At 37.1% G+C, this 57,671-nt stretch carries 56 protein-coding genes (1 of these 56 running past the window's edge); 28 read left to right on the top strand and 28 right to left on the bottom strand.

Going from position 1 to position 57,671, the window contains the following annotated elements:
- A protein-coding gene (locus ACR2MV_RS00635) for a CHAT domain-containing protein (protein ID WP_434019932.1) crosses the window boundary here: on the bottom strand, positions 1 to 866 show its beginning. 2,020 nt of this gene lie to the left of the window's left edge; only the first 866 of its 2,886 coding nucleotides appear in the window; the start codon lies at positions 864 to 866; the stop codon falls past the left edge of the window.
- 76 nt (positions 867 to 942) lie between these two features.
- Entirely contained in the window at positions 943 to 1,515 is a 573-nt protein-coding gene (locus ACR2MV_RS00630; RefSeq protein ID WP_434019931.1) for a DUF3109 family protein, read from the bottom strand.
- A 178-nt stretch (positions 1,516 to 1,693) separates the two neighbouring features.
- Between ACR2MV_RS00630 and ACR2MV_RS00625 the strand changes: the two genes are divergently transcribed.
- Both ACR2MV_RS00625 and ACR2MV_RS00620 read left to right on the top strand, forming a co-directional pair.
- The gene (locus tag ACR2MV_RS00625; RefSeq protein WP_434019930.1) at positions 1,694 to 2,269 is read left to right on the top strand and encodes a MarC family protein; all 576 of its coding nucleotides are present in this window, start codon (positions 1,694 to 1,696) and stop codon (positions 2,267 to 2,269) included.
- A gap of 5 nt (positions 2,270 to 2,274) precedes the next feature.
- Complete coding sequence (locus ACR2MV_RS00620; protein WP_434019929.1) at positions 2,275 to 2,886, top strand: FAD-dependent oxidoreductase; 612 nt, start codon at positions 2,275 to 2,277, stop codon at positions 2,884 to 2,886.
- 6 nt (positions 2,887 to 2,892) lie between these two features.
- Here ACR2MV_RS00620 and ACR2MV_RS00615 read toward each other — a convergent pair whose 3' ends face one another.
- The 3 genes from ACR2MV_RS00615 to ACR2MV_RS00605 all read right to left on the bottom strand — a co-directional run bounded on the left by ACR2MV_RS00615 (position 2,893) and on the right by ACR2MV_RS00605 (position 5,610).
- Positions 2,893 to 4,485 carry a S41 family peptidase gene (locus ACR2MV_RS00615; RefSeq protein WP_434019928.1) on the bottom strand — a complete coding sequence of 531 codons (1,593 nt, stop codon included), beginning with the start codon at positions 4,483 to 4,485 and terminating at the stop codon, positions 2,893 to 2,895.
- Positions 4,478 to 4,906, bottom strand: a complete 429-nt coding sequence (locus ACR2MV_RS00610) for a deoxycytidylate deaminase (RefSeq protein WP_434019927.1) — start codon at positions 4,904 to 4,906, stop codon at positions 4,478 to 4,480. The genes ACR2MV_RS00615 and ACR2MV_RS00610 overlap by 8 nt, the downstream gene beginning before the upstream one ends.
- Before the next feature lie 167 nt (positions 4,907 to 5,073).
- Complete coding sequence (locus ACR2MV_RS00605; protein ID WP_434019926.1) at positions 5,074 to 5,610, bottom strand: RNA methyltransferase; 537 nt, start codon at positions 5,608 to 5,610, stop codon at positions 5,074 to 5,076.
- Positions 5,611 to 5,814: 204 nt separating this feature from the next.
- On the opposite strand from ACR2MV_RS00605, the gene ACR2MV_RS00600 reads away from it, so the two are divergent.
- From ACR2MV_RS00600 to ACR2MV_RS00580, 5 genes are all read left to right on the top strand, one after another.
- On the top strand, positions 5,815 to 6,489 hold the full coding sequence (locus tag ACR2MV_RS00600; protein ID WP_434019925.1) for a phosphoadenylyl-sulfate reductase: 675 nt from the start codon (positions 5,815 to 5,817) through the stop codon (positions 6,487 to 6,489).
- Between the two features lie 142 nt (positions 6,490 to 6,631).
- The gene (gene mutS, locus ACR2MV_RS00595; protein WP_434019924.1) at positions 6,632 to 9,241 is read left to right on the top strand and encodes a DNA mismatch repair protein MutS; all 2,610 of its coding nucleotides are present in this window, start codon (positions 6,632 to 6,634) and stop codon (positions 9,239 to 9,241) included.
- Between the two features lie 51 nt (positions 9,242 to 9,292).
- The gene (locus tag ACR2MV_RS00590; RefSeq protein WP_434019923.1) at positions 9,293 to 11,029 is read left to right on the top strand and encodes an alpha/beta hydrolase-fold protein; all 1,737 of its coding nucleotides are present in this window, start codon (positions 9,293 to 9,295) and stop codon (positions 11,027 to 11,029) included.
- 75 nt (positions 11,030 to 11,104) lie between these two features.
- On the top strand, positions 11,105 to 11,389 hold the full coding sequence (locus ACR2MV_RS00585) for a Sec-independent protein translocase subunit TatA/TatB (RefSeq protein WP_434019922.1): 285 nt from the start codon (positions 11,105 to 11,107) through the stop codon (positions 11,387 to 11,389).
- A gap of 1 nt (position 11,390) precedes the next feature.
- A complete protein-coding gene (locus ACR2MV_RS00580) occupies positions 11,391 to 11,963 on the top strand; it encodes a phosphatase PAP2 family protein (RefSeq protein ID WP_434019921.1) in 573 nt (190 codons plus the stop codon).
- Here the strand turns inward: ACR2MV_RS00580 and ACR2MV_RS00575 are convergent.
- The gene (locus tag ACR2MV_RS00575; RefSeq protein ID WP_434019920.1) at positions 11,960 to 12,928 is read right to left on the bottom strand and encodes an acyl transferase; all 969 of its coding nucleotides are present in this window, start codon (positions 12,926 to 12,928) and stop codon (positions 11,960 to 11,962) included. The genes ACR2MV_RS00580 and ACR2MV_RS00575 overlap by 4 nt on opposite strands.
- A 109-nt stretch (positions 12,929 to 13,037) precedes the next feature.
- Between ACR2MV_RS00575 and ACR2MV_RS00570 the strand changes: the two genes are divergently transcribed.
- The 5 genes from ACR2MV_RS00570 to ACR2MV_RS00550 all read left to right on the top strand — a co-directional run bounded on the left by ACR2MV_RS00570 (position 13,038) and on the right by ACR2MV_RS00550 (position 18,133).
- Positions 13,038 to 13,490 carry a hypothetical protein gene (locus ACR2MV_RS00570; RefSeq protein WP_434019918.1) on the top strand — a complete coding sequence of 151 codons (453 nt, stop codon included), beginning with the start codon at positions 13,038 to 13,040 and terminating at the stop codon, positions 13,488 to 13,490.
- Positions 13,459 to 14,001: an RNA polymerase sigma factor gene (locus ACR2MV_RS00565; RefSeq protein ID WP_434019917.1), complete on the top strand. Its 543-nt coding sequence runs from the start codon at positions 13,459 to 13,461 to the stop codon at positions 13,999 to 14,001. The genes ACR2MV_RS00570 and ACR2MV_RS00565 overlap by 32 nt, the downstream gene beginning before the upstream one ends.
- 15 nt (positions 14,002 to 14,016) lie before the next feature.
- Positions 14,017 to 15,288 (top strand): hypothetical protein, encoded by a 1,272-nt coding sequence (locus ACR2MV_RS00560; protein WP_434019916.1) that lies wholly within the window; start codon positions 14,017 to 14,019, stop codon positions 15,286 to 15,288.
- 161 nt (positions 15,289 to 15,449) lie between these two features.
- Complete coding sequence (amaB, locus tag ACR2MV_RS00555) at positions 15,450 to 17,003, top strand: L-piperidine-6-carboxylate dehydrogenase (protein WP_434019915.1); 1,554 nt, start codon at positions 15,450 to 15,452, stop codon at positions 17,001 to 17,003.
- A gap of 701 nt (positions 17,004 to 17,704) precedes the next feature.
- Entirely contained in the window at positions 17,705 to 18,133 is a 429-nt protein-coding gene (locus ACR2MV_RS00550) for a DUF6646 family protein (protein WP_434019914.1), read from the top strand.
- Position 18,134: 1 nt separating this feature from the next.
- Here the strand turns inward: ACR2MV_RS00550 and ACR2MV_RS00545 are convergent, their stop codons facing one another.
- The 3 genes from ACR2MV_RS00545 to ACR2MV_RS00535 are packed head-to-tail and all read right to left on the bottom strand — an operon-like array spanning position 18,135 to position 21,467.
- Entirely contained in the window at positions 18,135 to 18,611 is a 477-nt protein-coding gene (locus ACR2MV_RS00545; protein WP_434019913.1) for a hypothetical protein, read from the bottom strand.
- Between the two features lie 21 nt (positions 18,612 to 18,632).
- Positions 18,633 to 20,525, bottom strand: a complete 1,893-nt coding sequence (locus tag ACR2MV_RS00540; RefSeq protein ID WP_434019912.1) for an amidophosphoribosyltransferase — start codon at positions 20,523 to 20,525, stop codon at positions 18,633 to 18,635.
- A gap of 12 nt (positions 20,526 to 20,537) precedes the next feature.
- Positions 20,538 to 21,467: a PfkB family carbohydrate kinase gene (locus ACR2MV_RS00535; RefSeq protein ID WP_434019911.1), complete on the bottom strand. Its 930-nt coding sequence runs from the start codon at positions 21,465 to 21,467 to the stop codon at positions 20,538 to 20,540.
- Between the two features lie 42 nt (positions 21,468 to 21,509).
- On the opposite strand from ACR2MV_RS00535, the gene ACR2MV_RS00530 reads away from it, so the two are divergent.
- From ACR2MV_RS00530 to ACR2MV_RS00510, 5 genes are all read left to right on the top strand, one after another.
- On the top strand, positions 21,510 to 21,932 hold the full coding sequence (locus ACR2MV_RS00530; protein ID WP_434019910.1) for a SufE family protein: 423 nt from the start codon (positions 21,510 to 21,512) through the stop codon (positions 21,930 to 21,932).
- 72 nt (positions 21,933 to 22,004) lie between these two features.
- Positions 22,005 to 22,325: a DUF59 domain-containing protein gene (locus ACR2MV_RS00525; RefSeq protein WP_434019909.1), complete on the top strand. Its 321-nt coding sequence runs from the start codon at positions 22,005 to 22,007 to the stop codon at positions 22,323 to 22,325.
- 24 nt (positions 22,326 to 22,349) lie between these two features.
- On the top strand, positions 22,350 to 22,859 hold the full coding sequence (locus ACR2MV_RS00520) for a DUF2480 family protein (RefSeq protein ID WP_434019908.1): 510 nt from the start codon (positions 22,350 to 22,352) through the stop codon (positions 22,857 to 22,859).
- A gap of 63 nt (positions 22,860 to 22,922) precedes the next feature.
- Entirely contained in the window at positions 22,923 to 23,846 is a 924-nt protein-coding gene (locus ACR2MV_RS00515) for a DUF3078 domain-containing protein (RefSeq protein ID WP_434019907.1), read from the top strand.
- Between the two features lie 95 nt (positions 23,847 to 23,941).
- Positions 23,942 to 25,024, top strand: coding sequence for a CNNM domain-containing protein (locus tag ACR2MV_RS00510; RefSeq protein WP_434019906.1), 1,083 nt, complete (start codon positions 23,942 to 23,944; stop codon positions 25,022 to 25,024).
- On the opposite strand, the gene hflX is transcribed toward ACR2MV_RS00510, so the two are convergent.
- Entirely contained in the window at positions 25,021 to 26,244 is a 1,224-nt protein-coding gene (gene hflX / locus ACR2MV_RS00505; protein ID WP_434019905.1) for a GTPase HflX, read from the bottom strand. The two genes, ACR2MV_RS00510 and hflX, sit on opposite strands and share 4 nt — an antisense overlap.
- A gap of 74 nt (positions 26,245 to 26,318) precedes the next feature.
- Here hflX and ACR2MV_RS00500 point away from each other — a divergent pair, with 74 nt between their 5' ends.
- Complete coding sequence (locus ACR2MV_RS00500; RefSeq protein ID WP_434019904.1) at positions 26,319 to 27,254, top strand: endonuclease; 936 nt, start codon at positions 26,319 to 26,321, stop codon at positions 27,252 to 27,254.
- A gap of 23 nt (positions 27,255 to 27,277) precedes the next feature.
- Here the strand turns inward: ACR2MV_RS00500 and ACR2MV_RS00495 are convergent, their stop codons facing one another.
- Complete coding sequence (locus ACR2MV_RS00495; RefSeq protein ID WP_434019903.1) at positions 27,278 to 28,663, bottom strand: DUF5689 domain-containing protein; 1,386 nt, start codon at positions 28,661 to 28,663, stop codon at positions 27,278 to 27,280.
- Entirely contained in the window at positions 28,660 to 31,416 is a 2,757-nt protein-coding gene (locus ACR2MV_RS00490) for a TonB-dependent receptor (RefSeq protein WP_434019902.1), read from the bottom strand. The genes ACR2MV_RS00495 and ACR2MV_RS00490 overlap by 4 nt, the downstream gene beginning before the upstream one ends.
- A gap of 153 nt (positions 31,417 to 31,569) precedes the next feature.
- Here ACR2MV_RS00490 and ACR2MV_RS00485 point away from each other — a divergent pair, with 153 nt between their 5' ends.
- Complete coding sequence (locus tag ACR2MV_RS00485; protein WP_434019901.1) at positions 31,570 to 32,640, top strand: endonuclease/exonuclease/phosphatase family protein; 1,071 nt, start codon at positions 31,570 to 31,572, stop codon at positions 32,638 to 32,640.
- Between the two features lie 11 nt (positions 32,641 to 32,651).
- Here ACR2MV_RS00485 and ACR2MV_RS00480 read toward each other — a convergent pair whose 3' ends face one another.
- Positions 32,652 to 32,990 carry a toxin-antitoxin system YwqK family antitoxin gene (locus ACR2MV_RS00480; protein ID WP_434019900.1) on the bottom strand — a complete coding sequence of 113 codons (339 nt, stop codon included), beginning with the start codon at positions 32,988 to 32,990 and terminating at the stop codon, positions 32,652 to 32,654.
- An 86-nt stretch (positions 32,991 to 33,076) separates the two neighbouring features.
- Between ACR2MV_RS00480 and ACR2MV_RS00475 the strand changes: the two genes are divergently transcribed.
- From ACR2MV_RS00475 to ACR2MV_RS00465, 3 genes are all read left to right on the top strand, one after another.
- On the top strand, positions 33,077 to 33,907 hold the full coding sequence (locus tag ACR2MV_RS00475; RefSeq protein WP_434019899.1) for a ribonuclease E inhibitor RraB: 831 nt from the start codon (positions 33,077 to 33,079) through the stop codon (positions 33,905 to 33,907).
- A 20-nt stretch (positions 33,908 to 33,927) separates the two neighbouring features.
- Complete coding sequence (gene mmuM, locus ACR2MV_RS00470; protein WP_434019898.1) at positions 33,928 to 34,830, top strand: homocysteine S-methyltransferase; 903 nt, start codon at positions 33,928 to 33,930, stop codon at positions 34,828 to 34,830.
- 77 nt (positions 34,831 to 34,907) lie between these two features.
- The gene (locus ACR2MV_RS00465) at positions 34,908 to 36,104 is read left to right on the top strand and encodes a hypothetical protein (RefSeq protein ID WP_434019897.1); all 1,197 of its coding nucleotides are present in this window, start codon (positions 34,908 to 34,910) and stop codon (positions 36,102 to 36,104) included.
- On the opposite strand, the gene radA is transcribed toward ACR2MV_RS00465, so the two are convergent.
- Genes radA through kbl form a run of 4 tightly spaced genes read right to left on the bottom strand, consistent with a single transcriptional unit; the run spans position 36,101 to position 39,921 of the window.
- Complete coding sequence (gene radA, locus ACR2MV_RS00460; RefSeq protein ID WP_434019896.1) at positions 36,101 to 37,462, bottom strand: DNA repair protein RadA; 1,362 nt, start codon at positions 37,460 to 37,462, stop codon at positions 36,101 to 36,103. The two genes, ACR2MV_RS00465 and radA, sit on opposite strands and share 4 nt — an antisense overlap.
- 18 nt (positions 37,463 to 37,480) lie before the next feature.
- Positions 37,481 to 38,230 (bottom strand): UDP-2,3-diacylglucosamine diphosphatase, encoded by a 750-nt coding sequence (locus ACR2MV_RS00455; RefSeq protein ID WP_434019895.1) that lies wholly within the window; start codon positions 38,228 to 38,230, stop codon positions 37,481 to 37,483.
- A 28-nt stretch (positions 38,231 to 38,258) separates the two neighbouring features.
- Positions 38,259 to 38,717, bottom strand: a complete 459-nt coding sequence (locus ACR2MV_RS00450) for a 6-pyruvoyl trahydropterin synthase family protein (RefSeq protein ID WP_434019894.1) — start codon at positions 38,715 to 38,717, stop codon at positions 38,259 to 38,261.
- A 10-nt stretch (positions 38,718 to 38,727) separates the two neighbouring features.
- Positions 38,728 to 39,921, bottom strand: coding sequence for a glycine C-acetyltransferase (gene kbl, locus ACR2MV_RS00445; RefSeq protein ID WP_434019957.1), 1,194 nt, complete (start codon positions 39,919 to 39,921; stop codon positions 38,728 to 38,730).
- A gap of 189 nt (positions 39,922 to 40,110) precedes the next feature.
- Between kbl and ACR2MV_RS00440 the strand changes: the two genes are divergently transcribed.
- Complete coding sequence (locus tag ACR2MV_RS00440) at positions 40,111 to 40,461, top strand: hypothetical protein (protein WP_434019893.1); 351 nt, start codon at positions 40,111 to 40,113, stop codon at positions 40,459 to 40,461.
- 16 nt (positions 40,462 to 40,477) lie between these two features.
- Here ACR2MV_RS00440 and dprA read toward each other — a convergent pair whose 3' ends face one another.
- A complete protein-coding gene (gene dprA / locus ACR2MV_RS00435) occupies positions 40,478 to 41,581 on the bottom strand; it encodes a DNA-processing protein DprA (protein WP_434019892.1) in 1,104 nt (367 codons plus the stop codon).
- A gap of 116 nt (positions 41,582 to 41,697) precedes the next feature.
- Here dprA and ACR2MV_RS00430 point away from each other — a divergent pair, with 116 nt between their 5' ends.
- Positions 41,698 to 42,627: an SPOR domain-containing protein gene (locus ACR2MV_RS00430; RefSeq protein ID WP_434019891.1), complete on the top strand. Its 930-nt coding sequence runs from the start codon at positions 41,698 to 41,700 to the stop codon at positions 42,625 to 42,627.
- Between the two features lie 55 nt (positions 42,628 to 42,682).
- Positions 42,683 to 43,192, top strand: coding sequence for an acyl-CoA thioesterase (locus ACR2MV_RS00425; RefSeq protein WP_434019890.1), 510 nt, complete (start codon positions 42,683 to 42,685; stop codon positions 43,190 to 43,192).
- A gap of 1 nt (position 43,193) precedes the next feature.
- Here the strand turns inward: ACR2MV_RS00425 and ACR2MV_RS00420 are convergent, their stop codons facing one another.
- From ACR2MV_RS00420 to gntH, 7 genes are all read right to left on the bottom strand, one after another.
- The gene (locus ACR2MV_RS00420) at positions 43,194 to 44,045 is read right to left on the bottom strand and encodes a fructosamine kinase family protein (RefSeq protein ID WP_434019889.1); all 852 of its coding nucleotides are present in this window, start codon (positions 44,043 to 44,045) and stop codon (positions 43,194 to 43,196) included.
- Positions 44,046 to 44,060: 15 nt separating this feature from the next.
- A complete protein-coding gene (locus tag ACR2MV_RS00415) occupies positions 44,061 to 45,323 on the bottom strand; it encodes a murein hydrolase activator EnvC family protein (protein WP_434019888.1) in 1,263 nt (420 codons plus the stop codon).
- Positions 45,320 to 46,087, bottom strand: a complete 768-nt coding sequence (locus ACR2MV_RS00410; RefSeq protein ID WP_434019887.1) for a DUF4292 domain-containing protein — start codon at positions 46,085 to 46,087, stop codon at positions 45,320 to 45,322. The genes ACR2MV_RS00415 and ACR2MV_RS00410 overlap by 4 nt, the downstream gene beginning before the upstream one ends.
- 9 nt (positions 46,088 to 46,096) lie before the next feature.
- Entirely contained in the window at positions 46,097 to 47,074 is a 978-nt protein-coding gene (locus ACR2MV_RS00405; RefSeq protein WP_434019886.1) for a tetratricopeptide repeat protein, read from the bottom strand.
- A 2-nt stretch (positions 47,075 to 47,076) separates the two neighbouring features.
- Positions 47,077 to 48,084 (bottom strand): sugar phosphate nucleotidyltransferase, encoded by a 1,008-nt coding sequence (locus ACR2MV_RS00400; RefSeq protein WP_434019885.1) that lies wholly within the window; start codon positions 48,082 to 48,084, stop codon positions 47,077 to 47,079.
- Positions 48,085 to 48,136: 52 nt separating this feature from the next.
- Positions 48,137 to 50,068, bottom strand: coding sequence for a ComEC/Rec2 family competence protein (locus ACR2MV_RS00395; RefSeq protein WP_434019956.1), 1,932 nt, complete (start codon positions 50,066 to 50,068; stop codon positions 48,137 to 48,139).
- A 206-nt stretch (positions 50,069 to 50,274) separates the two neighbouring features.
- Positions 50,275 to 51,552, bottom strand: coding sequence for a guanitoxin biosynthesis MBL fold metallo-hydrolase GntH (gene gntH, locus ACR2MV_RS00390; protein ID WP_434019884.1), 1,278 nt, complete (start codon positions 51,550 to 51,552; stop codon positions 50,275 to 50,277).
- Positions 51,553 to 51,754: 202 nt separating this feature from the next.
- Between gntH and ACR2MV_RS00385 the strand changes: the two genes are divergently transcribed.
- The gene (locus tag ACR2MV_RS00385) at positions 51,755 to 53,092 is read left to right on the top strand and encodes an MATE family efflux transporter (RefSeq protein ID WP_434019883.1); all 1,338 of its coding nucleotides are present in this window, start codon (positions 51,755 to 51,757) and stop codon (positions 53,090 to 53,092) included.
- Positions 53,093 to 53,155: 63 nt separating this feature from the next.
- The gene (locus ACR2MV_RS00380; RefSeq protein WP_434019882.1) at positions 53,156 to 54,046 is read left to right on the top strand and encodes a hypothetical protein; all 891 of its coding nucleotides are present in this window, start codon (positions 53,156 to 53,158) and stop codon (positions 54,044 to 54,046) included.
- A 24-nt stretch (positions 54,047 to 54,070) separates the two neighbouring features.
- On the opposite strand, the gene lpxB is transcribed toward ACR2MV_RS00380, so the two are convergent.
- From lpxB to surE, 3 genes are read right to left on the bottom strand one after another with little or no spacing between them, the layout of a single operon-like run.
- Positions 54,071 to 55,180, bottom strand: coding sequence for a lipid-A-disaccharide synthase (gene lpxB / locus ACR2MV_RS00375; protein ID WP_434019881.1), 1,110 nt, complete (start codon positions 55,178 to 55,180; stop codon positions 54,071 to 54,073).
- A 31-nt stretch (positions 55,181 to 55,211) separates the two neighbouring features.
- Positions 55,212 to 55,490 (bottom strand): hypothetical protein, encoded by a 279-nt coding sequence (locus ACR2MV_RS00370; protein WP_434019880.1) that lies wholly within the window; start codon positions 55,488 to 55,490, stop codon positions 55,212 to 55,214.
- Entirely contained in the window at positions 55,490 to 56,260 is a 771-nt protein-coding gene (gene surE, locus ACR2MV_RS00365) for a 5'/3'-nucleotidase SurE (protein ID WP_434019879.1), read from the bottom strand. The genes ACR2MV_RS00370 and surE overlap by 1 nt, the downstream gene beginning before the upstream one ends.
- Before the next feature lie 239 nt (positions 56,261 to 56,499).
- Here surE and ACR2MV_RS00360 point away from each other — a divergent pair.
- On the top strand, positions 56,500 to 57,671 hold a 1,172-nt coding region (locus tag ACR2MV_RS00360), incomplete at its 3' end, for a PDZ domain-containing protein (protein WP_434019878.1).

Raw genomic sequence — 57,671 nt, 5'->3', positions numbered from 1 at the left:
TCGAACAGAACATAGGAATTAGCTAAATCATAGTACGTCTCACAGGTCCATCTATGATATTCTCCATAGGTTGACTTTCTAATTTTAAGATTCTTTTCTAATAAAGCAATGGCCTCTATGTGTTTTTCTTCAGCTTCTAAAATGTTGGCATAAGTAGTGTAAACAAAAGTCATATTAGGATTATACTCCCCATATGACTCCATACCTTCATCCATGGCTTTTTCCGCATAAAGTGCTGATTTACTTCTATCACCTGAGTAGAAATAGATCAACGCCATGCCTACATAAACATCTGACAGGAAATTTTTCTTTCTTTCACTTTCTAACAAATTGGATTCAGCCTGCTTGTAAAGCTCCATGGCCTTCTCAGTTTGCCCTAAATCATCATAAACCAAGGCTATATTATAAGCAGAAACAGCCAGGGCATAAGGATCGGTCTTAATTCTTTTTTTGATGTCAAAAGATTTTTCATAGTAATAAGTCGTGCTATCGTAATCGGATTCAAAATAATGATTGATTCCAATGGTATTATAACTATCCGCCATATTAAAACTATCCTTGGATTTAATTGAAATGTTTAGAGATTGTCTGGCTAGTGTTGAAGATTCCTCATAATGCCCGAGACTTTGAACAACTTTAGCTTTGGTCTGGTAGGTCGCGGCAAAAAAGCTTTCTTTGGCACCTTCTTTCTCCAGTTTTTGCAAAAGTTGATCTAGAATTTGATTGGCCTGAGTAAAGTTTCCTGCTCTGTTCAGATCAGCAGCCTTTTTATTCTGAGCAAGGACATACTCTCCTTCTACAGATTGAGACAAGCTTACAACCGGAACAAGAAAAAATAAAATCAAATATGCAATGTGCTTTCTCACAGTAATATATCTCTCTGAAAAGAAGCAGTAAATATAAGCTAAGTTATCTGTATTCAAAAAATGGATTTAGTGGAAATCAAGAATTCTCTCGCTCCTTGGCAATTTTGTCAAGTTCAGCATACCAATCCTCTCCGAATTTTCTTTCCAATGCCTGCTTTACAAATTTATAAACGGGGACTCCTAATTCTTGCCCTAAACTACAGGCATCATCACAAATTTCCCATTTATCGTAATTAACTGCCGCAAATTCGCTGTATTGTTTTATTCTGATAGGGTATAAATGACAGGAAACAGGTTTTTTAAATGAAATTTCCCCTTGATTATAAGCCTCCTCAATGCCACACATGGCTACGTTCTTATCATCATAAATAACATAGGCACAATCAGCTCCGTCAACGAGCGTTGTTTCGTGCTCTCCCTGTTCATTGGTTGTATATTTTCCCTGTTTTTCAATGGCCTCCAGCCCTTCTTTTCTCAAATATTTCTTTAACACCGGAAATACTTCTTCTAAAATTTCCAGCTCTTCTGATTCAAGAGGTGCGCCCGCATCACCATCAACACAGCAAGCACCTTTGCAAGCACTGAGATTACAAACAAATTCTTTTTCAAGGATTTCTTCTGAAATAATTGTTTTTTGAAGTTGAAACATGAATAATGAATTAAATCATGGGCAAAAATACATTCTTTTTGTCAATCCATTTTCTAATTGTCACTTGGGATACTATTTAAATCGTTTGTACTATGATCGTGAAACTCAATTACAGATATTTTTTATCTCTGGCATTGAATGTATTTTTCTAACTTTGCGCCCAGGTAAAATCATTATTATGGAATTTAATGTAAAAGAAATACTAACCGCTACGATGGTGTTATTCGCTGTAATAGATATTATAGGAAGCATTCCGATTATCATAGATCTTCGCCAAAAAGTGGGCCATATACAGTCAGAAAAAGCATCGATTGTTGCTATGCTCATCATGATTTTGTTCTTATTTGTTGGGGTTCAGATACTAAATCTCATTGGAATCGATGTGTATTCATTCGCTGTTGCCGGTTCTTTTGTGATGTTCTTTTTAGCGCTTGAAATGATTCTGGGAGTTCAATTATATAAAGAAGAATCACCGGATACGGCTAGTGTAGTTCCTTTGGCTTTTCCGTTGATTGCAGGTGCGGGAACAATGACAACGATTCTTTCATTAAAAGCCGAATTTCACACCGTAAATATCATCATTGCTATTATTATTAATACAATTTTCGTTTATGCCGTTCTCAAATCTTCAACAAAAATTGAGCGATTTATCGGGAAAGGAGGAATCAGTGTGGTTAGAAAAATATTTGGTGTGATTGTCATGGCCATTGCTGTAAAACTTTTTGCCTCGAATGTTCAAGGGCTTTTTAATTAAAAACTATGGATTTTGATGTGTTGATCATTGGTGGAGGGGTTGCCGGGATGTCCTGTGCGCTGGTGTTGGGTTCCGCTCAGTTCAAACCCTATGCAAAGGATAAAAAAATTGGAATCGTGATGCATCAAAAGGCCTCGGCTTTGGACGGCGCCTTATTCAACAATGTCTTGGGTATTGCGCCTGGAACAACGGGCAAAGAAATACTTGAAACAGGCCGGACTCAATTGTCAGAAACATACCCTCATGTGACTCAAATTGAAAAAGAAAAAGTGAATGCTGTAACGAATTCCCTTGGTGGTTTTCTGATAAAGACAAACAAACAATCTTATACAAGTAAAATCGTTGTGCTCGCCATCGGCCCTTCCAACTTATTTAATATAGAAGGATTACTCACCTATGTGGAGCCGCATCGCAATCTTCCCGCGAGAAAAGAAAGAATTCAACTGAAAAACAACAATCATCTTGTTGAGGAAAACTTATATGTTGCAGGAGTTTTAGCCGGGTGGCGCAGTCAATTTGCCACTGCTGCCGGAAGCGGAGCTCATGTAGCTACAGAAATATTAACCTTATGGAACAATGGACAAACCTCCATGGTACATGATTCCGAGCCTAAATAATACCTTTTAGGGTTCCAAAGGATACCCCTTTTCATTCAGTTCCTTCACCCTTTCGATCATTTTATCCTGGGCATTCACAATTTTAAAATAAGCGTTAATATCATAAATCTGCTGGGCAAACAACGCTTTTAGATACAGCTTAAAATTATCTTCTTCTTCTCTATTAAAGACTGCATATTCTGATGGTACTGAAGCCAGATATTCGTTATAAATATGTTCATCCTGATCAAACTCATTGATAAACTTATCTAAGCTCCAGTTATCAAATTCATCCACATGTTGATCAAAATAGTTAAATACAAAATCACGAGATCGACGGTAATGAAAATCAGGAAAGAACATTGTGGTATCAATAGACACAAAGACGTCTGGAATAATTCCACCTCCACCATAAACTATTTTCCCTTTTGGAGTCTCAAATTTTAAAGAATCAATTACTTTTATACTATCGGCATTCATCAACTCGCCATTGTGATATCTTTTCTCAAAATCACTGAAATACTCGCCATTTTCCTTATTCTCATATGGTTTTTGAATGGATCTTCCTGTAGGGGTATAATATCTGGAAACCGTTAACCTTACAGCGGAACCATCACCCAACTGCATTTCTTGCTGTACCAATCCTTTTCCAAATGACCTTCTTCCTACAATAGTGCCTTTATCATTATCCTGCAAAGCTCCCGCGACAATTTCACTTGCCGAAGCAGATGCACCATTGATCAAAACAAAGACATGGCCGTCTTCAAAATCACCTTTACTGGTTGCAAAGGTTTCTTCTATTTTATCTTTTTTGTTTTTGGTAAAAACAATCAGCTTACCATCTTCTAAAAATTCATCAATAATTTTAGTAGCCACCTGTAAATATCCTCCAGGATTATGTCGCAGGTCTAACACCAGTTTTTTCATACCCTGATCCAGCAGATCATCCAATGCAACTTTAAATTCATCATAGGTGGTGGCAGCAAATTTGTTGATCTTAACATATCCCAGTTCCTCATTTAACATATAAAAAGCGTCTACACTCTTTATCGGCACCTCTCCTCTCACAATTGTAAAAGGCAATTCTTTTGATTCAGACTTTCTGTATACCACTAAATCAACCGAAGTATCCGGCTTTCCTTTTAAGGTCTTGAGAATATATTCACTCCCTATATTCCTGCCATACAAGGTGTCATTATTTGCAACAAGAATTCTATCTCCTGCCTTGATTCCTGCTTTTTTACTGGGCCCGTTTTCAAGTACTTTAATAACGGTTAATGAATCCTTGTGCATTTTAAACTGTATCCCTATTCCTACAAATTTACCATTCATTGATTCCGAGACACCTTCTAATTCTTTTGCTGATATATAGACCGAATGGGGGTCTAATTTATCCAACATGTTTTTAATGGTACCGTCTAACAGGCTGTCAGTATCAACATCATCGACATATTCATATTGTATATAATCAATCAGCCTCTTAATTTTTCGCTCCTGTGGCGTCCCTCCGAAAAAAGTTATAGTCTTCTTCTGGTAGTTCAGTGAAGTCCCTAAAAATATTCCCAAAGCAATAGAAATTGCAATGATCAAAGGAAGAAATATTCTAGTCTTTTTATTCATTTATTGGTAAATATAAAATTTCGATATTGGCTTTTCGCAAAAAGTCAATACCTGATTCGTCTTTATAAGCATTGGCATAAACGACTCTTTTAATTCCTGATTGATGAATTAATTTACTGCAATCTTTGCAAGGAGATAAGGTGATATAAAGCGTAGCCCCCTCACATGCCTGGGTTGATGAGGCAACTTTTAATATCGCGTTGGCTTCGGCGTGTAACACATGCCATTTTGTACTACCATCTTCATCTTCACAGCAATTATCGAACCCTGTCGGAGTTCCATTATATCCGTCAGAGATAATCATTTTTCCTTTAACGATCAGCGCTCCTACTTGTTTTCTCTTACAGTGTGATAGTTTTGACCATTCTTTGGCCATTTTTAAATAGGCCTGATCATACCTTCTCTGTTTTTTATCCGTCATTCTTCCTTACTGGCGTATATGAATCCTTCATAGCGAAAATATAAAACTTTCAAATGAAAGGTGTTAAAAATTCATCAAAATTTAAAGGCTTTGCATTCAAGAGTCAAAAGTTGATTTAATTTAGGTACGTCAAAATCAATGCCATAGATATAAAGTACAAAATCAATCTAAGATTTAAACTTGATTTTCTTAAAAAGATCCCAAAGAACAATCCCACAGCTCACCGATATATTTAAGGAATGCTTCGTCCCGTATTGTGGGATTTCAAGACATTGATCGGACAAATTTACTGCCTCCTGAGAAACTCCTTTAACTTCGTTCCCAAAAATAACAGCATATGTTTCTCCCTTTACTACTTTAAACTGTTCCAGAGAAACACTGCTCTCTGCTTGCTCAATCGACAGTATTTTTATGCCTTCACTTTGCAGGTCTTTGATCAGATCAGTAGTATTTTCAACATATTGCCAATCGACAGATTCCGTTGCCCCCAAGGCTGTTTTATGAATTTCTTTATGAGGTGGTTTAGCCGTTATGCCGCATAAATATATTTTTTTTATTAAAAATGCATCTGAAGTTCTAAATACAGACCCAATATTATTCAAACTACGGATATTATCTAAAATAACAATAAGAGGAATTTTAGTAGTGTCTTTAAATTGATCAATGTTGAGTCTATTTAATTCACTGTTCTTTAATTTTCGCATAGGTCATTCTTGTAAGAACTGCGAAATTATGAAATCAATCCAACTATAAACGCCTCTGCTTAAAATATTTGTTGCAACTATTTTTGACATAAAACATGACATTTATCATACTTAACCGATAGGGTAAATCGTTTTTTAACATAATTTTTGTCTTAACTATCGCTATTATTAGTACTTTAGCGCTTCTTTAATTGAAGATTCATTATGATTAGTAGCTTAAAACATGCTGGAATTGATAGTTTAAATCAGCAATATACCACATTGGATGTATATAAAAGGGTCGAGCAATTATACCAGGATTTCGATGCCAAAGACATCATGATCACCTCAGCCTTTGCAGCTACTTCTGCATTTTTGTTAAAGGTTTTTTCGGATATCAATAAAGATCAGGTGATTTACTTTATCGATACAGGTTATCATTTTAAAGAAACATTAATTTATAAAGAATACCTCACAAAACTATACGATTTAAACGTTGTCAGTATTCAGGCTGAGCCGATAGAATATAACTTTTCAAAGGATAACCAGCTGTGGGAGAAGAATCCGAATCGCTGTTGTTATATTAATAAAGTAAAGCCCTTAGATCATATTAAAAAAGACTACAAGATCTGGGTTTCAGGTTTGATGAAGTGGCAAAGTGATCACAGAAACAGCTTGCAAATATTTGAAGAAAAAGAAACACTTTTAAAATTCTATCCCTTATTGGATATAGACTATTCGGAAAGAGATCAATTTATAAAGGATCATCACCTTCCGTTTCATCCTTTAAAGTCCAAAGGATACTCTTCGATCGGTTGCTTTCATTGTACCGTTCCCGGTGAAGATCGTCATGGAAGATGGAACAATTCACCAAAAACAGAATGTGGCTTGCACCTTTAAACTTTTGACGTCTCTTTTTTGAATAAAATGCCACTTGTAAATCATCCGCTGTGATTTCTTAATTCTTATTAAAATTATATCTTTGCTTTCCTCGCTATAACATCTCTTGTGGCGGTACATTAATTTCTAAAAGATTCCAGCATTGGCAAAGGCAAAAGCGAAAAAAGTGACTCCCTTGATGTTACAGTATAATAATATCAAGACAAAATATCCTGATGCACTTTTACTTTTCCGAGTAGGTGATTTTTATGAGACCTTTGGAGAAGATGCAAAAATTACAGCTAAAATTCTGGGTATCGTGCTTACAAAAAGAGGAGCGGGTTCTGAAAGTGAGACAGCTCTGGCCGGTTTTCCTCATCATTCCTTACATACTTATTTACCGAAACTGGTAAAAGCAGGTATGCGTGTGGCCATCTGTGATCAACTGGAAGACCCAAAAATGACTAAGACCATCGTCAAAAGAGGCGTTACCGAATTAGTCACTCCGGGTGTATCATTAAACGACGAAGTATTACAGGCCAAAAGCAACAATTTTCTGGCAGCCCTGCATTTCGGTAAAAAGCGCATCGGGATTTCATTATTAGATGTTTCCACGGGAGAATTTATTACTTCACAAGGGAATAAAGAGTACATCGATAAATTACTACAAAACTTCAATCCCAGTGAGATTCTACTGCAAAAAAATTGCAAAAGTGATTTTCAGTCTTTTTTTGGTAGTGGCTATTATACTTTTTATTTAGATGATTGGATCTTTCAGGAAGATGCTTCTTTTGAAATACTAACCGAACATTTTAAGGTGCGATCTTTAAAAGGATTTGGTATTGATGATTTACGAGAAGGTATCATTGCCTCAGGAGTAATTTTACATTATTTATCAGAAACCCAACACCATAAACTAGAGCATATCTCAAATATCCAGAGGCTCGTTGAAAATGATTATGTCTGGATGGACCGCTTCACCATTCGTAACCTTGAATTATATCAAGCCAATACGATAGGTGCCGTAACGTTGATTGATGTGATTGATCATACCATTTCACCCATGGGAGGAAGGCTGCTAAAAAGATGGCTGGCCTTGCCCTTAAAAAATATTGAAGAGATCAAAAACCGTCATGATGTGGTGCGATATTTTATACAAAATGACACTTTTCTTCAAGCACAAAACGATCAAATTGATCAGATAAGTGATCTCGAAAGGCTGGTCTCAAAAGTGGCTACCGGAAAAATTAACCCGAGAGAGGTCGTTCTTTTAAAAAACTCCTTGCAATCATTGATTCCCATTAAAGAGGCTGCTTTAAGAAGTAAACACGAACCATTGCTTACCCTGGCTGAAGGGATTGATCCTTTAACCGATTTGATTTCAAAACTGGATATCTCTATTGAAGAAGATGCCCCTGTCAATATCAACAAAGGGAATGTCATAAAATCTGGCATTAACAAAGAGTTGGATGAATTGCGACATCTTTCAAATTCTGGAAAAGAGCATTTAGATCATATTGTCACAAGAGAGATTGAAAGGACGCAGATCAGCAGCCTGAAAATAGCCTTTAACAATGTTTTTGGTTACTATATCGAAGTTAGAAATACCCATAAAGATAAGGTGCCTGAAGAGTGGGTTCGAAAGCAAACCTTGGTTTCCGCGGAACGATATATCACAGAAGAACTCAAGGAATATGAATCAAAAATACTGGGTGCCCAGGAAAAAATAGCCACCATTGAACAACGAATTTATAGTGATCTGATGACCACTATGATTCCTTATATTCTTAAAATTCAGAAAAACGCTCAGGTAATTGCTCAACTGGATTGTCTTGGATCTTTCGCAAAAGTGGCCGTATTAAATAACTATGTCAGACCTGTTGTTGACGAATCAACCCAAATAGAAATAAATAACGGAAGACACCCGGTGATTGAAAAACAACTTCCTTCAGGAGAGCTCTATGTAGCAAATGATGTCATTTTAAATCGCGATCAGCAACAGATTATCATGATTACTGGTCCGAATATGAGTGGTAAATCCGCCATTCTGAGGCAAACGGCCTTGATTGTGTTATTGGCCCAGATAGGATCTTATGTTCCAGCCCAAAATGCCCGATTAGGTGTAGTTGATAAGATTTTTACCCGGGTTGGTGCCAGCGATAATATTTCAATGGGTGAATCAACCTTTATGGTTGAAATGAATGAAACTGCCAATATCCTGAATAATTTATCAGAACGAAGTCTGATTCTACTCGATGAAATTGGTCGAGGAACCAGCACGTACGATGGAATTTCTATCGCCTGGGCCATTGCGGAATACCTGCATGAACATCCTGCAAAAGCCAAAACACTCTTTGCCACGCATTATCACGAACTAAATGATATGAGTGAAACTTTTGAAAGAATTAAAAACTTCAATGTCTCTGTCAAAGAACTTAAGGACAAGGTTATTTTTATCAGAAAACTCGTTCCGGGTGGCAGTAAACACAGTTTTGGAATTCATGTTGCAAAACTGGCCGGCATGCCCGGGCCAGTACTTCACAGAGCCAATAAAATGCTTTCTCATTTAGAAAAAAGTCATGCTTCAGAAGATATTCAGGCCAAATTGAAATCCGCATCTGAAAAGAATCTTCAGTTGAGTTTTATTAATCTAGATGATCCTTTACTCGAAGAAATAAAAGAGGAAATTCTAAGTACCGAGATCAACTCCCTGACCCCTATTGATGCGCTTATGAAGCTCAATGAAATAAAGCGAATGCTCACGAAAAAATAAAAGAGATTCAGGAAAGTGAATTATCACTAACTTGTTGTCAAATTTTTTTTCATGAAAAAATACCTCATAATTTTCGGCACGTTCTTTTTTGTTCTATGTGCATGCGGCACAGATTCAAATGATTCCAAACCTAACATAAGCATCGCGATCAATACGGATGAATCTCAGATCCCATCCGATGGAAGGTTGCTTTTGATTTTTGCCAATAACAATGAGACAGAACCCAGATTTCAAGTAAACGGGGGACTGAAAGCTCAGGTTGTTTTTGGCATGAATATCGAAAATCATGTGCCTGGAAAAAAAATATTGTTTGACAGTGAGGCCTTTGGATTTCCTGTTGAAAGCATCGAACAATTAGAGGAAGGGGACTATTTTGTCCAAGGGGTTTTTCACGTTTATGAAACTTTTGAATTATCTACAGGTCATAAAGTAAAGCTTCCTATGGATCATGGGGAAGGTCAGCAATGGAATAGATCACCCGGAAATCTCTACAGTACTCCTGTCAAAATAAAAGTGACCAAAAACGGCATGGAAGATTTGACCATTGTTCTCGATCAGGTGATACCAGAAATTGAAGAACCAAAGGATACAGAATGGATCAAGCATATCAAATTTAAGTCTGAAAAGCTGAGTGCTTTTTGGGGAAGGGATATTTATCTCGGCGCTCACATTTTATTACCAAAAAATTTTGACCAGCATCCTGAAGCAACGTTTCCATTAATGATCTTTCATGGGCATTTTCCTTCTGATTTTGGCGGCTTCAGAACGACTCCTCCAGATAAAAACCTGGAGCCGGATTATTCAGAAAGGTTCGACGTAGAAGGCTATAATATTATCCAGCAACAGGAAGCCTACGATTTTTATAAACGTTGGAATGAACCGGATTTTCCTCGTTTCATTATCATAGAAATTCAACATCCCACCCCCTATTATGACGATTCCTATGCTGTTAATTCGGCGAGTCAGGGTCCGTATGGAGATGCAATCACCTATGAACTAATTCCCTATATTGAAAAGGAATTCCAGGGTATTGGTGAAGGCTGGTCTCGATTTTTATATGGAGGCTCAACGGGCGGATGGGAAGCATTGGCTGTACAGGTAAAGTATCCTGATCAATACAATGGATGTTTTGCCGCCTGCCCCGACCCCATAGATTTTACCAGCTATTGTTTAACTGATATTTACAAGGATCAAAACGCCTATTATTACGATACAGACTTTAAAACCTTAGAAGTTCCTTCACGAAGGAATTATCTGGGTCAGATAAGTGCCACTATGCGTCAGGACAACCACCTGGAACTCGCTTTAGGAAATAAATCACGATCGGGACAGCAATTTGATATCTGGGAGGCCACCTATTCACCACAGGGCACTGATGGCTATCCCCAAAGAATCTGGGACAAATATACAGGTGAAATTAATCATGAAGTCGCTGCATACTGGAAGGAAAATTATGACCTTCGCCATATTTTGGAAAGGGATTGGGACAAATTAGGTGATAAGTTAAAAGGTAAAATACATATCTATTGCGGAGATATGGATAATTATTACCTGAATAATGCCGTGTATTCCATGGAATCCTTTTTAGAGAGTACTACCAGCCCGTATTATGATGGTGAAGTAGACTATGGGGACCGAGCAGAGCATTGTTGGAACGGGGATCAAGAGAACCCTAATCATATTTCGCGTTTGCGCTATAACTCGATGTACGTGCCAAAAATCATGAAACGAATCGCTGAATCGGCTCCAGTGGATGCAGATCTTACAAGTTGGAGGTATAAAGAATAAAAATCACCTTGGCAATGAGTTCGAACGATTGTCAAGTGAGTATTTATATTATCTTTGTGAAGTAATTGAAAGAATATGTTGTTATTTATTAGCGGTGCAGAAATATTTATAATCCTTGTAATTGTTGTCATGCTATTTGGTGCAGATAAATTACCAGAACTGGCCCGTGGATTGGGTAAAGGAATGCAGCAATTGAAAAGTGCCACCAACGAGGTAAAAAAAGAAATTACTGAAAGTGCGAAAAAACAAGGCATTGATACCAGTCTAACCAGTGATATCGAAAAAGATATAAAAAACATCAAAACCAAAGTAAAGGACAATATTGATGATATGACGGGGCCAATTAAAAGAAATTTATAACTTGACTTTTTTAGAAAAAATCATTCAGTATGATAAAGATCTGTTGGTCTATATCAATGGCTTGGGTACTGAAAATTGGGATACTTTTTGGTTAGTCGTTACCAATCAATTGAGCTGGATTCCTCTTTATTTATTGTTTTTTTATCTTATTTTCAAAAGTCTGGGATGGAAAAAAGGGTTGGGCCTGATCTTACTAACGGCCGTTCTTGTTACATTTTCTGACCAATTCACCGTTTTCCTTAAAAACTATTTTGAACGATTGCGACCTAACCGAGATCCTTCCATCAATGAAGTTATTAGAATCTTAAAAAATAATTCCAGTTTTAGTTTTGTTTCGGGTCATGCCACCACTTCCACAGCAGTCACTTTACTGATGTATTTGACGCTGAGAAAGCACTTCAAATACACAGTGCTTTTCTTTATCTGGCCATTGCTGTTTTCATACAGCAGAATGTATATCGGAGTCCATTTCCCATTAGATGTGTTTACAGGAGCAATGATTGGTTTATTGATTGGCTTCACCTTTTACAAAATAAGTTTGCGCCTGTTAGCTTGGATAGAAAAAAAATACTAGACGACCATTAAATTGCATCCTCGAATATCTGAATGATCAAACCTTCCTAAAATTTCAAATTTATCTTGAGCTATCTTTCTTCCTAAATCTTGAGTTGCTATAAAGGAACAAGAGTTATAGTTAGCAAAATCGATGACATTGATTCCTCCTGTTTTACCAATACCCAAGGTCTGAAAAGGGTCTTCAGTATCTCTAATCAGAATTTTCATCCATGGCGGGGTCTCAAAAATACCATCTCCTTTAGAATACGCCTGAGACAATAATTCAGTCATTCCATATTCAGAATGGATTTTTGAAAGTCCGAATCCCGAACCAAGGATCTGATGCAGTTCTTTTCTGACCATCTCTTTTCGCTTTCCCTTCATACCTCCCGTTTCCATAACAACGGTGTTTTTTAAGCTGAATTTTTGTTTCTCCAAAAGATCCAGCAAGGCATAGGTAACTCCAATCAAAAGAACCTTTTCTCCCCGATCATCCAAAGTGATCAGTAATTCACTTAATTCATCCAGTTCATCTAAATAGAAACCGCTGTATTTTGAATCGCTTTTTTTAATAAAATCATCCACCATATATATGAGTGATGAGCCTTGACGTTCCAGATATCCAGGTAGTAAAGCAAGAATTACATAGTCTTTAATGTCGCCATAAAAATGGGTAAAACCGCTGGTAAAACTTTGCTCATATAATCCAAGGTCAGTGATCAAATGTCTGCTTGTCGAAACGCCGGTAGTTCCGCTACTTGTAAAAACCTGCTCCACAGGATCCTCCGAACTAAGTACCTCGAAAGACTTAAAAAACTCTATCGGTAAAAAAGGAATTCTATGCAGCTGATCTACATTTTCGATACGGATTCCTAAAAGATCTATAAACCGGCCATAAACAACGTTGTTCTTTGCCTGGTACCTGAATATTCTCAAGGCTTCCTGTTCAAACGATTCAAAATTTGAGGTTTTGAAAAAATCCATTACATTCGCTTCACTTTTTCGACAAAAATAGCCCTTTTTTACGCAACCAAATATCATTTGGGTATCTTTAAAAATACCAGTAACTCGATTTTTGTGTTAAATTATGGCCGTGAAAAAGATATTTTTTGTAATTTTTGCCGTTATATTGATGGTGTCTTGCTCCGATGATGATAGTTATGAGTACCATTATGAATTGCTTCCGATTGAAGATGCAACGGTACCGGATGAGTTTATTTACGGAGAAGTATACGACCTGTCGGTGAATTATATAGTGCCCAGTGATTGCTATGTCAATAGTGATATTCTTTATGAGTATGACTATGATGCCAGAAACGTAGCGGTGATTTCACTTGTTATCGAGAGTAACGATTGTGAAACCATAGATCTGGAACAAGAGCTTAGCTTTAAAGTTCACGCTTTACAGAAAAGCCCTTATCTTTTTAGATTCTGGCAAGGAGATGATGAAAATGGCGACCCCATTTATTTAGAATTTGAGGTCCCGGTAACAAATATAAGTGTAGAAAAAGCCAATGAGTTTAAAGAAACTCATACTAAAATGTAAAAGTGGAGATATTATCTCCCAGTCTGAGATTTACCATCTCTTTGCTGGTAAGCTCTTTGCCATATGCCTTAAATATTCAAAGACGCAGCAAGAAGCAGAAGACAATTTACAAGAGGCTTTTATCACTATATTTAAGAAGATTGACCAATTTCGATTCAAGGGATCATTCGAGGGATGGATGAAAAGAATTGTGATCAATACAGCTTTACAGACATATCGTCAAAAGAATGTGTTGAATTTGGTTGAAGAAAATTATCCCGAAGAAGTTGAAGTGGAAATCAACGAAAGTGATGTTTCCCTTGATTATTTATTGAAAATTATTCAGGAATTACCTGAAAGATATAGAATGGTTTTTAACCTGTATGTCTTGGATGGTTTTTCTCATAAAGAAATTTCTCAAATGCTCCATATAGCAGAGGGAACATCAAAATCAAACTTGTCCAGAGCAAGATTGATTTTAAAGGAAAAAGTTGAATCAAGTCAGCAGCAGAAAAATGCTGGATTGTTTTAGCAATTGTAAAAACGAATGTTAGAAAGAAAAAACATAGATAGGGTTTTTCAAGAGAACTTAAAAGATTTGGAGATCTATCCAAATAAGCGAGTTTGGAACAATATTGAGGGTTCGCTGCATGGCAAAACCACAAAATCCTCTGTTGCTCTTTGGAAAAAACTAGGTGGAATTGCTGCCATGCTGGCTGCTATAATCACTTCTGGATTGTTTTATTTTAACAACGATACCAACTCGCAAATTACCACACCGGTTAGTTCCACCGAATCAAAAACTGAAAAAATTCAGTTTGAAACACCTTTAACTCCTGTCTTCGTGCAACCCAAGGCTGAGTTAGCTGAAAATAAGGATGAAATCAAAATTGACAGAAAATCGGGTAAAACCATATTCATAAAACAACCTAACAACAAGGTAATTGTCACCGATAATGAAATAGCATCTATTTATTCCACCATCGAAGATAAATATGTAGTTGATAAGAATGTATTGATGGAAGGCATGGATGATATGGAAGACATGAACGAAACCCAATCCATTGCAGCCCGGATCAATGAAATTCCTGCCACCACCAAAGAAATCGACCCGATTGATAAAAAATGGTCTGTAGGACCCACAGTGGCGCCCGTTTTCTATAATTCACTGCAAAATGGATCTCCATTAAATGATGCCCTTTCTGAAAACACTAAAAGTTCTGACAACGCGTTGTCCATTGGTGTAAGAGTTAATTATCAGGTCTCAAATAAATTCTTTATTCAATCTGGTGTTAATAAGGTAGAACTCGCTTATAACACTAAAAATGTGAATGCGCTGATCTCTTCTTCTAAAAATTCATTCAACAATATCAATACAGATAAATCCGGAGTTATTTTAACTCCTGCTTCAAATCTGTCGAATAGCGGAAGTCAAAATGAATTGAACAAATCAAGTGTAAATGGAGATTTAAATCAATCGATTGAATATTTTGAATTACCTATTGAAATGAAATACAATCTGTATGATAAAAAAGTGGGATTAAATCTTGTGGGTGGTTTCAGTACCTTGATATTATCTAACAATTCTGTCTCAATGGTCACACAAAATGACGTGACAGACCTGGGGGATGCCAATAATCTGAATGATCTCAATTTTAGTGGTAATTTAGGGGTTGACCTCGATTATAAAATCAGCAAAAGCTGGTACCTGAATGTGGCCCCTATGTTTAAATACCAATTCAACACCTATTCTGGTAATTCTGGTAATTTCAGACCCTATTATTTCGGCCTTTACTCAGGCTTAAATTATAAATTCTAAGAAGCTCTTTTCGGTCTTCAATTTCACAATTTCTTATTTTTTAGGCTTTGATTTTAACTATTTTTAAATAATAGTAAATTCTTACGTCAAATTCTGTTAATTTTACATTTCTATGCAGTTAGGTATAGAAGTAACAGACTATTAAATTAAAAAATATAACTATGGGATTAGTAGCAACTGATTATGGCATCCAGGAAGCCTTAGCTCAATTAGGCGTAAAAGATATCAATGAGGGAAGTTCAACTGGATCTGATTTTTTTTCAAACGGTAGTGAATTATCATCGTTTTCGCCGGTTGATGGAAAATTGATTGCAAAAGTTAAAACCAGTACGGCAGAAGATTATGAAAGAGTAATGACCACAGCTGGTAAGGCTTTTATTGAGTGGCGACAAATTCCGGCGCCTCAACGCGGGGAAGTTGTAAGACAATTTGGAGAAAAACTCCGAGAGTTAAAGGAACCTCTTGGCAAACTTGTTTCTTATGAAATGGGAAAAAGTCTTCAGGAAGGTTTAGGAGAAGTACAGGAAATGATTGATATCTGTGATTTTGCAGTTGGTCTGTCCAGACAGCTTCATGGGTTGACAATGCACAGTGAGCGCCCCGGGCACCGTATGTACGAACAATACCATGCATTGGGTGTCGTTGGGATCATTTCTGCTTTTAATTTTCCGGTTGCTGTTTGGGCCTGGAATACTGCTTTGGCCTGGATCTGTGGAGATGTTTGTGTCTGGAAACCCAGTGAAAAAACACCGCTTTGCGGAATTGCCTGTCAGCATATTGCTGCCTCCGTATTTAAAGCCAACGGATTGCCTGAAGGAATATCTTGTCTCATTAACGGAGATTACAAGGTGGGAGAAATGTTAACCAATGACAAAAGAGTTCCGTTAATTTCGGCTACAGGATCCATCAGAATGGGTAAAATAGTCGCTCAGAAAGTGGCTGCCCGTTTGGGTAAATCACTGTTAGAACTAGGTGGAAATAATGCCATCATTGTAAGTCCTGATGCTGATATTAAAATGACGATCATTGGTGCCGTATTTGGTGCGGTCGGAACTGCAGGACAACGATGTACTTCTACCAGAAGACTGATTATTCATGAGAGTATCTATGACAAGGTGAAAAATGCCCTGATCGAAGCCTACGCACAATTGCGAATCGGGAATCCTTTGGACGAAAATAACCATGTAGGTCCCCTTATTGACACGGATGCAGTAGACATGTATAAACATGCTCTGAGTGAAGTTGTAAAGCAGGGTGGCACCCTACTCCTTGAAGGAGGCGTATTAGAAGGAGAAGGCTATGAGAGTGGTTGCTATGTAAGACCCGCAATTGCAGAAGCTGATAATAGTTTCGCTATTGTTCAGCATGAAACTTTTGCTCCGATTTTATATCTTTTAAAATATTCTGGTGATTTAAAAAATGCCATTGATGTTCAGAACGGTGTGGTGCAAGGTCTATCATCTGCTATTATGACCAATAACCTCAGAGAAGCAGAAGCCTTTCTATCCGTTGCCGGATCTGATTGTGGAATTGCCAATGTGAACATAGGAACTTCAGGAGCAGAAATAGGAGGTGCTTTCGGTGGTGAAAAAGAAACCGGAGGTGGACGTGAGTCTGGTTCTGATGCATGGAAAGTTTATATGAGAAGGCAGACAAATACCATCAACTATACAACAGATCTTCCTTTGGCACAAGGAATAAAATTCGATCTTTAAAAAAGTATGTTTTGATCAAAAAAAATCGCCCCGATCCCTCGGGGCGACATTTGGTTGAAATAAATCAACCAAAATCAACTAACCAAACCTTTTCTTAAATATTTTTAGTGCGTTTCTGCTCTGTTCTACATTAAACGCAAACCGTTTCTTTTTGTTGTAGTCTTTAAAATCAAATAATCAGTAATCGCTTTTTTGTCGTCTCAAAAGACCAGCATGACGACTTTTTTTCCTTTCTCATTTAGCTTCTACAAAATAAATGCTTCTTTTTCCCAATTTGTCACAATCAAATGTTAAAGTTTTTTTACCGCTTCTGGCATTCTTTAATAAACCTTTGCATTCTGTAACATCAGAATCAATATTCGTGCCAACTTGAACCTAAAATCTGGGCAAAAGTGTTAATTTATTTATAAAATTGTAAAGAAACACCGGGGGCTAAACTATCTTAAATTGCTTACTAACAAACTTTTAGTCGTAATACTATATGATTCCTTACGAGAATGGAAAAGAGCGTTTATTTCTCGCCATATTATTATTTCGGTAGTCTGAACCACCTGATTATCTAAAAATACGGATAGAAACTATCTGCCATTTTGACCTACTAAATGAAAGCAAAAAAAAACGAACAAAAATGGCCAAAAAAGTATACTAATTAACATGGAAAAACGTTATTAATTATGAGTTTAATCCTTTAAACTTTTGCTATGAAAAAAATACTTATTATGCTATGCGCTGCATTGTTCTATGTGTCAGTTAATGCGCAATCTTATGAAGGAAAAGGGGACAGTAAAATTAATGTTGGCTATGAGGCTTACGGTTTTGGAAGCGGTATTAAAGCAACCTATGATTATGGGCTCAGTGATCTGTTTTCATTAGGTGCCGGAGCAAGTGCCTATTTCAATGACGGTGAAAATGACTATTATATTTATGCCAGATCACAGGTTCATTTAGGAATAGCACTGGATTTTTCAAGAAAATTTGACCTCTATCCTGGAATAGAGCTTGGATATCTGTCAAGTGAAAAAATCGGCATTGGTGCCTACCTTGGTGTACGTTATTTCTTTACAAAGAAAATGGGCATTTTTGCAGAAATCGGAAACAGTGGATCTGTGGGGTTAAGCATTAATGTGTAGTCTAAGGCATAAATACCTTATCCATTTTTTTGATGCCAGACACCTTATGGTAACCTTCTAAACCATTGACTGAATAAAGTAATACCGCCTGATCATCTTCCAGGTCAAAAGGAATCTTTTTTTCTTGGCCTGCCGGAGTATTTCCATATTCTGCCGCTGGGTTTTTATGAAGAACCATGTCCTTATCTCTAAATCTTGAGAAGTTTCCCTTGATCTCAAAGCCGTAACTATTAAATTCAGGAACGATATCATATTCGTTATTCTGAAAATATAATTTGGAAAAAGAAATGTTCATTGAACTTGTCTTTCCTCTCAAAACTATCGTGGTACCCTCAGTTCCTTGCTTTCCTCCTACCCAGTAAAAATAGCTTTTCTCTACTATTTCAAAAGGTACAGATGAATCTAAACTCTGACTTTTACAAGCAACAAACATCAGGGTAAGTGCAGTAAAAAAAAGGTACATGCTGTTTTTCTTCATAACCAAAAATTTGGGTTTAGATTAATAGGCTCTTTCTTTTTTACCTTCGTAAAAATTCATAAAAGCTTTATTCACAACTTTCATTCCACCCGGAGTTGGGAAATCTCCGGTAAAATACCAATCTCCTGTATCATTTGGACAAGCTCTGTGGAGGTTTTCAATAGATTGAAAAATAATCTGAACTTCAGAACTAATGTTTTCTGTCTTTAATAATTCAGCTATTTTATCAGAAATCTGCTCAGCTGTAAACGGAGCATAAATTTCCTTCACATGATTTACAGGTCTTTCCTCATGCTGGCTGGCCTTACATTTGGCATACACTTCATCAATCAAATGATATTGATCTGTTTCCTTCAACAAGGCCAAGGTGGCCTTGAAGGCAATAAACTCATCGATACGAGCCATATCAATTCCGTAACAATCAGGATATCTAATTTGCGGTGCAGAAGAAACAACAATTATCTTCTTAGGATTAAGACGGTCCAAAATCTTTATAATACTTTTCTTTAATGTTGTCCCTCTCACAATACTATCGTCGATAATCACCAAATTATCATTTGGTTTAACAACCCCATAAGTAACATCATAAACATGGGCAACCAGGTCGTCCCTACTATTATCATCAGTGATAAAGGTTCTTAACTTGGCATCCTTAATGGCTATTTTTTCAATTCTTGGTCGTTCAGAAAGAATTTCTGTCAATTTCTGGGCTGAGATATTCTTGTTTCCATTCAGAATGGTCTGAAGTTTATGCTCATTCAGATATTCTTCTGCAGCTTCCGTCATCCCATAAAAAGATGTTTCCGCTGTATTAGGAATATACGAAAAAACCGAATTGGAAATATCGTTATCAATGGATTCAAGCACCTTTGGAAAGATATACTTTCCTAACATTTTTCTTTCTTGATAAATAGCGGCATCACTCCCTCTTGAAAAATAAATTCTTTCAAAAGAACATGACTTTTTTGGCAATTGCTCCATTACCTGCTTCGTACTAACAGATCCATCTTTTTTGATGATCAGCGCATGTGCCCTTTCTATCTCTTTTACATCTTCAAAATCAACATTAAATACCGTTTGGATAACTGGTCTTTCTGAAGCAACTACGACTACCTCATCATCTTTGTAATAATAAGCTGGTCTGATTCCAGCCGGGTCTCTTAAAACAAATGCATCCCCATGACCGATCATTCCTGCCATGGCATAACCACCATCCCAGTTTTTGGATGCTCTCGTTAAAATTCTCTGAACATCAAGTTCCTTGGCGATTAAAGGTGAAGCCTCTTTTTTATTGATTCCCTTTTGCTTGAACTTATAATAAAGATCTAATACTTCATCGTCGAGAAAATGACCGATTTTTTCCATCACAGTGACGGTATCCGTATTCTCTTTCGGGTGCTGACCTAATTCGATCAACTCTTTTAATAGGTCACCAGAATTCGTCATATTGAAGTTTCCGGCAACAATCAGGTTCTTATGTTTCCAGTTGTTTTGTCTTAGAAATGGATGAACGCTTTCAATGCTGTTATTCCCGAAAGTTCCATAACGAACATGTCCTAAATAAATGTTCCCCAAATATGGCATATTTGCCATTTGCCAGTCGAGATCACTGGTTTTATCCGGATGTTCAGCAATTACACCGTTCAAACGTGCGTTTATTTTAGCAAATACATCTTGAATAGGCTGCTGCTCATTCGACCTAACCCTGCTGATATACCTGGTTCCGGGTTCCACATCAAACTTGATACTGGCAAAGCCCGCTCCATCCTGGCCTCTGTTATGCTGCTTCTCCATCAAGAGGTACATCTTATTGATCCCGTAAAAAGCAGTTCCGTATTTCTCTTTATAATACTGAATCGGTTTTAGCAATCGTACCATTGCAATCCCACATTCATGTTTTAAAGCATCACTCATCTTCTTTGACTCTTAGTGTGTTAATTCTATTTCAAATTGAGTTAGTTGTTTAAATTGCTTCAATCTCTCCTGAATTTCCTGCTGGCCCAGGTTTTCCATTCTTTTCGTCCCGAATTTTTCAACACAAAAGGAAGCAAAATTTGATCCAAAAATAACAGCTCTTTTCATGTTTTCGAACGATACATCTGACGTGCTGGCCAGGTATCCAATAAACCCTCCTGCAAAGGTATCTCCTGCACCTGTAGGATCAAAAACTTCTTCCAACGGCAATGCCGGAGCAAAGAAAACATCTCCATTATTAAATAATAAAGCCCCATTTTCTCCCTTTTTAATAACTACATATTGAGGGCCCATTTCGTGAATTATCTGAGCAGCTTTCACTAAAGAATATTCTCCGCTTAGCTGTCTGGCCTCTTCGTCATTTATGGTAATTACATCAATCTTTGAAATCACTTCCTTTAATTCATCCATGGTATTGTCCATCCAGAAGTTCATGGTATCAAGAACAACCAATTTAGGTCTTTTCGGAATCTGATTGATCACAGACATCTGAACTGCAGGGTGTAAATTCCCAAGCATTAAAAAGTCGCAATCCTGAAAATTATCCGGAACCACAGGTTGGAAATCTGCTAACACATTCAGGTCCGTAGCAAGGGTGTCTCTCGTATTTAAATTGTAGTCATACTTTCCACTCCAAAAGAAGGTCTTTCCTTCTTTTACAATTTCCAGCCCGGTCAAATCAATGTTTTTATCCCTGAGCATCTGTAAATATTCTTGCGGAAAATCACCTCCAACCACTGAAATAATTCCAGTATCTAAGCCAAAATTTGAGGCAGACAAACCAATGTAAGTAGCTGCTCCTCCCAGTATCTTTTCAGTCTTTCCGAACGGTGTTTCAATTGCATCAAAAGCAACTGTTCCAACAATTAAAAGTTTTCCCATGTCAATTCAAATTACTTATTTTTGCAAAAATAAGTTTAAAAAATGACTATTAAAGATTTACAAGAAGAAATTATCGAAGACTTTGATCTCTTTGACGATTGGATGGAGCGATACGAATTCATTATCGAAAACGGAAAATCCCTGCCGAAAATAGAGGATCAAAACAAATCTGACGACAACATTATCAAAGGGTGTCAGTCGAAAGTTTGGTTGCATGCTGATTATGAAAACGGAAACTTACATTTCACTGCGGACAGCGATGCGATTTTGACCAAAGGAATCATCTCCTTGCTTTTAAAAGTATATAATGATCAAAGTCCGGAAAATATCCTTGCGAATGATCCTTATTTCATCGATAAAATTGGGCTAAAAGAGCATTTATCCCCTACACGTGCCAATGGTTTGCTCTCAATGGTCAAGCAAATTAAGCTTCTCGCACTGGCTTATAAAACAAAAAACTCCTAAGAAGGGATATTTTGCAGTGAATATACATTAGTGTATCTTTGCCCTTATTTAGAATGATTTTAAAGTGCCGCAATGAACGATAAAATAAAGGAAGATCTCGGAGAAAAGATTGTAGGAGTTATCAAAACTATATTTGATCCTGAAATCCCAGTTGATATATATGAATTGGGATTGATTTATGATGTTTTTGTCAATGAAGACACAGATGTAAAAGTTCTGATGACCTTAACATCTCCTAATTGTCCCGTAGCAGAAACGCTGCCGATGGAGGTTGAAGAAAAAATTCGTTCGATCGAAGAGGTAAGAAACGCAGAAGTCGAGATTACTTTTGACCCAACCTGGACCCAGGACATGATGAGCGAAGAAGCAAAGTTAGAGCTGGGGTTTTTATAATCTAATTTTACCGATACAGAAGAAATGTCTGGAGAAATTATCAATAGAGTTGCCAACAGTAAGCTAATTACACTAGATCTTGAAGACTATTACCCTTCGGGAGATCGGGTAGTTTTAGATATTAGCACCTGGTTATTCCAAGGCTTTATTTTAAAAGAAAAGGACTTTAGAGAATCCGTTGACCAACATGACTGGAGTCAATACCAAGACAAGTACGTCGCCATTATCTGTTCAACCGATGCCATCATCCCTTCATGGGCCTACTTGTTAATCAGCACCTCGCTTTCTCCCTATGCAGCTAAATTTGTAATTGGTGATTTAGAGCTGCTTGAAAATGCTATTTTTCAAGATATTATTGCAAATATTTCGCTTGATCCATTTAAAGATGCGCCGGTAATTATAAAAGGATGTTCTGATAAAAATATTCCGGACTCTGCCTATGCCTATTTAACTCAAAGACTTGTTTCAGTTGTCCGATCACTCATGTTTGGCGAAGCTTGTTCCAGTGTTCCCTTATATAAAAAGAAAAAATAGAACTGCTATTTAATTGCGTTAATTTGGTTATTTTTGCGACTTAATAACCTAATTATTTTCCCCATGAAAAAATTTATACTCGCCCTGATCTTGATGGTTGGTTTTAGCAGTCTTACTGCCCAAACCAAAGAAGAATTAAAAGCTTTACAAAAAGAAAAAAACGATTCTATTGCTGTATTGAAAGGCAAAGCTGATGCCATTCAGGCTGAAATAGATGCCTTACCCGGCTGGAGGTTAAAAGCCACTGGAACTATTGGAGGTAGTATTTCTGGCTTCAACAATTGGTATTCAAAAGAAACTCCGAATTCCTCTGTTGGAAACTTCGGAATTAATGTGAATGCATATGCAGATCTTATCGAAGAGAAATATTTTTGGAAGAATGCTACCAATATCAATATCGGTTGGGTAAAGTTTGACGATAAAGATGATACTTCTGATAGCGAAGATTATGAAGTAGCAACTGATGTTTTTAGCCTAAGCTCCTTATATGGTTATAAAGTAGCCAAAAACTTTGCGGTATCTGCCTTGTTGGAATACAGATCTACGCTTGTCAATAATTTTAATGACCCTGGTTTTTTAGACGTTGGTGTGGGTGGTACCTGGACCCCTGTTAGTAATTTAGTGGTTGTAATCCATCCTGCGAACTACAATTTTGTATTCAGTAGCGGGGATGCTCAGTACGATTCTACCTTTGGTGCGAAAGTGGTGGCAGATTATACCAGAAAATTCGGAGGTTTAAATGTAAAGTCAAATCTGTCTGTCTTTTTAAGCTATGAAGGATCAGATTTTTCAAATTATACCTGGACGAACTCATTTAGCTATACATTCTGGAAATCCTTAGGTGTTGGTTTCGATTTCGGATTGAGAAAAAACAAACAAGAAGCTCTTAATTACGAACTCGGATTTGATCCGGATGCGACTTTTGAGACTGTTGATAATGCCTTGCAATCTTACTGGTTACTTGGTTTAAACATCACACTAGACTAATTACTCGTTATTTTAAGAAGTAAATTGAACACAAAGATTTAGTTTAATTTTTAGGATAATCGATTAATTTAATACATTAGCGTAAAAGAAGATCAATGACCCTATTAATCGTCTACGGAGTTCTGTCCATCTGCTTTTCTTTTCTCTGCTCGATTTTGGAGGCAGTTTTATTAAGTGTCACTCCAACTTTTGTAACAGTAAGAATCAATGAAGGCAAGGCCTATGCAAAAACTTTAAAGAAACTTAAAGAACAGATAGACCAGCCTTTAATTACCATTTTAACCATTAACACAATTGCACACACCGTTGGTGCCATTCTAGTTGGTGTGCAGGCAGAAAAAACATTTGGTTCGGGCAACAGTGCCCTTGGAATAGTCTCCGCTATCATGACATTTTTGATCCTGGTGCTTTCTGAAATCATTCCCAAGTCGATCGGAGCGAATTATTGGAAAAATCTCGCGAACTTTTCAACAAAAATGATCGTCATTCTGATGTTCCCTTTAAAATACACGGGGATTTTATGGCTCTTGGAATTTACAACGAAAATTGTGGGTAAAAACGCTCATGAAACAAATGTTAGTCGCGAAGATTTTCATGCCATGGCTGATATAGCTCAGGAAGAAGGGGTGTTTCAAGAATCTGAAAGTCAGGTTATTAAAAACATCATTGACTTTAAGAACATGGCGGTAAAAGATATCATGACGCCCAGAACAGTTGTAAAAAGTGCTCAGGAGCAGATGAAGATCAAGGACTTTTACGATCAAAACCCCAAGCTTAAATTTTCTCGAATTCCCATCTATAAAGATTCATCGGATGATATCTCAAGCTATTTTTTAAAAGATGAATTGTTCGAGTCAATCATTGATGGAAAAGGCGATCAGGAATTAAAAAGTATTGCCAGAGAAATCTTTGTAGCCAACAGGGAAACTCCCATCAAGGATTTATTCGACCAACTCATAGACAAGCAGGAACACATTGCCTTGGTTGTTGATGAATTTGGAACCGTAAGCGGCATTGTGTCTCAGGAAGATATCATAGAAACCTTACTGGGCTTTGAGATCGTTGACGAGAGTGACGGAGATGAAGACCTCCAGGTGCTCGCCCGTAAATTGTGGAAAATTCGCGCAAAACGTCTTGGAATTATTGAGGATGACAGTCCTGAGGAAATGGGCAATTAATTATTCTCGTCGTATTCTTCGTATAAAAAGTTGTTATACGGAAATCTTGTCACATGAATCTTTTTGACCTCGTCAAAAACCCTTTTTTTGAACTCCTCCAGGTTATCCTTGTTTAAAGCCGATATAAACACACATTGATTCTCCATTTTCGCATACCAGCTCTTTTTCCAGTCTTCGAGTGAATAATGTTCTTTGGTTCGCTCAGTCGTCAGATCATCTTCATCGATGGTCTCATGACTATAGGCATCGATTTTATTAAAAACCATTATCGTTGGCTTTGAAGACTTCTCATGTTCAGGCGTAATCTCACTAATAATTTTATTCACGGAATCAATATGGTCCTCAAAATTAGAGTGCGAAATATCAACCACATGCAACAAAAGATCTGCTTCTCTGACCTCATCAAGCGTGGACTTAAAAGATTCAACCAATTGGGTTGGTAACTTGCGTATAAATCCAACCGTATCAGTTAACAAAAAAGGAATATTCCTGATAACAACCTTCCTCACAGTGGTATCTAAGGTTGCAAAGAGTTTGTTTTCTGCAAAAACATCGCTCTTACTAATTACATTCATTAGAGTCGATTTTCCAACGTTGGTATAACCTACCAGAGCTACTCGAACCATTTTTCCACGATTCTTTCTCTGAACAGCCATTTGCTTGTCAATCTTCTTCAGTTTATTCTTTAACAGGGTAATCTTATCTCTAATAATCCTTCGATCAGTTTCGATTTCGGTTTCACCAGGTCCTCTCATCCCAATCCCCCCTTTTTGACGTTCCAGGTGGGTCCACATTCTGGTAAGCCTGGGCAGTAAATATTGACATTGTGCCAATTCTACCTGCGTTCTGGCATAGGAAGTCTGCGCTCTTTGAGCAAAAATATCCAGAATTAAATTTGTCCTGTCCAGTACTTTACAATCCAGTAATTTTTCAACATTACGCATCTGAGCCGGATTCAGTTCATCATCAAAAATCACTGTTTTAACCTCCGCCTGTTCAATATAAGAACGGACTTCTTCTATTTTTCCAGTACCAATAAATGTTTTCGGGTTCGGAAATTCTAGTTTTTGAACGAATCTTTTGACAACTACCCCGCCGGCCGTATATGTCAAAAATTCTAACTCATCCAAATACTCCACAGACTTCTCCTCATTCTGTTCTTTGGTAATGACACCAACCAAAACGACGTTCTCTATTTTCGAATCCCTTTTTTCTAACATGCTGCAAATTTACAACCCTTTTTATTCTTATCTAATTGATTTTTCCTATTTTGGACCTTCTGTCCTAAATTTCTATGTCAAAAACCTTTTCCATAGCCTTTTATAACCTTGAAAATCTTTTTGACCCCTTAGAAACAACCAAAACCCTTGACAGGGACTTTACACCTAATGGACGCTACAGTTGGAGTGAGGATAAATATCAAAAAAAAATAACCAATCTTTCTAAAACTATTGCAAAAATTGGGCTTACACGTTGCGATACCCCACCCATTCTCATTGGAGTTTGCGAAGTTGAAAATGAAACTTGCCTGAATGATTTAGTCCAATCATCTTCTTTAAAAAGTTTTGGCTATGGTTTTGTTTTTCATGAATCTCCCGATCGCAGAGGTATTCATGTGGCTTTATTGTATCAAAAAAGTCATTTTACTGTTGAAAAAAACACACCCATTTCTGTTGGGTATTCGAATGATCAAGAAATTGAAGGAACACGTGATATTCTTCATATAAAAGGTCGCTTGTTTAAGCAGTCTGTTAACTTGATTATAAATCATTGGCCCTCCAGATCTGATGGTACAAAAAGCACAGAGCACAAAAGATTAAATGCCTCAAAAGAAGTACAAGGTGTAATAGACAAAATCAATCGTTCCGAACAAGAGGCTAAAATAATCGTTATGGGTGATTTCAATGATGAACCATCCAGTGGAAGTCTGTCGCCAATTCTTGATCAAGGTTTTGAAAATCCTATGCTGGAATTTCAAAAATTAAAAAAAGGTTCCGTTAAATTTAAAGGAAAATGGATCATGTTCGATCAAATTTTATTTAACCACCATCTAAAAAAATCAACCCAGTTCGAATACCTTTCCACTCAAATATATGTTGAACCCAGCCTTATTCAAAAATCAGGAAAACATCGCGGATCGCCAAAACGAACCTTTAATGGAAGCTATTATCTAGGGGGTTACAGTGATCACTTCCCTGTCTTTACGTATTTTAATTTATTAGAATCCTAAGAACCGCCCTGCGAACAGAAGCCTCAGTATTCTCCCAGAATTAGAATGTTATCAATATCATAGGTCGTAGATATTCCCGGGTCTGCGCCCAAATACCGGAATGCCAAATGAAATTTTTCCTGCATACAACCAATCGGAATTTTTCCGGAATTCTGAAATGTTTTGTTACCATCATCTCTTGATCCAACCGAGACACGCGTCTGCAGTTGATGCCAGTTGGAATTGATAAAGTCTCCTTGATAATCCGTACTAAACCAAAGTGTTAAAACAGTTCCTTCCTCAAAAGTGGCTCTTGAATCAAATGATAAACTTACATTTTTTTCCAAGGGTACACTAAGTTCCGGACTTATGAGCCAGGCATCCATCACATACTCATCAGAATTGTAAGCGGTCACTTGCACATAGGTATTCTCGTTACTACTTCTTTTCCGAAATTTTGAATTGCCAAAGTTTACATTCAAATTCTTCCATCCCAATTTTACAAGGTCCGCAGTGCTTTTCAAAGCATCAAAGTTTTCATAATAAACTACTTTTCCCTCTTTAATTTCCTGTTCGCCATCACAATTAAAAAAAGATGGATCGCAACGTGGCTGAACAGACTCCTCAATATCGAGCAAGTGATTCAACATTAAATGAATGTCCCCCGAATAATAATCTCTCGTTAATACCGCTCGAATATGAAATGAATCTTCCGGTAACAAACGAGTTTTAAATTTTGCATAAACACTCGTGAAAAGAGTCGTTCTTTCCAGGGCCTCACATTGCTCAATGATGCGTTCGCCGTTATAGGTGTCATAGACTTCTGATGAGAATGTTTTATTTAATTCATTATGCGCAAACTGAACATCCCTTAGTTCAATAAAGGTGTTAATCATGCCTTTCGAATAGTCCTTTAATTCGACCGAGAACGGCACAATTGTCTCCGTCTTTTCAGACTTGTATATAAACGAATCCAATAGTGGTGATGGTATTTCATCTATCTCACCTTTTAAAAGATAGCCAAGAATATATTTTTCGTTCACCTTCTGAATGCTGAGTCCACTTACATTTATCAATAGTTTTCGCCCAAAATTATACTTGGAATAATATGACTTCAGATCTATTCTTACTTCAAGTCCGTGTAATGGATTCTCCGGCTTGTCCTGAACGATCAAGGTTTTGAAAAAATTACCCGCCTCATCACTTGAGATTACATAGGCGCTGAAGATAATCGTATCTTCACTTTTAAAGGTGTAAATATCTTGTTCAGAATTTTCATAGGCCTTTATAATTCCTTCCATATTAGTAGTCGATTGGATGTCTATTTCATTTAATCCAACTTCTTCCAAGGCAAACTCAGGTGATTCAACACAGGCGAATAAGCAATAGAGCAGCAAGTAAGAACTTAATAGTTTTAAACTTCTTCTCATATCCTGATATAAATAGAAGAAAAAAACGTACTGCCATAACCCAACCAATATTTCGGACCAAACAAAGGTTTTTCTCTCGTTTTATCTTCCAACAGACGTTGATAATTGGCATTCCTGGATTGCTCAAATCCCCCTGTCTTATACACAGCATCCATCACATTATTCAGTGATACAAAGAAACCAAGATATAAATCCTTGATTTTCCAAGATTTCCCTCCCACAATATTTAAGGTCCAATAGGGGTTCAAAGGTTCTTGCTGTAACAAAACATTTGCAGTTTCTATATCAATTTGCGGCAGTGTTGATCCATCAGTGTCTAAATAAAAATTCTTCGTTCTGGTTATCGGGGCGACGGAGACGTAAGAATTATCAAAAATATTGACACTTGAACTCAACCACCAATAGCTTGGGCTCGAATATTCGAGACCAAAAGACAAGGCTTTTTGAGGCCCTGAGGAAGCGAAATAACCTTTCAATTGAGATTCTCCTAAATGCAGTGTTTCTTCAATGGAATTGGAAGTAAGATAGAGCTCTGGATCAGACGTATAAAACGAATTTCCCAGAGCAGCAACTGTTCTGAGCTTAAGCCCTGATAAAATTTTAGCTTCAAGTGCAAATTCAAAACCGGCATATAACTTATTTATGCCAGTCAGGACCTCCTGTACATAGGCACTGTTTTCCTGATTACCCAATCCTATCAGACCATCTGCATAATAGAATGAAATATTTGTCGCATTGATACTATGTAAATAATAGCCCGAAAAAGAAGCATAAATCACAGGATGTCTCCAGGTATAATTAAAGTCAAATCCCATGGACTCTTTGACCCTAAGGTTTTCTACTAAATTATTACTCTCTCTAATATTAGAGAAAATGCTTTTCAGCACTGGAGCATTTTGTAGATAATTCACATTGGCAGATAAAACATGTCTTCCTGTAATTCGATATGAATATCCCGTTTTAAAGCTTGTAGAATTAAAGGTTGCGGATTCACTTTTGCCTATGGACAGGTTTCCTGGATTCCTTCCGTTTTCATACAGGCCATTGCGTTGATAGCTTTGTGCCGCCATTTCGAAACCAGCATAAAATTCGCTTTTTTTCGAAGTAAACTTAGCCCCTAGATGAGACCTTAATTCAATGGCCCCTAACTCATAATTGTATCTGAATTTCTCTTTTTCAATAACAATCCTATTCGGTTCTTTTAGATTATTTTGCGCCTGATTTAGGTTTTCCGAAAATGAATCAACATCAAGATATCCTTTTCCACCTAAAAGATCAATCATATAGGCATAGTTCTCAGATTGAAAATTTCGTATAAATAAAGAGCCTTGGAATAATAGTCTGTTACTCACATGATGAGAGAAAGATGTTTTAAAGGAAAGACTTTGACTTTCATCAACATCTTCATATAAGGCATAAATTGCATTCTTTCCGTCAGCCTGGTTCAGGTTTGCCTCCTGTAAACTTTCCCAATCAACCTGTCCATTTTGCCTAATTTCTCTTTCTGCCAAAAAAGCGTTTGCATAATCAGTCTGTAGCGGTGAACGTAAAAAATAACTTGGTAACTTTTGATAGTATGTCGCATCGGGATTTATTCCCTGTCCAACGGTGGTTTGTAAACCCCCTAATAATGTACTGCCATTATAATCTAACCTGCTGAAAGATACCTGTCCGTTTTGATAGGTAACATGGGCATCTATGCTCCACTTAGGATTTGGATTGAAGTAATAATTCAATTGAGTTATAGGTTCATGAATTTTCTTTTCTCTGGAATTTCTTCTCTTTCCCCATTGATATCCCCAATATGAATTATAGCTAGTGCCTTTTAATTGAAATACCTCATCGGTCATTGGAGATGATCTTCCCCGGTCATTGTTTGCATAAATAAATGTAGCATTTAAATGGTGTTTTTGACCAATCCTTCTATCCATTGAAACCAGTAAGGATTTCGCATGATAATTTGTCCCTTGCCGGTAGCCCGTTTTAGCATTCCTCATTGAAGCCGATAACATGATCGACCAGTTTTTATTTATAAGTCCTGTGGCATAGGTAATCATTAATCTTGTTGTATAATTCTTATTAGCAGCAGACATTGACAACTTCAAACCTTTCCTTTGAATATTGGCAACACTAAGCATATTGATACTTTTTGCCATCCCTCCTAAGGCATAATTAGTTGGATGCATTTCAGAAAATACTTCCTGCTTCCTAAGTGCATCATTCAATCCTCCCCAATTACTCCATTCAGGCCTTCCTGTAAGTACCTTGTTCAATCTAACACCATTCAACATGACCAAACCCTGTTCCGATCCCAGAAATCTTCTTCGAAAAAAATTGCTTCCGAAATCGAAAGCTGCAGTTCTTGAGAAAACATCTTTTCTGGAACTCAATAAACCTGAAATGTTCTCTATGTCATAATTGCTATTCTCGGCTGCTTCTTGACTTACTTCCATCATGCTTTGGTTCAAATCGGTCTCGTTTTCAGGCAGTAATGCTATAATACCCATATCAATATTTTTGCTGCTTCCTCTCTTTTTTAATTCAATTCTCCTGCTTTTAAATTCTATTAAATCGCATAATAGGGTGGTCTTTTCCTTTAAAAAAATACGCTTGCTAAAGAACCCATTTTCGTCAGTAAACAGGACCTCTTCGTTCTCTTCAACCAGAATCCTGACGCCTTCCAAAGGGGCTTCTGAGATGCTATCAATGATTCTTCCATGTAAGATGCGCTGACCTGCACTTTGTTGTATCATCAAAAAGCAACTAATAATTAACAAGAATAATCTTGAAGACATATAGGGTTTACTTCTCAAACATATTATTTCATGTAGCGAATTAAAAAAAGTAAACAACAGGAGCGGAACAATGTCTTTGCTAACTTTTGCAAATGAAAATCATCCAATAACATGAGAACATTCCATATTCTACTTTTTTCACTTGCTTTGATACCGTTATTCTGCTATGTTGGAATAGAGAAACCTCCATCAAAAAAAACGATCATAAAAACGATCGGGTTTTATAATGTTGAAAACCTGTTTGACACGGTCGATGATTCCCTAACTATTGATGAAGACTATACTCCTGCCGGGAAGAATCATTTTACAATTACTCAATACAAAAAGAAGATACACAACACCGCCAGAGTACTTTTAGAATTAGGGGGTAAAAACAATGAATTTGGGCCGGCAATCATCGGACTTGCGGAGATAGAAAATTATTCCGTTGTACATGATCTGGTAAACGATGTACGCCTAGTCAATTCTTCTTACCAGATCATACATAAAGATTCCCCTGACAGAAGAGGTATTGACGTAGCTTTAATCTATCGTGATTCTGAGTTTTTCCCTTTAGATTTTAAGTTTATTGAGGTCAAATTATGGGATGATTCAGGACGGCGAATTTATACTCGCGACATTTTATATGTTAAAGGGGTACTCGAAAATGAAGAGCTGCATCTAATTGTCAATCATTGGCCATCAAGGAGAGGGGGCAAATCGAGAAGCGAGTCTAAAAGAATGAAAACTGCTTTTCTGGTGCGTCAAATAACCGATGATATTTTACTGCGAAATCCAGAAGCCAAAATTCTGATTTTAGGGGATTTCAACGACAATCCTTCAGACAAAAGCATTAAAAAAAGCTTGTTGAAACCTATACAGCTAGAAAATCAACTCTTTTATCCCTTTTTTAACCCGATGGATGTCATGTTTAGAAAAGGATGGAATTCATTAGCCTATCGAGATGAACTTTTTTTGTTTGATCAAATAATCCTATCATCCATTTTCAAAAAAAAGAAAAACAAGGCTTTTGCCGGATTTCAATTTTATCGTGCTGGCATCTTTAATCCAGATTACTTAATAACTCCAAACGGCCCATATAAGGGTTATCCCATGAGAAGTTTTCAAAACAACCATTTTGCTGATGGATATAGTGATCACTATCCTGTCTATGTCAAACTCATTAAGTCTGTGAAAGAGTAATTTTTTACGACCTACTCTATATCCATCTCTTCAACTTCCACAATTTCATTGTTCTCGTAGACCACCTTTGTTTTTTTGTCCATAAACCAATAGTACCAGGTACCAACTTTGTCTCCGTGGTTGTATACAGCGACGCATTTCCGGTTGCCATTTTTATAATAACTCTCCCAGGAAGCATGCAGCTGATGGTCTTTATCCATAAAACCATGTTGCATAATAGCCCCATCTTCATAATAAACAGTCACTTCAAACAGATCCCCTATGGGTTCAATTTTTTGATTCTTTTTTTCCTGACAGAAAACAAAACTTGAACTTAGTCCCAAGATTATTAAAATGATTAACTTTTTCATTAAATTAGTCTTTTAAAGCCTTCCCTAAATTTAGGCCAAATTAGATGTTCATCCTATGACAATTGTCATTCTATAAATCATTACAATTGAGTTCGTTATCACCTAAAAAAAAACTATTCTATTCTCTGGGACTTCTCTGCTACGTGTTTTCGGCGCCTTCTTTGTTCGGACAAGATGATTGGATCGATTATGTTACAATGAAAGAAAAGGGGGTGATGTCCATCTCCATTGATTTAAGTCTGGATCTTGTGAAGCCTAATTATAAAAACATGTTGATTGTGGGAGGACAGTTTCAGGACTGCTATAAAAACGGTTTCCCCCATAAAGAGGCCTTGGAAAGTTTGTTTGCTTTTTCCGATTCAACGGCGGCAACGATTAATAAAATCACAGACAATCGACTCACGGCCTTTATGACCTATCAATGTATGGGGTTTGATGTTTTTTATGTGAAAGATACGGTTGGTCTCAGAACGGCACTAACCAAAATGCTCGAAGCTAATTTTCCTGCGAATCGTCCTTATGTTAAAATCAGTAGAGATAAGTCATGGGGCTATTATAGAAATTATTTGTATCCCAGAGATTTTTCTGCAGAGTATCTGATTGATCACGATTACCTCCATGATTTAGTGCTTCAGGGAGATGATCTTCTGGGGCAACGAAAAGTTTATCATTGGCTTTATTTCAAAAATGTTGAAAAAAGAAATCTCTTTGGGAAAAAGATGAAAAACCTCAATTTTTCCCTGGATTCTATTGCATATAGAAAAAACAACACTCTGCCCTATCAGCTGACAATATCGCGCCAAGATTCCATAGACCCTCTAAATGTTTATAAGTTAACCTCGATGTTAAGAGGCTTGTCAGGGTCCATGAATGGTCAATATGATGGCTGGAGTACAGAAGTGATTTTAAAAGAGTAGTTCTTCGTAAAAAAGAAATCATGAAAAATCAACCTTCTCCAATAATTCTTGATGGCGGTCTATCAAACGTGCTCGAATCAATGGGTTGCGATCTGAATCACCCCTTGTGGACTGCAAAGTTAATAGAGACTCATCCAGACCTACTTATAAAAACGCATTTGATATATCTGGAAGCCGGGGCCAGAATTATTAGCAGCGCAGGTTATCAGGCTTCCATTGAAGGGTATCTTTCATTGGGTAAGACCAAAGAAGAAGCCATCGAATTGATAGCAGGCTCTCTTGATCTGGTTCTAAGAGCAAAAAAATTATATATAGAAAAAAACAGGCCTGATTACCTTGTTCAAGTGGCAGCAAGTATGGGGCCTTATGGAGCATTCCTGGCAGATGGCTCTGAATACAGTGGAGATTATAAAATATCTGATCGAGAATTGACAACTTTTCACCAATCAAGAATAGAAATATATGAGAACAAAGGGGCCGACTATTTAGCCTTTGAGACCATTCCAAGCTTTCAGGAGGTAAAAGTATTGTCAAAACTATTAGATCAATGCCCTAGCCAGAGCTGGGTTTCTTTTTCGTGTAAAAATGATTCTCAACTCAATGATGGAACTCAAATCAGTGACGCCGTCTCTCTTTTATCAGAGCATCCAACTATTTTTGCTCTTGGGGTGAATTGTACAGCACCAAAATACATGACTACTATTATCGCCACAATTAAAGAATATGCCCCTCAAAAAAAAATAATTATCTACCCGAATTCTGGAGAAGTATACCATGCTGATTCTAAGACATGGAGCGGAATTTCAGATCCTTTGGTTTTTGAAAAAATGGCGCTTGAATGGTCTAAAAAAGGAGCAGACATTATTGGTGGCTGTTGCCGAATTGGGCCTGAGCATATCGCCAAATTAAGCCGTGTAAAATAAACCCTCTCAGGCTAACAATATAGCCATATACCTAGCGTTTATTCTCGTATTATCCATCATCTACCAAACCAAACGCTATGAAAAAAATAATTTCTTTATTCTTGTTGTTCACATGCTTAAGTTCAATTGCTCAAATTCGCTTTGAGAAAGGATATTACATCGACAATAAGGGTGATAAACAAGAAGGCTATATCAAAAATTTCGAATGGAAGAATACCCCTTCGGAGATTGAATTCAAAAAGGCAGATCAAGAAGTCAGCTCCAAACTTGAGATTCAGGAAGTGGCATCTTTTTTTGTCGGGAATCAATTATATAAAAGATTTACAGGACAGATCGATCGATCCAGTTCCATTCTTGAAAAAATGAATTCGAGCAAAAACCCAATTTTCAAAGAAGAGACCCTCTTTTTATTGCAGTTGGTTGACGGGAAGCAAAAACTATATGTATATAACGACAAAAGCCTTAGTCGCTATTTCTTTGGCACTGACGATTATGATATAAGTCAATTGGTGTATAAAAAATATCTAAAAAACCAATCATCTGTTGGAGAAAATAATCTGTATCAACAACAGATCTTACAAGAGTTGAATTGTAATTCGATCAGTCAAAATCGAATTCAGCATACTTCGTATACTAAAAACGATCTTGTAGACCTGTTTAAAGAATATAACCTGTGTGTTAATCCAGATCTAACCTTTGAATCAACAAAAAGTAAAGGAAGTTTCCAGATCAATATAAGGCCTGGAGTTACGATCAATGAATTTAAAATTACAGGTGATGATTCTTTCTATGAACAAGATGATTTTTTGAATTTCGGAAATTCACCTGGGTTTAGATTTGGAGTTGAAGGGGAATATATCATGCCATTTAACAAAAATAAATGGTCAGCTACAGTTGAACCAACCTTTCATTTTTTCAATGACTCTGGCTACGATTATAATGAAAATCCAACGAGCATCAACTATTCGGCTTTTGAACTACCCATAGGAATTCGTCATTATATGTTTTTAAATGATAAAAACAAATTATTCGTCAATGCATCATTAATGCTTATTTTTCCTATGAATTCTGAGGTCGAAATTGAAACCCCTTTTAATTATACATTTGAAAAGAGTCCTAATTATGCCCTAGGAATTGGCTATAAGTTTAGAGAAAAATTTAGTTTTGAATTTCAGTATAAGGGAAGTCAAAACTGGTACTATGACCCACGATATAATAAACGATTGTCTGAATTAAGAGGTGTTTCATTTATTTTAGGCTATTCATTGTTCTAATCGAGGAATAGAAGGCTGGCAACCTCTTCTATTTTGCTTACTTTAAGAATTTCAATGTTATAATTCTTCTTTGCAATCTTACTGAATTTTGAAACAATAATTTTTTTAAAACCTAATTTTTCGGCTTCCTGAATTCTTTGTTCCACACGAGAAATAGCTCTGATTTCACCAGCCAAACCCACTTCAGCAGCAAAACATATATCCTGTGGAATTGAAATTTCATTGTTTGACGACAATACCGCAGATACTACCGCCAGATCAATGGCCGGATCTTCTACCCTGAGCCCACCAGCAATATTCAAAAAGACATCTTTGGCACCTAGTTTAAAGCCTGCTCTTTTTTCTAAAACAGCCAATAGCATATTCAGCCTTTTGATATTGTAACCTGTACAAGAACGTTGAGGCGTACCGTATACCGCTGTACTTACAAGAGACTGAACTTCTATCATTAATGGCCTCATACCTTCCAATGTGGCTGAAATAGCTGTTCCTGTAAGATCAGCATCCTTTTCTGAAATTAATATCTCTGAAGGATTATCCACTTCTCTTAGTCCTGTATGCTGCATTTCATAAATCCCTAGTTCTGCTGTTGAACCGAATCTGTTTTTCTGAGCTCTGAGAATTCTGTATGTATGGTTACGATCACCTTCAAATTGAAGAACAACATCTACCATATGCTCCAAAATTTTAGGACCTGCAATATTCCCTTCCTTGGTAATATGGCCAATCAAAATCACTGGAGTATCCGTCTCTTTAGCGTATTTAATAAGCTCTGAAGTTGTCTCGCGAATCTGTGAAATGCTTCCCGGCGAAGCCTCAATATAATCAGTATGCAGGGTTTGAATTGAATCAATTACGATCACCTCAGGAACAGTCTCCTGTGCAATTGTAAAAATCTGCTGGGTTTTGGTCTCGGTTAATATCAGGCAGTTTTCATTGGAATTCTCCAAACGGTCGGCCCTTAATTTTATCTGGGTCATACTCTCTTCTCCTGAAACATACAACACCTTGTTTTTCATTCTTAAGGCTATCTGAAGCAATAAAGTAGATTTTCCTATTCCAGGTTCTCCTCCCAGCAAAACAACTGATCCTTTCACCAAACCTCCTCCTAAGACCCGATTTAATTCATTATTACAGGTCCCTATTCGTTCTTCATTCACGGCAGTTATTTCGCCTAATTTAACAGCCTTGGTGTTTTTTTTCTCTTTGTTTGGCCCTTTCCACGATTTGCTGTCTTCCTTTTGAATTACCTCTTCAACAATTGTGTTCCATTCATTGCAAGAGCTGCATTTTCCTACCCATTTCGGAAATTGAGCTCCACAATTTTGACAAAAAAAAGTAGTCTTGGTCTTGGCCATAAAGGAATTTAAAAGTAGTTATTTATATGTTTTTAATGCCAGTTCTTCTCCGTCAAAAACAGCATAAGTAAAATGAGAAATCCAATCTCCCGTATTGATGTAAGTACTGTTATCACCTACCTTTATTTCCATGGGCAAATGCCGGTGTCCAAATAAAAAGTAGTCGTAGTGCTTTTGCTCTAATTTCCGTTTGGCATATTGTGCCAGCCATTCGTTTTCTTCTCCTAGAAAAACAACATCCTCATCTCCGGATATTAACTTATTCTTAGTGGATAAATATTGCGCAAGTTTTACACCAATATCAGGATGTAGCCACCTGTAGAACCATTTCGACAAAGGGTGAGAAAAAACCTTTTTCATCCGCTTATACCCCTTGTCTCCGGGGCCTAATCCATCTCCATGGCCTATTAAAAACTGTTTCCCGCTAAACTCGAATTCTTTGGGCTGATGGTATACCGGGATCCCTAATTCTGTTTCAAAATAATTAATCATCCATAAATCGTGATTACCTACAAAGAAATAGATTGGAATACCACTGTCTCTGAGTTCGGCAATTTTACCTAAAACCCGGACAAAGCCCTTGGGTACAACTGTTTTATATTCAAACCAAAAATCGAACAAATCACCCAACAAAAAAATAGCCTTGGCATCTGTTTTAATTTCATCGAGCCAAGACATAAATTTCTTCTCACGTACCTTACTACTTGCAATATCGGGGATACCAAAATGCTGATCTGAAGCAAAATATATTTTTTGTTTGTCACTCATTCTTTATGATTCTAACATAAGGTCTCTATCATGATCGGTTTTGGTCATCAGCAAACCACTCGGCATATGAATTTGCCGTTTCGTATAATTTTAACGAATGTAACAAAACATTTTGAGGTAATTGTTTCTTAATTCGCTCTGAAAAATCGAGCAACATATTTTCACTTGTTGGCTGATAAGGTACCAGCACAACATTATGTGAGTGTTCATTAATGGTATTTGCAAGTTCTTTATGTGGAGAATTCTCATTGAGTACAACAGCATGATCGAATTTATTTACGATCTCCTTTTTAACGATGACTTTTAAATCTCCAAAATCCATTACCATCCCATTTTTAGGATTTTCCGAATCAATAATGGGCTCTCCTATAACCGTGACATATAAATGATAACTATGACCATGAATGTTTTTACACTTGCCGTCATATCCATAAAGGGCATGAGCCGATTCAAAATCAAAATGCTTGGTAACTCTTATTTTATTCATCCTTTCTATCTTATATTACGTTCAAAGCTTTGCCAACCTTCACAAAGGCGGCAATAGCCTTGTCTAAATGTTCTTTTGTATGAGCGGCACTCAACTGTACCCTAATTCTGGCTTTTTCTTTGGGAACTACAGGGAAAAAGAATCCAATCACATAAATGCCTTCATCCAATAAGGCATTGGCCATATCCTGAGACAACTTGGCATCGTACAGCATCACTGGTACAATAGCAGCATCCGCCCCAACCAGATCAAATCCTGCTTCTTCCATTTTTGTTCTAAAATAATTCGTGTTCTCTTCAAGTCTGTCCCTCAAACTCGTATCACTTTCGATGAGATCAAAAACTTTTAAGGTGGCTCCAACAATAGCAGGAGCGAGAGAATTTGAAAACAAATACGGTCTTGATCTCTGCCTTAATATATCTATGATTTCCTTAGGTCCTGTGGTATATCCTCCCATGGCGCCTCCCAGCGCTTTACCAAAAGTTCCGGTGACGATATCCACACGTCCCATCACATTCTTTAATTCAACAGTTCCTCTTCCTGTTTTACCAATAAAACCGGTTGCATGACATTCATCAACCATCACCAGGGCATCGTATTTATCTGCCAGATCGCATATTTTATCAAGTTGAGCTACGATTCCATCCATAGAAAAAACACCATCTGTTACAATGATTTTGAACCGATGGGCTTGTTTGTTAGCCTCAATAAGCTGCTTTTCAAGGTCCTCCATGTTATTATTCGCATAACGATATCTTGCCGCTTTGCACAAACGAACTCCATCAATAATCGATGCGTGGTTCAACGAATCTGAAATAATCGCATCTTCTTTTTGTAATAAAGGTTCAAACACTCCTCCATTGGCATCAAAAGCTGCCGCATACAATATGGTATCCTCAGTTGTATAAAAGTTCGCTACCCGCTGTTCAAGTTCTTTGTGAATATCCTGTGTTCCACATATAAAACGAACTGAGGACATGCCATATCCATGGACATCCATCGTATCTTTCGCTGCTTGAATCACCTCGGGATTATTGGATAATCCCAGATAATTGTTCGCACAAAAATTGATCACTTCCTCTCCGGTAGAGATCTTAATTACTGCATCCTGTGAACTGGTAATTATGCGCTCTTTTTTATACAATCCTGCTTCTTCAATAGAATTCAATTCTTTGACGAGATGATCTTTTAACTTCGTATACATTCCAATGACTGTTTTTACAATAATGAACTCTTTTTTAGGCAACCAACTCAATGCCCCCATAAATTGTCGTACTGAAAATCAAGCTTTTGAGAATAACAATACCTTCTGTTGGCCGCACTCTGGCAAAAGTATGAAATTATGGGGTATTTGTATTTCGTTATTAGTATTTTTGGCCAATAATCTATAGGTATGGCCAGAGACGAAAAAGTCAAAATGCAGTGGGAAGAGATCCAAAATACTGTTTCTGAAAAATTTGGTGGAGGCGAAAAGATGGATCTTGATTCTATTATTTATCTCATAGGGATACAGGAATTAGGAAAGGGATATAAAAAGTTTAGCAAAGACGAGAAATTGAATATTATGCATATCGCCATTTGCAAACTCCTTGAGCCCTTTGGTTATTATGAATTCGATTACTTTGATGAAGATGGTTGGCCCCATTATAAAACAATTGACGAGTTACCGACCTTAAAAGCGGGTGAACAATCTGTTTTGATGAAAGAAGCCGTTGTTCTATACTTTGAAAATTCAGCTACCTAATTTCTGTTTTATCATTTTAGGATAATTGATATTTTTTTCCTGGCAAGCTTTTCACTAATCCTTTTAATTCCAGTTGCAATAAAAGTGTTACCGTCGATTGAACACTTAAGCCTGTTTTAATTGACAATTGATCCAATTGTATCTTTTCATTTAACTTCAAATACTCACAAATCATTTTTTCTTTGGCATCGAGCTTCGTAAACAGCTCGTTTCGCAATACCTTCTGCGCATCCTTATCAGCGCTCCATCCCAGCAAATATTCCAGATCATCACCGGACTCGATGATGGCAGCCCTATGTGTTTTGATGAGCATATTACACCCTTTGCTTTTAAGATCTTTTACGCGTCCTGGAACCGCAAAGACATCTCGGTTATAAGATGCGGCCAGATCTGCGGTAATCAATGATCCTCCCCTATCTGCCGATTCAATGACGATCGTGGCCTCAGAAAGTCCGGCAATAATCCTGTTTCGCTTCACAAAATTCGATTTTTCCGGTGCTGAACCTGACCAGAATTCTGTATACAAACCACCATTCTCTTTCATTTTTTCAGCTAATTTATAATGTGAGCGAGGATATATTCTGTCCAGCCCATGTGCAAGAATTCCTATGGTACATAAATTATTTCGAATGGACTCCTGGTGCGCACAGCTATCCACTCCATAGGCCAGACCACTTACAATAATGGGATTGTATTTTTTTATCGATTGTACGAAATTCGCTAAAAATTCTTTTCCATATCCTGTCATCTTTCTGGTGCCTACAATACTAATAATCCTTCTTTTACCCAAGTCAAATTTCCCTTGTTTAAATAACAGAATGGGGGCATCATAACAATTCCTTAGCGCCGATGGATAGGATTTATCTTCGATGCTTGAAGTGTCAATATTTTGTTTTTCTATATACTTTAATTCTCGTTCTGCATTTTTATACACCTTCACACTCCCTATTTGATTTATAATTCGTTCGCTGATTCCTTTGATCAACTTTAGTTCCCTGCGATCAGGTCGAAAAATATTTTGAACACCTCCACAATGTTCAATCAGTTTTCTGGCATTTACAGGCCCGATCCCCTCAACAGATTGCAGGGCCAAATAGTAAAATAAATCCTCTTTTTTCATACTAAGCATTTGGTTTTCAATTGTGCATGCTTTTGTTAATAAATATGAAATAGGAAATGTCAACCATGAATGTTTTTTTTTAGATTTGTTTAAGTAAAACTAAACTCCCTTAACACTTGAATCTAGCGAATTACATCAGTGATCTCTTATACCGATACGAATGTGTTATCGTTCCTAAGTTTGGAGGATTCGTAACCAATAATCAGTCGGCGAGAATCGATGCGTCAAACAATACCTTGCATCCACCTTACAAGCAAATTACTTTTAACAGCCATCTTACAAACAATGATGGTCTTTTGGCAAATTATATCGCTTCGGTAGACAACATCTCTTATGAATGTGCTTTAAATTATATTCAGTTTGAGATTGATGCCTGGAAAGAAAAAGTGAAAGCACAAGAGCTTACCTTAAACGGATTAGGGGCTTTTAATCTGATTAATTCAAAACTTCATTTTGAACCTCAGCAAAAAATCAACTACCTCACTTCTTCCTTTGGTTTATCAAATGTAGTGAGAAGCGAAATAGCCCGAGCACAGGCTGTAAAAGAGCAAAAAGAAGCTGTTGTACCAAAGGTAATTCCGATTGTCGAAGCAGAGAAAAAGGCACCAAACTACTTGAAATACGCAGCAGTATTCGTAATTGGTCTTTCTGCCATTGGTTTTGCGGGTAAATATTACCAAAACCATATACAGGAAAAACAATTAGTTGAGGCTCAGAAACAGCAGGATCTGATGGAGGAACAAATCGAAAGCGCGACTTTTATGATTTCAAAGCCGCTGCCTACCTTAAATCTTGAAGTTTCGACTGTTGGTAAAAAAAGTTTTCATGTGATTGCAGGTGCGTTCAGATTCCCTGAAAATGCCAATCGCAAAGTGAATCAATTGCTTCAAGAGGGATACGAAGCGCGTATTTTGGGAGTGAATAAATGGAATCTTACCGTCGTTTCCTATGGTAGTTATTCCAGCCGAAATGAGGCTGTAGAAAATTTGTCTGAAATCAAGAAAAATGTAGCCAAAGATTCTTGGTTGCTAATTCAGGATTTTTAGATTGCCTCAACCTTAACACAGGAATTCAATATTAATTTAGTCTACTTCTTTTATCATGCAGAGCAAGACCTCAAAAGAATCTTTGACCGTAATGACCGATTTGGTCTTACCAGGAGAAACCAACCCTTTAGATAATTTATTTGGAGGAGAATTACTGGCCAGAATGGATAGGGCATCGAGTATCGCTGCCCGCAGACATTGTAACAGAATCACTGTGACCGCTTCAGTGAATCACGTTGTTTTCTCTAAGGCTGTACCTGTGGGGTCTGTTCTTACCATAGAAGCTAAAGTTTCCAGATCGTTCAATTCATCCATGGAGATTTTTGTGGATGTTTGGATGGAAGACCGGGAGTCAGGAGGAAAGACAAAAGTAAATGAAGGTATTTATACTTTTGTGGCAGTAGATCGAACAGGGTCCCCAGTAAAAGTTCCTGAGATTATCCCTGAAACAGCTCTTGAAAAGGAAAGGTACGAGGGGGCATTGAGAAGAAAACAATTGAGTCTGGTCCTGTCCAAAAAAATGGACCCACAGGACGCCACGGAACTTAAAGCCTTGTTTTTATAAGCTACTTATATTTTTTCAGCACTCTTTCTACACCACTTCGATATGAAGATCCGAAAAGGTTTAGATGTACCAGAGTGGGATAAAGGTTATGGATTTCCATTCTGTTTTCCCATCCCTGTTCTAAGGGGCATTGCTCATTGTAGGCTGCCAAATACAACGGGTTAAAGCCGCCAAACATATAGGTCATCGCTATGTCCATCTCTCTATGTCCATAATAAACGGCTGGGTCAATAAATACCGGTTGTCCTTCCTTTGAACAAAGTAAATTCCCTGACCAAAGATCCCCGTGAAGTAAGCTGGGCTTTTCCACTGGAACTAAGTCAGAAAATTTTTTATAAAACTCCTGAAAATTTTGAAGATGTCCCCTGTCTAACAGGCCATTGTCAAAGGCGTTTTTCACCAAAGGGCTGATTCTTCGCTCAACAAAAAATTTTTCCCATAATGGCTCCTGACTGTTGTCCTGTGACAAAGAACCAATATAATTGTCGTATTCAAGTCCAAAAACTGAAACGCTTTGCTGATGAAGCTCAGACAAAACCTGACCAAATCTTTTCCAGAAGTAATCATTGGTTGGTCCTTCTTCTATGAATTCTACTACAAGGAACTGCCGGTCTTGAAAATCAAACTGATCTATCGTTTTTGGTGTTTGAACCTTTCCTTGTCGCAATAAGTCAAGTCCCTGAGCTTCCTTTTTAAGCATCTTCGGAAAGCGTTCATTATCATTCGCTTTTACTACAAATGATTCCTTCTCGGTTGCACATAAATATACTTGATTGATGTCCCCTCCGGAGAGCCTGGTAAAAGACAAAATAGATGACGATAATCTTTGTTCAATGATTTTTCGATCAATCATGACAAGGTCTTGAGACTAATTCTTATAAACCCATTCTTCCGGGTTTTGTCTGTGTATTTCTTTAAACAGTACAAAGGCCAATATAGTTTTGCCCGTTGATTTATCCGTATGAATCTTTCCCAGTTGCTGTTTGGTGGAAACCAGATCGCCTTTTTGAACAGTCACGTTGTCCAAGTTTTTATAAACCGAAATATAGTTTCCATGCTGCACCAGTATGGCTTTCTTTTTTCCTGGTAAAACCTGAATGGCTAATACTTTACCATCAAAAATCACCCGTGCATTGGCATCCTTCTCAGTGGCGTAGAATACTCCGTTACTTTCAATGGTAATCCCCTTGAGTGTAGGGTGCCTTTGCTTACCATAACGCCGTACGATAACCCCTCTTTCAACAGGTGAAGGTAACTTTCCTTTATTCGAAATAAAGTCTTTTTCCAAGGCGACTGCCTCAGGTGTTAAAGCAAATCCGGAGCTTTTCACATTCGATTCCTTTTTTGACTTGGCAATTGCTTCTGCAATTAACTTCTGAACCTTTGCATCAATTTCTCTTTCTTCTTTTTGCTTTTTATTTATCTGAGCTATATATTTCTTTTCTTTCTTCTTAACCGATCGAACGAGCCCTTCCTGAGATTTTTTCTCTTCACTGATACTATCTTTTTCTCTCAGATTAATTGCGATTAAATCTTCTTTTTCATTTCTCGTTTCTACTAAATAATCTGTTAAATTCTGAAGCTTAACGGTCTCAACCTTGATCTCTTCGCCCTGACGCTCTCTATAGGCTGCATATTGTTTCAAATATTCGAGACGTTTATAGGCCTGTAAAAAACTCTCAGAAGACAATAAAAACATCAAGCGACTGTTTTTTGTTTTGCTTTTATACGATTTCACCACCATGTTGGCATAATCCTTTTTCAGAAATTCCAACCTTTCTTCCAGCATTTTAACCTGCCTTTCATTCTCTTTTATCTCAATTGTTAATTGATTGGTTTCCTCATTAATTGTGTTGATCAATTTTGTTCTAACACCAATACGCTGCACAAGATCAGAAAGATCCGATAACAAGGTTTTCTCTTTTTTTTGAGATTGGAATAATAAGGTATTGATCTGTTTGATTTCTTTTTGAAGTTGAACCCGTTGTTGCTCCAGCTCCTGTCTGGATTGAGAAGAACCTGTAAACGGAAATGACAGTAAAAATAGGAGTATAAGCGTTTTTAATCGAAAATCGATTTTTACCAATCCCGGAGTCTTGTATTCCTCTATGTTAGCTCGAAGTGAGATCATTCAAGTTCAATATTTCTATAGCCCGAAGGTATTGCAAAGGGGAATCTCAAAGGGACATCAAACTGCACATTTTTATAATTTACGTCTATCGTAGTTTTCATTTGATCTGATATGGCCGTGACCAAAAACCCTTTCGGAAACAAAGATTCACTAATTTTATGAAAATCCTTGTATAAAATTGTTAAATTTTGATTCTTTTCAGCATGACCCACTTCTTCCTTTATAACTTTAAAATGAACCGGGTCTATCCAATATTTGATATCAAAAATAGGGTTTCTTTTCTTTGAAAGCAATTCATATTTGCGATCCTTTACACTTACCTCATATTTGTCTTGTTCTAAACTTAAAATTGCTTCCCCTAAAAAAAGGTTTTGCACCTTTACAAAATCAAACTCTGTTCCCAGCCAATTGCTTATTAACTTGAAGTCTCCTTCAAAAGATGTTTTTCCAATTTTTTCATAAAATTTCACCTCATCGGGTGTAATTTTAAGTTTGGCCACCGGAAATCCTAATTTAGAAAAATTAAGCCAAATAATAGAGTCCTTTACCATTCTTAGCGAAGCGCTTATATTAGGTAACTCTTCTTTCCCTTTGTATTTAATGCTCATTGAAGCCTTCACAGTTTTTCTGTTAAAGCTAGCTGCAGTATTCTTCTTTACAATAGCTTTAGACGATAAACCAGGTATGCTTTTATCAGAAACTTTTGAAGATTTACATGAAGCGAAAGCGAAGATTATAATTAATAAAGTAACTGTTTTACGCATACTTGTATTTTAATTCGCCCTTAGATCGGCTGCTTTATTATAATATTCAGAAGCTTTTTTATTGTCTCCCATTGCTTTTAGACTTAAACTTATTTCTTCAAATATATCTGCTTTTAAAGAATTGTCATCAATAATATAATCTAAACCTTCTTCTAAACTAAGCTTTGCTTCCTTATATTTTCTCAATCTATTCAATGCCCTTCCGTTCATCAAATATAGGTAGGGCTGCGCCGGAAACAACGACAATCCCTCTTCACTATCCTTCAAGAGCTCAACGTATTGTTTTGATTTGTACTGGCTATCCAGTAGTAGTTTTAATGAGCTATAATCTTTCTTTAGATTGAAGTCATCTTTTAAAATATCCACTTTTCTTTTTGGAACCTCTTCGTATACCGGTTCCGCCGACTGTTCTATAGGACCGTTAACATCCTGAACAAGAGATTCTTTTAAAGACCGAAGACCTTTGGGAAGCTTGTTGTTGTCATCTAACTTCTTTAATAGTTCGGTAGCACTTTCAATTTCACCTGCCTTGATATACAAAATAACCAAATCTGATTCTTCATCCGGTTTAAGACTAATAATCTTGTTTTGAATTTTTATGGCTCCTAAATAGTCATTTTGCTTTGTTTTAATCTCCTTCAGATGCCTTAGCATATATAAATTATCCGGATCCTGCTCCAACCCTTTTAAAATGTAGTATTCCGCTTCTGTGTATTTAATCAGCAAGGCATAATTCTTTGAAAGCTCAAACAATACTGCCACGTTGTTCTTGTCAATATTATTACAGGCCTCCAAGGCATAAACAGCCTTGTCATAATTCCCAATAGACTTCTGCTGTAAAGACTCAAAAAAGAAGGTTTGAAAATTAATGTTTTGCTGCTCTACCAGCATTTCTTCACTGGAAACAACATCTTCCTGGCCCATCGCAAGAAAAGAGCATAAAAATGCTCCTGCCATCATTGCCATATGTTTCCTCCATCGAATCATCTCTATTTTAAAACTGAATAATCACCCAGGCTAACAGATGTAAACTTTCCATCAAAATAAACATTGTTCCCTATCATGGCATCTTTCAAATTTGCATTCAAAATTGATGTATTAGTTTGAATCATTGAATCAGCAATATGAGAATTTTCTACCACACTTTTGTCCCCCAATGACACATTCGGTCCTATCTTGCTGTTTTTTAAGACTACATTTTCACCAATATAACATGGTTCAATTATTTCAGAATTCTCTAATACTACGGTCGGAGAAATCAAATTTTCTTCGGCTTCTTTAGAAAATCTTAAAATCTTACCGTTTGTATCTACCGTAATGTCTTTGTTCCCACAATCCATCCATTCATTCACTTCTCCGGGAACAAACCTCGAGCCGTTTCTTTTCATATTTTCCAACGCACTGGTCAGTTGAAACTCTCCTCTATCTGTGATATTATTGTCAAGTAAATATTGTATTTCCTGACGTAGCTTTCCTCCGTTTTTAAAGTAATAAATCCCAATAATGGCCAAATCAGAAATATATTCAGTGGGTTTTTCAACGAAATCAGTGATAATTCCATCCTTGAGCTTTACAACTCCATACGCACTGGGATCTTCTACCTGTTTCACCCAAATGACTCCATCCGATGCTTCATCAAGTGAAAAGTCTGCCTTAAATAACGTGTCGGCGAAAGCAACCACGCAGGGTCCTTCTAAAGATTCTTCGGCACAGTGAATGGCATGGGCAATACCCAATGGATTCTCCTGTACAAATATTTTTCCAACTGCTCCGAGATCTCTTGCGATTTCCATTAATTTTTCCTCTGTATTCTTTGGAAATGCGGGGCCGATGACAAAAGCAATTTCTTCCACTTTTTGATCAACCACCTTAACGATATCCTCCACCAATCTTTGAACGATAGGTTTGCCGGCTATAAGTGTTAACGGTTTTGGAATTGTAAGCGTATGTGGCCTTAATCTTGAACCAATTCCGGCCATGGGGACAATAATTTTCATCTATAAAAAAGTTTCCTTTAAAACGTCCAAATATACATAAAATTGTAAATGCCTAGTTCCCCTTAGAAAGTATCAAGGCTCCGTCAACACTCGTGTCATGAAAAGTGATTCCCAAATTATCACAGGTCTTTTTCCACAAAGCCTTTGAGCTCGGGTAATTTGATCCATCGGCAACAACCAAAGAGGGAGTCACTCTTTCTAAAAGCCGCTGCAAATTGAGCTTTGGCGATTTGATCAAAATAAGTATGTCGGGGTCAAATCCAAAATCCCTGTCAATAAGAGCATTGTCAATTAACAAAATACGTTTCGCATCAAATCGATAAAAGTGTCTTATTTGATTTAAGTTCTCTTGCCGCAATCTGATAAATAGTCGGCTATAGTTTTCTAAACTTTTGTTGACACCTGAATCCTTTTCGGTACTATCTGTATAAACCTTCAGCCTGTTGCCGTATCGAATTGCCAACAGGCTATTTTGGTAACTGTGAAAGACTATAAAATTCGAGGACAATTGAAATACCTTGTCCTGTACCAGGAGATTTGTTGATATCAGAGAAAAGCATAACACCACAGTGAGTATTCTGGAAAATGATCTCTGGCTAATACATTTAAGAACAAAGTATATTGTGAAATATCCCAGTACTAATAAGGTTCGATCGAAATAAAAATCCCTAACAATGAATGCTTCCATTTCACCAATAAAACTGACCACCTGATTCATACATTCTATCAGATAACCATAAAACCTGACATAGATCTTTGGCAGATAATTGAATTGAACCAGCACAATTAAAAGATATCCACCTCCCAGAAGAACACCAAGAGCCGGAATTAATAAGATACTGGATAACATAAAAACAGCCGAAAAGTGATGAAAATAATACAATGTTAATGGAAGGACCCCCAGTTGTGCAGCCGTTGAAATTGCGACAATATCCCAAAAATATCGAAGAATCTTATCGGGAGGGTTCCATAATTTTTTAATTTTTGGTCCAACATAAATAATTGATAGAACAGCCATATAGCTGAGCTGAAACCCCAGATCGAAAACATATAATGGATTAAACAGCAGACTTATAAAGGCAGCTATAAAGAGATAATGATCCAGCTTCGAGCTTCTGTTTGAAATCATCCCCAACGATAAAATGCTAAACATGGTAACTGCTCTGACAACTGAGGCTGACAAACCTGATATAAATGCAAAAAACCACAAGAATAGCACAAGTACGAAACCCCTGAATATAGCACCATGTCTCCATCGTGTTATCGGAACTAGAAAAACATTCAAAATCATCATTAGAACACCAATATGAAGGCCTGAGATTGCTAAAATATGCATGGCTCCAGCATTCTTATAATCGTTTTTTAATTCCTTTGACAGATCTCTCTTGTCGCCGAGTAACAGGGCTTCTATAACCATCCGTTGATTCTCCGAGAAATCTTGTTTCTTTAAAACCTCAACAATTCGATCTCTGATGATCAAGGCTTTGGACCTCAAAGTTCCCTTCGCCTTCCTTGTTTTTAAAAAATGATCTTTATCCAGCGTTATTTGATCTCTTATTCCTTTACGATTCCAGTAGTCTTTAAAATTAAATGCCCCGGGATTTGTCGGTTTTCTTATCTTCTTGGGTATTTCAGCGCTTATTAAGATATGATCGATACCAATAGGAACTAAAACATCCTTCTTTAAAGCCCTCAATAATACGTGGCCTTCAGTTCGAACACCATCGACACGCGAAATACTCCCTAGATAATTTTGATAAAAGTCGTTTTCTTTTAGCTGCTTTAAAATCTTAATTTCCAGAATGGACCCTTCTCTATAATAATTTGAAAAATGTCTTTTTATCTCTTCTGGCTTTGATACTGTACTGGTCAATATTCCTAAGGAGAATATGCTTGAAAATGTTAGGATCACAAATAGATAGGGTGGTGAGAAGACCTTATTTGCATAAAAATGAGCGCGCGCCAGGAGAATTAATAAAGTAATACTTAAGAATGAAACAGAGGTTATGCTAATTTCAAAAAAAAACCTGTTACTATTCCCAATATCAGAAATATAGAAAAATGCAAAGCAGGAAACTTTAAATCTAACAAACCATCTCTTTCTTTTTTATGTTCATGCGAATCTATAGTAAGCATTCAAAAAAAAGGTGCCTCAAATGAGGCACCTTCTTCCATATCAAATTCTTTATTTTACTCTTTTTTATCTCCGGGGTAAGGATATTCTTTTCCATAAGTTTTACTGGTTTCTTCATAAACAGGACGCAATACATCATCAACATCCCAGGTGCCTTCGGAAATAAATTTTGAATATGGTAACTTCCATCCCAGTCGCTCGCTCCATGCCTCCCTATCAGAGGCTTTAGGCGGCTGTGCTTTTATGGTCCCTGGTGGAGCCCATGTTCGTTCTTCTACCACTGCCATTCTGGTTGTGATAGTATCTTTTGTAACATTCCATACCATAAAATCTTGTGCAAGACTTAGAGGGCCATCGTAAGTTGATCTAATCCCTGCCTGAATTTGAGGAGCTGTATCAAAATCGTTAAAGAAATGATAGGCCACTGCCATTCTCGGTTGAATTGAACTCATCACTTTACCAAAAGCTTCAGGTGCTGTATGAATCTGTGTACCAACTTGAAGAGCTGATTCAGGCGTAAATCTCATCTTTGAGATTAATTCAGGGACTGCAATAAAGCATTCATGGATGGCGATATCAGCATTTCTTGCATATTCGTCAAACCATTTATTAGGATAAGTATCGCTTCCAAAAACAAATTTAAGCCCGTTCCATTCCAAACCAAAACTAACCGATCCATCAAGTGAATGAACCGCTGGGAATGATCTCACTTTAACACCATTTTTATCGTATATGATTTCATTTACCCCCTTGTAATCAAATTCATGAATTTCAGTACGGAATCCTCTCATATCAACATTTCCAGCCCGACCTGCTAAATCCCAAGTATACATTTCTTCCATTTTCTGAATCGCATATTTCGTTCCCAGTTCGGGTGTAGGTCCACTTGGCCCCCAAATTTCTAATGGAACCCTTCTGCCCATTAATCCTCCTCCAATAAAAAGTTCTCCTATGGCTCCAAAATGATCTCCATGCAAATGACCTATAAAAACTTTATTTAAATAATCATAAGGAATCTGTAAACTGGAAATACGTTCGGCTGAACCAGAACCAATATCAAATAAAAACTTGTCACCATTGCCCAACTCAACTAAGAAACAAGCTGCTGCCTGAGCGGCTCGAGTGGTAGGCATCCCTGTTCCACAAGCAATGACTCTCATTTCGTCTGCTGCTAATTCTTCTGTGTTTGGAAAATACCATTCCCTATTCACATCTGCTTCTGATGTTGCCGAAACTTCGCTTGGGCTAGAACTAAAAGCAAGCAAGGAAATACTCACAACAGAAATCATTAAGCCAATGAAAATTCCTACAATTAATACTCTGGATTTACTCATAACTATTCGGATTGGTTAATATCTCGAATAAAGTTACGAAAAATTTAATTACAAAAACTTTTCTAATTACTCTATATCAGATTGTTAAAAATACAGTTCTCAGCAACTGAAGATACTAATCAGATTATCTATGTTCAAAAGTCAGGTTCATCATCAGATAAAATTTAATTGTTTTATTTTTACGTCAACAAATGCGAAACCTTTGCAAAAGATCCCACGTATTTCATTTCGCCAAATAAACAAACTGGCTATACCTGCTATTATTTCAGGTATCGCGGAGCCTTTATTGTCTATTACTGATACGGCCATTGTTGGCAATATTGAAATTAATCCTACCGAAGCCTTAGCAGCGGTTGGGATTGCCGGGTCATTCATCTCTGCCATTGTCTGGATTCTGGCACAGACCAGATCTGCTATATCAGCCATCATTGCACAATACTATGGTAGTAAAAAATTGAAAGACATAGAAAATCTTCCGGCTCAGATCATTTTTATCAATGTTCTTTTGAGTCTGTTTATTTATGCGATTACTGTTTTCTTTATAACTTCTATTTTTCAACTGTACAATGCCACTGGGCTCATCCTCGAACAATCCGTTTCCTATTATAAAATAAGGGCCATTGGCCTCCCCTTAACTTTATTTGTATTTTCTGTTTTTGGTGTGTTTAGGGGGCTTCAAAACACGTTTTGGCCTATGGTGATCAGCATTGTAGGAGCATCTCTTAACATTGCCCTTGATTTTATGCTGGTTTTTGGAATTGAAGGATACATCCCCGCGCTGCATGTGGAAGGCGCCGCTTGGGCAAGTGTTATTGCCCAGGGAGTAATGACCTTGCTGGCACTTATTCTTCTGATCGTTAAAACACCTTTTTCCCTAAAGCTTGTATTCCCTTTTCATCCGGAGATCAAACGCCTGTTATCGCTCAGTTTTAACCTGATAATAAGAGCTATCTCTCTGAATATTGCCTTGTATATGGCAAACGCTTATGCCACTAAATACGGTGCCAACTATATTGCTGCTCAAACCATTGCCTTTCAGATATGGCTGTTTTTTGCTTTCTTTATCGACGGCTATTCAAGCGTAGGAAACATTATGTCAGGAAAATTTCTTGGTCAAAAAAACTATGCTCATATCTGGAAATTAAGCCGTCAGCTCAATGTTTATACCTTTATCATTTCTGTACTTCTCGGGGCTCTTTGCTTTTTATGGTACACAGACATCGGTCTATTATTTAGCAGAGATGAGGAGGTTTTAAGCCTATTCTATGGCATCTTCTGGATTGTCATCATTATGCAGCCAGTCAATGCCGTCGCATTTGTTTTTGACGGTATCTTTAAAGGCCTTGCCGAGGCTGTAATTCTAAGAAACACCCTACTGGCCGCTACTTTTTTAGGTTTTATTCCTACGCTGTTGTTAGGCGATCATTTTGATTTAAAATTATATGCCATTTGGATCGCATTTTTTGTCTGGATGCTCTTACGTGGAGGAATACTTGTCGTTATTTTTAATAAAAGATACATCCCTAAAACGCTATCATGACATAAGTTAGGTTTTTAGCCAAGTTCATTCCTTAATTTTATCATGAATTTTAAGTATCTGATCATGAAAAAATTAATCATCCTTTCAAGTCTTCTAATAGGTTTAAGTTTATCGTCCTTATACTCACAAGAAATAAGTCCTTACATATTGGTAGGTGAGAACTCTGAATCCATTGAAAATACTGAGCAATTGGTAGTAAAAAAAATGACTACTGCCGGTTTTGAAATTATTGGCCAATACCATCCGGAAAACAATCAGACCCTTAAAGTTATTGTATACACCAGAAAAGATTTGCAAGATATTTCCTTAAAAGTGGAAGATAGGGGCGCCTTAGCCGCCGCCTTAAAAATAGGTCTTAAAAGCGACGGACCAGGAACAAGCATCAGCTATTTAAATCCTGAATACCTTTTCCAGGCGTATTTTATGGATTCTTATGATAAGCACAGTTCAGGTCTTAAAAAAATTGCTACCGATGTAGCAAGCACTCTCTCTGCTTTGGGAGATAAGAACACTGGTTTTGGCGGGTCAATGACCGCAGAGGAATTAAGGGAATATCATTATAAAATGATGATGCCTTACTTTACCGATCCTGTTGAACTAAAAGAATTCAGCAGTTTTGAACAGGGAATTAGTACCATAGAAAAAAACTTGAAGGCAAATAAAAATGGTACTAAATTGGTCTACACGCTTCAATTTCCTGAACACAAAGTCGCGGTGTTTGGCATAGGATTGCTGGATGAAGAAGAGGGTGAAAAAGAATTTCTCCCAATTATTGGAGAATCTCATCTTGCTGCTTTACCCTATGAAATAATTCTTCAGGGAACCGAGGCTACGATGCTACATGGCAGATATAGATTGGCACTACATTGGCCGGAATTAACGATGGGAACCTTTATGAAAATAAGAAATACTCCCGGTGATGTTAAAGACGCCTTTGAGGCCATCTGCGAGTAGGTCAATTCATAAAAAACAACCGGTTTATGAGTTTTTAATGATCAATTTTGCCGTCTTCTCACTGGCGCCTTTCCCGCCAAGCGCCTGTTCCAGTTCATAATAATGATCAAACATATGCTCACGCTCTTTTATGTCCAGTATTTTGAATAATTCATTTTCAAGATTGCTCTCATTGAATTCGTCCTGTATCAATTCAGTGACTACCTCCTTATCAAGAATAAGGTTCACAAGAGAAATATATTTAACATTGACCAGGCGCTTTCCGATCTGGTAAGAAATTTCGTTCCCTTTATAGCAAACTACTTCAGGAATTTTAAAGAGTGCTGTTTCCAGTGTTGCCGTTCCTGAGGTTACCAAGGCAGCTGTTGACACCGACAACAAATCGTATGTTTTATTTTCAACAATAGCAATATTTTCACCGCTTAAAAAGCTTTGATAAAATGAGCGTTCCTGACTGGGTGCTCCGGCAATCACAAACTGATGGTCAGGAAATTTTGGAGCCATTTTCAGCATTACCGATAACATTTTCGTTATTTCCTGTTTTCTGCTTCCTGGCAATAGTGCCACAATTGGCTTGTCATTTAATCCATTTTCTTTTGCAAATACTGACGGATCAACAGGTTTTCTATGGGCAATCGCATCCAATAGTGGATGACCTACAAAATTCACAGGATAATCATGCTTATCCTCATAAAAAGTCCTTTCAAAAGGTAATATCACGTACATATGATCAATATCTCTTTTAATTTTGCTGATCCTGTTTTCCTTCCATGCCCAAATTTGAGGTGAAATATAATAATGAACTGTGATTCCGTTCTTTTTAGCAAATTCGGCAATTCGTAAATTGAAGCCAGGGTAATCAACTAAAATAAGTACATCGGGAGCATAATTCAGCAAATCCTTTTTGCAAAACTTAATATTGTTCAAGATGGTTCTGAGGTTCATAATCACTTCCGCAAAGCCCATGAAAGCTAAGTCACGATAGTGTTTCACCAGCGTGCCTCCTACCTCTTTCATCAGATCTCCTCCCCAGAATCTGAAATCAGCATGGCTGTCTTCCTTAATTAAAGACTTCATGAGATTCGACGCGTGAAGGTCTCCTGATGCTTCTCCTGAAATAATATAGTATTTCAACTTTTCTACTTTATGATTAAACCTGTATTTACTATAAAAACTTACTTAACAAAATCAAAAATGCCACGAAAAAACAGGCCAGTAAAACACCTCTTGCTCTAAGGTCTTGTTTCTTTTTCAAAAAGATAAAAAACACAAACAGATTAGGGATCGCAGCAAGGCCCAAAACTTTACCGTATAAGTTTCCTTCGTGCAGGATCTTTAGGGTCTCATCAAAACTATAGGTAGAGACAAATTCCACGTAGATATAAAAACCAAAAGCCGTGGCAATCAACCCGATCACAAAGCCTATAATTATTTCTTTTTTCATTACAATTTCCAATTATTTAACGTAGGTAAAAAATGATGAGCCGTCAGGTCAAACCCCACCGGAACCACTGAAACATAGCCATTCTCAAGAGCCCAGATATCTGTGTCTTCGCCATTATCCATGTTCACAAACTTACCCGTTAACCAATAATACTCCTTTCCCTGAGGATTGACTCTTTTATCAAATTCTTCCACCCAGTTGGCTCTTGCCTGTCTGCAAATCTTGACTCCTTGAAACTCTTTTGATTCAATTTTAGGAAAGTTCACATTGAGCACCACACCATCAGGTAATCCTTTTTCCAGCACATTCAGTGCCATTTGTTTAATGTGTTTTTTTAAGTGGTCAAAGTCAGCATTCCAGGAAAAATCCAAGAGGGAAAAACCAATGGCTGGAATCCCTTCAATACCTGCTTCAATCGCCGCACTCATGGTCCCGGAATAAATAACATTGATGGAACTATTAGCACCGTGATTTATACCTGATACACAAAGGTCTGGCTTCTTATTCAAAATCTCAGAAATAGCCATCTTTACACAATCTGCAGGAGTTCCCGAACATCTGTATTCCAATTGAGGGCCTTCATCTATCGTTACTGCATCACAATAAATTGTTGAATCCAAAGTTATAGCATGACCCATTCCACTCTGTGGACTGTCAGGAGCAATTACAATAACATCTCCGATTTCATTCATGACGGAGATCAATGTTCTTATGCCTGGTGCCGTAATGCCGTCATCATTCGTAACCAGGATCAAGGGCCGTTTTTGCATTATTAGAGAATTTAAAACAAAAATAAACCTTTTGGCGTTACCGTTTGAGAATTATGTTTAACATTTAATTGTGAGCCAAATCGCTAATTATTAGCTACTATTGTGTTCTGTTTCAATGAAAATTCAAGACATTTGTCAGAATTATTATTAATTTCGTCGCAAGAAATGCGCTTTTTAGTATATTGTCTGATTGTTGTGAATAATGTAGTAGTGAATAAATGAATAAAATTTCCCTCTTTATGAAAAAACAGTATAAAATAATATTACCTCTCATCATTGTGGCCGGAATGTTATTTGGATTCCAAATAGCGAATAAACCAGATCCGGAAAAAGATAAAGTTTTGATTGGTTTGGTAAGATACGCTTTGAAACAAGGCCATTACGAACCACATCAGATTAATGATGAGTTCTCTGAAAAAGTTTACACTGATTTTATAGATGCTTTAGATCCTTACAAGCGATTTTTCATTCAGAGTGATCTGGATGAACTTGCTGTTTTCAAAACCTTGATTGATGATCAAATAAAAAGTGAGGACCTCACATTTTATAATGTTGTGATGGATCGGTTCAATCAAAGAGTCTTGGAATCTCAAAATTACTATAGAGATATTCTACAGGAGCCGTTTGACTTTAATAAAGAAGATAGCTTTGATATTGACTATGACAAAAAGAAATATGCGGCCAATCAGGCAGAATTAATTCAAAATTGGCATAAACAGTTAAAGGTTAGCACACTTTCGAGATTGCACGAAAAGATCCAATTACAGGAATCTATGGCGACAACGGATCAGGCTGGGACCGAAGATGTAACAGTTGAGGTAGAAAACACAACAGAAGTTAAATCTTTTGCACAGCTTGAGATAGATTCTCGTGAAGCCGCTGAAAAAAGCCTTGACGATTTATATACCTTAATGTCGGAACTTGATGATACAGATTGGTTTGCCATCTTTATTAATACCATGACCGTTCAATTTGATCCTCATACGAACTATTTTGCGCCAAAAGATAAAAAGCGCTTTGATATCAGTATGGCAGGAAAACTCGAAGGTATTGGAGCAAGACTTCAAAAAAGAGATGATTACACACGTGTAGCAGAATTAATTTCTGGAGGGCCTGCCTGGAGAGGTGGTGAATTGGAAGTTGGAGATTTAATCTTAAAAGTAGGGCAAGGAGATGAATTGCCAGTTGATATTGTTGGTATGCGTTTAGATGATGCTATTGAATATATCAAAGGAAAAAAAGGAACCGAAGTTAAATTAACGGTTAAAAAAATAGATGGTTCAGTTTCAGTGATATCGATTATCAGAGATATTGTTGAATTGGAAGAAACTTTCGTAAAATCAAGTTTGGTTGAAGTTGATAATCGCAAATTTGGCGTCATCAACCTTCCGAAATTCTATATTGATTTTAA

Origin of the sequence: Lutimonas sp., assembly GCF_051011215.1 — a bacterium.
Lineage (GTDB): Bacteria > Bacteroidota > Bacteroidia > Flavobacteriales > Flavobacteriaceae > Lutimonas.
This window is presented reverse-complemented; position numbering and strand designations above follow the sequence as displayed.

Coding starts and splice junctions, on each gene's coding strand:
- ACR2MV_RS00630 (WP_434019931.1), bottom strand. CDS start 1,515: ATGTTTCAACTTCAAAAAACAATTATTTCAGAAGAAATCCTTGAAAAA.
- ACR2MV_RS00625 (WP_434019930.1), top strand. CDS start 1,694: ATGGAATTTAATGTAAAAGAAATACTAACCGCTACGATGGTGTTATTC.
- ACR2MV_RS00620 (WP_434019929.1), top strand. CDS start 2,275: ATGGATTTTGATGTGTTGATCATTGGTGGAGGGGTTGCCGGGATGTCC.
- ACR2MV_RS00615 (WP_434019928.1), bottom strand. CDS start 4,485: ATGAATAAAAAGACTAGAATATTTCTTCCTTTGATCATTGCAATTTCT.
- ACR2MV_RS00610 (WP_434019927.1), bottom strand. CDS start 4,906: ATGACGGATAAAAAACAGAGAAGGTATGATCAGGCCTATTTAAAAATG.
- ACR2MV_RS00605 (WP_434019926.1), bottom strand. CDS start 5,610: ATGCGAAAATTAAAGAACAGTGAATTAAATAGACTCAACATTGATCAA.
- ACR2MV_RS00600 (WP_434019925.1), top strand. CDS start 5,815: ATGATTAGTAGCTTAAAACATGCTGGAATTGATAGTTTAAATCAGCAA.
- ACR2MV_RS00590 (WP_434019923.1), top strand. CDS start 9,293: ATGAAAAAATACCTCATAATTTTCGGCACGTTCTTTTTTGTTCTATGT.
- ACR2MV_RS00585 (WP_434019922.1), top strand. CDS start 11,105: ATGTTGTTATTTATTAGCGGTGCAGAAATATTTATAATCCTTGTAATT.
- ACR2MV_RS00575 (WP_434019920.1), bottom strand. CDS start 12,928: ATGGATTTTTTCAAAACCTCAAATTTTGAATCGTTTGAACAGGAAGCC.
- ACR2MV_RS00565 (WP_434019917.1), top strand. CDS start 13,459: ATGAGTTTAAAGAAACTCATACTAAAATGTAAAAGTGGAGATATTATC.
- ACR2MV_RS00560 (WP_434019916.1), top strand. CDS start 14,017: ATGTTAGAAAGAAAAAACATAGATAGGGTTTTTCAAGAGAACTTAAAA.
- amaB (WP_434019915.1), top strand. CDS start 15,450: ATGGGATTAGTAGCAACTGATTATGGCATCCAGGAAGCCTTAGCTCAA.
- ACR2MV_RS00550 (WP_434019914.1), top strand. CDS start 17,705: ATGAAAAAAATACTTATTATGCTATGCGCTGCATTGTTCTATGTGTCA.
- ACR2MV_RS00545 (WP_434019913.1), bottom strand. CDS start 18,611: ATGAAGAAAAACAGCATGTACCTTTTTTTTACTGCACTTACCCTGATG.
- ACR2MV_RS00540 (WP_434019912.1), bottom strand. CDS start 20,525: ATGAGTGATGCTTTAAAACATGAATGTGGGATTGCAATGGTACGATTG.
- ACR2MV_RS00535 (WP_434019911.1), bottom strand. CDS start 21,467: ATGGGAAAACTTTTAATTGTTGGAACAGTTGCTTTTGATGCAATTGAA.
- ACR2MV_RS00530 (WP_434019910.1), top strand. CDS start 21,510: ATGACTATTAAAGATTTACAAGAAGAAATTATCGAAGACTTTGATCTC.
- ACR2MV_RS00525 (WP_434019909.1), top strand. CDS start 22,005: ATGAACGATAAAATAAAGGAAGATCTCGGAGAAAAGATTGTAGGAGTT.
- ACR2MV_RS00520 (WP_434019908.1), top strand. CDS start 22,350: ATGTCTGGAGAAATTATCAATAGAGTTGCCAACAGTAAGCTAATTACA.
- ACR2MV_RS00515 (WP_434019907.1), top strand. CDS start 22,923: ATGAAAAAATTTATACTCGCCCTGATCTTGATGGTTGGTTTTAGCAGT.
- ACR2MV_RS00510 (WP_434019906.1), top strand. CDS start 23,942: ATGACCCTATTAATCGTCTACGGAGTTCTGTCCATCTGCTTTTCTTTT.
- hflX (WP_434019905.1), bottom strand. CDS start 26,244: ATGTTAGAAAAAAGGGATTCGAAAATAGAGAACGTCGTTTTGGTTGGT.
- ACR2MV_RS00500 (WP_434019904.1), top strand. CDS start 26,319: ATGTCAAAAACCTTTTCCATAGCCTTTTATAACCTTGAAAATCTTTTT.
- ACR2MV_RS00495 (WP_434019903.1), bottom strand. CDS start 28,663: ATGAGAAGAAGTTTAAAACTATTAAGTTCTTACTTGCTGCTCTATTGC.
- ACR2MV_RS00490 (WP_434019902.1), bottom strand. CDS start 31,416: ATGATACAACAAAGTGCAGGTCAGCGCATCTTACATGGAAGAATCATT.
- ACR2MV_RS00485 (WP_434019901.1), top strand. CDS start 31,570: ATGAGAACATTCCATATTCTACTTTTTTCACTTGCTTTGATACCGTTA.
- ACR2MV_RS00480 (WP_434019900.1), bottom strand. CDS start 32,990: ATGAAAAAGTTAATCATTTTAATAATCTTGGGACTAAGTTCAAGTTTT.
- mmuM (WP_434019898.1), top strand. CDS start 33,928: ATGAAAAATCAACCTTCTCCAATAATTCTTGATGGCGGTCTATCAAAC.
- ACR2MV_RS00465 (WP_434019897.1), top strand. CDS start 34,908: ATGAAAAAAATAATTTCTTTATTCTTGTTGTTCACATGCTTAAGTTCA.
- radA (WP_434019896.1), bottom strand. CDS start 37,462: ATGGCCAAGACCAAGACTACTTTTTTTTGTCAAAATTGTGGAGCTCAA.
- ACR2MV_RS00455 (WP_434019895.1), bottom strand. CDS start 38,230: ATGAGTGACAAACAAAAAATATATTTTGCTTCAGATCAGCATTTTGGT.
- ACR2MV_RS00450 (WP_434019894.1), bottom strand. CDS start 38,717: ATGAATAAAATAAGAGTTACCAAGCATTTTGATTTTGAATCGGCTCAT.
- kbl (WP_434019957.1), bottom strand. CDS start 39,921: ATGTATACGAAGTTAAAAGATCATCTCGTCAAAGAATTGAATTCTATT.
- ACR2MV_RS00440 (WP_434019893.1), top strand. CDS start 40,111: ATGGCCAGAGACGAAAAAGTCAAAATGCAGTGGGAAGAGATCCAAAAT.
- dprA (WP_434019892.1), bottom strand. CDS start 41,581: ATGAAAAAAGAGGATTTATTTTACTATTTGGCCCTGCAATCTGTTGAG.
- ACR2MV_RS00425 (WP_434019890.1), top strand. CDS start 42,683: ATGCAGAGCAAGACCTCAAAAGAATCTTTGACCGTAATGACCGATTTG.
- ACR2MV_RS00420 (WP_434019889.1), bottom strand. CDS start 44,045: ATGATTGATCGAAAAATCATTGAACAAAGATTATCGTCATCTATTTTG.
- ACR2MV_RS00415 (WP_434019888.1), bottom strand. CDS start 45,323: ATGATCTCACTTCGAGCTAACATAGAGGAATACAAGACTCCGGGATTG.
- ACR2MV_RS00410 (WP_434019887.1), bottom strand. CDS start 46,087: ATGCGTAAAACAGTTACTTTATTAATTATAATCTTCGCTTTCGCTTCA.
- ACR2MV_RS00405 (WP_434019886.1), bottom strand. CDS start 47,074: ATGATTCGATGGAGGAAACATATGGCAATGATGGCAGGAGCATTTTTA.
- ACR2MV_RS00400 (WP_434019885.1), bottom strand. CDS start 48,084: ATGAAAATTATTGTCCCCATGGCCGGAATTGGTTCAAGATTAAGGCCA.
- gntH (WP_434019884.1), bottom strand. CDS start 51,552: ATGAGTAAATCCAGAGTATTAATTGTAGGAATTTTCATTGGCTTAATG.
- ACR2MV_RS00380 (WP_434019882.1), top strand. CDS start 53,156: ATGAAAAAATTAATCATCCTTTCAAGTCTTCTAATAGGTTTAAGTTTA.
- ACR2MV_RS00370 (WP_434019880.1), bottom strand. CDS start 55,490: ATGAAAAAAGAAATAATTATAGGCTTTGTGATCGGGTTGATTGCCACG.
- surE (WP_434019879.1), bottom strand. CDS start 56,260: ATGCAAAAACGGCCCTTGATCCTGGTTACGAATGATGACGGCATTACG.